Below are 43,893 nucleotides of genomic sequence, written 5' to 3' on the forward strand. Positions count from 1 at the left end.
TCGGGGTTGGGCCGTGTCAGCTGGTCGATGTAGGGCCGGTGCAGATTGTCGGGGCGCACCCCGAAGTCGCGCTCGAGTTCGTCGAGGCTGCCGTACACGTCGATCCGCGGATAGGCCGGGTCGTCGGACTTCCACACCGGGATCGGGCTGCCCCAGTAGCGGTTTCGCGAGATCGACCAGTCCCGCGCACCGGCCAGCCACTTACCGAACTGCCCGTCCTTGACGTGCTCGGGGTACCAGGTGATCTCCTGGTTGAGTTCGACCATGCGGTCGCGGAACTGGGTGACCTTGATGAACCACGACGACACGGCGCGGTAGATCAGCGGGTTCCGGCAGCGCCAGCAGTGCGGATACGAGTGCTCGTAGGTGTCGTGACGCAGCAGCACCGCACCGTTCGCGGCGGCGGGCCCGGTGCCGTTCTTCAAATCGCGGATGATCTGCGGGTTCGCGTCGAACACGTGCTGGCCGGCGTAGTCGGGCACGGTCGAGTCGAAGCGGCCCTTGGAATCCACCGGCGTCACGGCCTCGATGCCGCCCGCCTGCGCGGTGGCCATGTCGTCCTCGCCGTAGGCCGGTGACATGTGCACCAGCCCGGTGCCGTCCTCGGTGCTGACGAACTCACCGGGAAGCACCCGGAACGCGTTGGCCGAGTCCATGAAATACGGGAACGGCGGTGCGTACCGCACGTCGAGCAGTTCACGGCCGGTGTAGGTCGCCACGACCGTGGGTTCCTCGCCGAGTTCACGCGCGTAGGCGCCGAGGCGCGATTCGGCGAGCACATAGCGGCGACCGTCGGCCTCCACCACGACGTAGGTGATCTCGGGATTGACCGCCACAGCCTGGTTGGACGGCAGCGTCCACGGGGTGGTCGTCCAGATCAGCAGGTAGGCGCCGACGAGATCCGGGACGGGCCCGTCTGTCACGCGGTACCCGACGGTGAGCGCCGGGTCCTGCCTGCTCTGGTATACGTCGTCGTCCATCCGCAGCTCGTGGCTGGACAGCGGCGTCTCGTCGTTCCAGCAGTAGGGCAGCACGCGGTTGCCCTCATAGGCCAGGCCCTTGTCCCACAGCTGTTTGAACACCCAGATCACCGACTCCATGAAGCCGATGTCGAGGGTCTTGTAGTCGTTGTCGAAATCGACCCAGCGGGCCTGGCGGGTCACGTAGTCGCGCCATTCGTCGGTGTACTTGAGCACCGATGCCCGACACGCGTCGTTGAACTTCTCGATGCCCATCTCTTCGATCTGGGCCTTGTCGGTGATGCCGAGCTGACGCTGCACCTCGAGTTCGGCCGGCAGGCCGTGGGTGTCCCAGCCGAACCGGCGCTCGACCTTGTATCCGCGCATGGTGCGGTAGCGGGGAACGATGTCCTTGACGTAGCCGGTCAGCAGGTGGCCGTAGTGCGGCAGACCGTTGGCGAACGGCGGCCCGTCGTAGAACACGTACTCGGGCGAACCGTCGCGCCGCGCAACGCTGGCGCGGAAGGTGTCGTCGCTGTCCCAGTAGCCGAGGACCTCGGACTCCAACGCGGGGAAACTCGGCGCGCCGGAGGCGGGTTTGGGATATGCGGTCACGTGCTGCGTCTCCTGTGCCATCACACGATCTAGGCACGGGGACGAACGTCGCGCAGGTGCGCGAGCGCCGCGGTACCACCCCGCTTGCGCACACATGGTGTGCGCCACTCGAATCTGGGCTGTGACGGGCCCGGCCGTTCGGTTCTACTGGGCGGGGCCCGCCGCTTTACTCGGGCCCACGCTGTTCTTCCGAAGACTCCCCGGTGATGGCCGGATCGACGCCGTTGCCGAACAGTTTAGCGGCGCCGCCGTGGTGGTTTCACCACGGCGACGCCGCGTCGGGTCGTTTCGTTGCGAAGTGGGCTTACGGCGGGCCGCGCCCCTACAGCGGCGCCGCCGCGTCCGAGGTGATGTCGATGACGGCCAGCGGGAACTGCTCGGCCATCTCCTCGATCGAGTACGCGTCGAACCGCTGCGCGTCGTACCACCAGTCGATCTGAAGTCCGCCGTCGAGGCGCTGCACCCGAAGCTCCAGGGCACGGCCGGCCGGCTCGTCGACGAGTTCGCCGGCAGAGACGTTCAGCAACACCTCTGCGGGCTCCCCGGTGCGACCGGGGGCTGTCGCCAGGGCGGCGTGGGCGCCCTGCAGCATTTCCGAGGGCCCCGCCGTGCCCGCGTCCGCACACAACAGGGTCACCGGGTGGCTCAGCCAACGCTGACCGCCCGTGACATCGACGGCCACAGCTCCTTCACCGCGCGTGCGTCCGAGCGTGCGCCCGAATGCAGCCAGCAGAATCTCTTCGATCTGCACGCCGAGCCAGGAGGCTGCGGCTTCAATTTCCTCGGTCAGTTCGCTCGAAGGGGCAGTTGTGAACTTCTCTAGCTGATCTGGCAGCGCTTCGGCCGAAGACCGGTCGAAGATGTCGAGCGCCGCCGGCGCGGTGGAGACGGGCCGTTGTTTGACCTCGTCTGCGATGTATGGAGCGACCATGGGCATACCGTACAGCGAATGTCCCATTTTTGGGAGAGACCTCCCACAACTGTGACGGCTGGGTCAATTAAGAACGTGTTCTTCATTTGCCGGGAGGGGCTCCCCGCGGTCGGGATCAGGGTTTATGGTGTTCTGATGCCCCGTACGGACGAGAACGGCAGACAGCTGAAAGCCCTGCTCGACTACCTCCTCGACGGAGAAATCGACGCTAAAGACATATTCGATGCGCTGGGTATTTCCAGCAGTACTTATTATCGGCGAATTAAAGAGGCCGATTATCCAAATGCCGAGGAACTTCGCCTCGTGGCTGATCGCTTTTCCCTTAGCTACCCCGACCTTCAAATCCAATTCGGCCTGATGAGCCGACAGGAAGTGTGGAGCTACGTCGAAGCGTCCGGCACCCCGCCCCTCGGGGTCGTTACACTGCCGGATTCCACTGTAAGGGCTGCTACGCGGCAGCGCACCAGGCTGTCCGACCTGGCGCCACGCCCCGACGCTCCGCCGCTCTAGCCCGCAACCCGCATACAATTTGCTGAACTAGTTCAGTCCGAAAGCGAATTACATGGCTCTGGCATCTCTGATCGCGATCACACTCCTGTGTATCGGGTGGAGTCTGTGGATTCGCCGCGTCACGTGGTCGTGCCGGTGGGAAGTCGCCGCGACGTTGAATATCGCATTGCAGGGCGCCGCGGTGCTGCTGATGTCCCCGCTGGCCTCCGAGACCCTCGGCCCGTTGCTGTACTCGCTGACGGGCAAGTGGAACCTCGAGGACTACCTGGGCCACGATTGCTACATCGTCGCCGCGTCGGCCGTCGTGTACAACACCGTCGGCAGGTTGGAACAAGACCATGCAATGCAGCAACGGTTCCGCAAGCACATCGAACTGCCTGCGACACTGTGCATCCCGTTGCTGCTCGCGGCCTTCTGGATCGGCAACGGCGCCCACATCTACCGGCCGGACTTCTTCGACGTACCCACCGATCTGTGGTTGAACGTGTATTGGCTGATGCTCTGCGGCATGCTGATCTACCTGCTGGTATACGGATCTCGAGCATTGCTGATCCTGCGCACCGACCCCCGGTCGCGGGCGATCGCGAACGTGTACCTGTTCGCGTCGGCGATGGGCATCCTCGCGTGCATCGTGCGGATCGTCACCGCGTTCGTCCCGGCTCTGCAGACGGTCCACGGAACGACACTGGTGTGGATCTTCGCGTGTGCCTGTGGCGCCGGCTTCGCACTGACCTCGGCACATTCCTGGCGGATCAAGACCAGGTGGTTCTCGAACGCCAGGAGCTAGCGGCGGGGATTTCAGACCGCGGGGATTTCAGACAGCGGCGGCGGTGACGTCGGTGAACGGCGCGCCGTACTCGCGCACCCGGCGGTAGCCGTTCCGGCGGGCCGACGCCGCGCCGAGCCGGATCAATCCCGCGGTGGCGACGAAGCCGGCCTGGTCGCTGACCACCAGCGGGGTGAGCAGTCGGTTGTGCACGAACCCGAACGCCAGACCGGTGTCGGGGTCGGCCCAGCCCAGCGACCCGCCGAGCCCGACGTGACCGAAACCGGGCAGCAGGCCGGGAATCGGCAGGCCGTGATAGCCGAGGTGGAACGACAGCGGCATCACCATGCTGTGGTCGAGCCGCAGACTGCGGCGCCCGATCAGCCGGGTGGCGGTGTCGCGCGACAGATACTGCTGGCCGTCGATACGCCCCTCGTTGGCGATCGCGCCGTACATGCGGGCCAGCGCCCTGGCGGTCGCGACGCCGTTGGCTGCCGGAATCTCTCCGTCGAGCAACGGTGTGTCGCCCTGCACGAAGCTCTTGACGCCCGGAAAGTACATCGCGCCGAAGCCCGCCGAGAACGGCAGCGCGGCGATGTGCGGGGCGACCATGTTGAAGAGCGGGTTCTGCAGCCGGGTCTGCGGACCGATGATGCGCGCCGGCTGGGTGGGCGCCTGTACCGGAGGCCTGCCGAGGTGGATGCCGTCGGTGTTCAGCGGCGCGGCCACCTCGGTGCGGATCAGCTCGCGCATCCCGACACCGGTGACCGACCGCGCCAGGCCGGACAACAACCAGCCGAAGGTGAAGGCGTGATAGGCGGGCTTGCCGACCAGCCAGCTCGCCGGGGCCGCGGCCAGCCGCTCCTCCATCGCGAGGTGATCCATCAGGTCGGTCTTGGCCGCACCGTTGAGTTGGGACAGCCCGGCCCGGTGCCGCATCAGTTCGCGGACCGTGATCGTGGCCTTGCCGTTGACGCCGAACTCGCGCCAGTACTCGGCCACGGGTGCGTCGTAGTCGATGAGCCCGCGATCGGCCAGCCGGTGGATGACGGTGGCGGCCACACCCTTCGTCGCCGAGAACACCATCGGCGCGGTGTCGGCGGTCCAGCGGCGCTTGCCTTTGCGGTCGGCCCACCCGGTCCACACGTCGACGACGGGCTCACCGTCCAGGTACACCGACAGCGCTCCCCCGCCGAAGCGGCGATGCGGGAACATCTGCGCGAAGGCTCGGACTGCGAGGGTGAAATTGGGGTCAGCAGCGCCCTGTACGCCCCGGGGCAGATGGCCGCCGTGACCGTGTGAGAGCGCCTCGTCGCACTCCCGGGAATTGACACCCGTCACAGTGGTGAATTTACCCCGATGTGCGGCAAACAATCCGGCTGTTACCGATTTGTTAGCCGCGGGCTCAACCGGAAGGCGCGACGGCGTCCAAAATCTGCTGCGCGGCAAGCGCCGGGGTGAGTTCACCGTCGCGCACCTGACGCTCGACGTCGTCGCGGATCGCCCTCACCCCCGGACTCGACAACACCCGGTCGAGCACCGTGTCACGCACCATCGACCACGTCCATTCCACCTGCTGGTCGCGGCGGCGGGCGTCGAACCGGCCGGCTTCGGTGAGCACCTCCCGGTGCTTGAGCACGGCGTCCCAGAGCTCGGCCAGACCCGCCCCGGTCAGCGCACTCATCGTCAAAACCGGTGGACGCCAGAGGGTTTCGCGTGGATAGATGAGCCTGATGGCGCCGGCCAGTTCGCGGGCGGCGGCCTTGGCCTCCACCGCGTGCTCGCCGTCGGCCTTGTTGACCACGACGATGTCGGCCAGCTCCAGCACACCCTTCTTGATGCCCTGCAGTTGGTCACCGGTCCGGGCCAGCGTCAGGAACACGAAGGTGTCGACCATGTTGGCAACCGTCACCTCGGACTGCCCCACCCCGACGGTCTCGACCAGCACCACGTCGTACCCGGCGGCCTCCAGCAAAACGATCGTCTCGCGCGTCGCCTTGGCGACCCCGCCGAGGGTGCCCGACGTCGGCGACGGACGGATGTAGGCGTCGGGGTGTACCGCCAGCTTGGCCATCCGGGTCTTGTCCCCGAGGATCGATCCGCCTGTGCGCGTCGAGGACGGATCCACAGCGAGCACCGCCACCCGGTGGCCCCGCTCGATCAGGTGGCTGCCGAGCGCCTCGATGGTCGTCGACTTACCGACGCCGGGAACGCCGGTGATGCCGACGTGCATCGCGCGGCCCGCCTCGGGCATCAGCTCGAGCAGCAGTTCCTGCGCCCGCTGCCGATGGTCAGCGCGCGTCGACTCCACCAGGGTGATGGCCCGAGCCAGCGCTGAGCGGTCCCCCGAGCGCAGTGCAGCGGCGAGTTCGCCGACCGGCTGGTTCATCTAGCTCAGGCTGTAGCCGAGGCGTTCGGCGAGCTTGGTCAACAAGCCGATGGCGGCGTCGGCGATCACGGTGCCAGGCGGGAAGATCGCCGTCGCCCCGGCCGCGTAGAGCTCGTCGAAGTCCCCGGGCGGGATCACCCCGCCGACGACGATCATGATGTCGGGTCGCCCGACCTCGGCGAGCGCGTCACGCAGCGCGGGCACCAGGGTCAGGTGGCCCGCCGCCAGCGAGGACACGCCGACGACGTGCACATCGTTGTCGGCGGCCTGACGCGCGACCTCCTCGGGCGTGGAGAACAGCGAGCCCACGTCGACGTCGAAGCCGATGTCGGCGAACGCGGTCGCGATGACCTTCTGGCCGCGGTCGTGGCCGTCCTGGCCCATCTTCGCGACCAGGATGCGCGGCCTGCGGCCGTCGGCCTCGGCGAACTTCTCGACCAGTTCGGTCGCGCCGCTGACATTGCTTGCCATGCCCACCTCGTCTCGGTACACACCGGAGATGGTGCGGATCTCGGCCACGTGCCTTCCGTAGACCTTCTCCAGCGCATCGGAGATCTCCCCGACCGTCGCGTGCGCCCGGGCGGCGTTGATGGCCAGCGCCATCAGGTTGTTGCCCAGCCCATCCGGCCCTGCCGAGGTGTTCTCCCCGGCAGCGCGGGTCAGTTCGGCCAGCGCCGCCTGGGTGGCGGCCTCGTCCCGCTCACTACGCAGCCGTTCCAGCTTGGCGAGCTGTTCTGCGCGCACCCGGCTGTTCTCGACCTTGAGGACCTCGATCTCCTGGTCCTCGGTGACCTGGTACTTGTTCACACCGATCAGCGCCTGCGCGCCGGAGTCGATCCGGGCCTGGGTGCGCGCGGCGGCCTCCTCGATGCGCATCTTCGGGATGCCCGCGTTGATGGCCTGCGCCATACCGCCGTGCTCGGCGATTTCGCGGATGTGGCCGCGGGCCTTCTCGGCCAGCTGGTGGGTCAGCCACTCCACGTAGTACGACCCGCCCCACGGATCGATCGGGCGCGTCGTGCCCGATTCCTGCTGCAGCAGCAGCTGGGTGTTGCGGGCGATGCGCGCCGAGAAGTCGGTGGGCAGCGCCAGCGCCTCGTCGAGGGCGTTGGTGTGCAGCGACTGGGTGTGGCCCTGGGTCGCGGCCATCGCCTCGATGCAGGTGCGCGCGACGTTGTTGAACACGTCCTGGGCGGTCAACGACCAGCCGGAGGTCTGCGAATGTGTGCGCAATGACAGCGATTTGGAGCTCTTCGGGTCGAACTGCGCGACCAGCTCACTCCACAGCAGACGCCCGGCGCGCAGCTTGGCGACCTCCATGAAGAAGTTCATGCCGATGCCCCAGAAGAACGACAGCCGCGGCGCGAACTTGTCGATGTCCAGGCCTGCGTCCAGACCGGCCTTGATGTACTCGACACCGTCGGCCAGCGTGTAGCCCAACTCCAGATCGGCGGTCGCGCCGGCTTCCTGGATGTGGTAGCCGGAGATCGAGATGCTGTTGAACTTCGGCATCTTCGCGCTGGTGTAGCCGAAGATGTCGGAGATGATCCGCATCGACGGCTTCGGCGGATAGATGTAGGTGTTGCGGACCATGAACTCTTTGAGGATGTCGTTCTGGATGGTCCCGGCCAGCTTCTCCGGCGGCACGCCCTGTTCCTCGGCGGCGACGACGTAGAGCGCGAGGATCGGCAGCACCGCGCCGTTCATCGTCATCGACACCGACACACTGGACAGGTCGATCCCGTCGAACAGCTGGCGCATGTCGAGGATCGAGTCGATCGCGACCCCGGCCATGCCGACGTCACCGGCCACCCGCGGGTGGTCGGAGTCGTATCCGCGGTGGGTGGCGAGGTCGAACGCCACCGACAGACCCTTCTGGCCGGCCGCGAGGTTGCGCCGGTAGAACGCGTTGGATTCGGCGGCGGTGGAGAAGCCCGCGTACTGGCGGATCGTCCACGGCTGGTTGACGTACATCGTCGGGTACGGGCCGCGCACGAAGGGCGGCTCACCCGGCAGGGAGTCCAGCGGGTAGCCGGCGGCGGCGACCTCGGCGCGGTCGGCACCGATGAACACCGGCTTGACGTCGATGCCCTCGGGGGTGGTCCAGTCCAGGTCATCGGTGGAGTACCCGTGCGCGGCCGCTGCGGCCGATACCTGCGCGGTCACCTCGGACGCCGCAGGCGGAGCCGGAGTCGTCTCACCGACGAGGGGAACGTCGGCGAAGGATTCGATCTTCTTCGGTTCCGTGGCAGTCATGTCACGCCCCCAATCGGGTCAGCAGGTCCGACAACGCTTGCACCGCATCAATTTTCGCGGTCAGGTAGCCGTCGGGCTTGGATTGCGCAGCGGTATCGGCCTTTTCGAGGGCCTTCTCGGGCCCGGCCAGCAGCACGTGCTTCACTCCAGCCGCTCTGGCCGCGTCGACGACGGCAGACACCTCCTCGGCGTAGCGCGCGTCGGTGCCGCAGATCACCGCGATCTCGGTGCTCGCCGCATCCGTGACCGCGGCCGCGACGCCGGCGGCGTCCAGCGGTCCGGGGTTGACGGCCTCGATACCGCCGGAAGCCAGCAGGTTCGCCGTGAAGGTGGTGCGGATGTTGTGTTCGGCCAGGGGCCCGAGCGGAAGCAGCACAGCCTTGGGTCGCGCCCCGTGCTGGGCCAGGAACGCGTCGGAACGATCCCGCAACGCCTCGAAGCCCGCAGCGTAGCGGGACACGTTCGGTAGCGGGTTCCCCTGCGGCAGAGGCGGTTCGGACAGGTTCGGGAACTCGTTGACGCCGGTGATCGAGGTTCGCCGGTGGGCGATGTCGGCCGCCCGGCGCTGCGCCACCTCGGCGATCTGCGCCCGGATGTGGTCGTGGGCGGCCTCGAATCCGCCGTCGGCCTCGATCCGCTGGAAGTGCGTCCACGCCTGCTCGGCGAGCGACCGGGTCAGGTCCTCGACGAACCACGAGCCGCCCGCCGGGTCGAGAACGCGCCCGATGTGCGACTCCTCGAGCAGCAGCAGCTGGGTGTTGCGGGCGATGCGGCGGGCGAAACTGCGCGCGGTGCCCGGGAATCCACCCTCGATCGCGACGTCGAACGGGTGCACCTGCACGATGTCGGCGCCGCCGACCCCGGCGGCGAAGGCCGCGACGGTGGTGCGCAGCATGTTCACCCACGGATCCCGCTGCGACATCATCGGCAGCGATGTGACGGCGTGCACGGTCGCCGCACCCGAGTCCGCGTCACCGACGACCTCGGCGACACGGGCCCAGAGTTGCCGGGCGGCACGCAGTTTGGCGATCGAGGAGAACTGGTCGTCGTCGACGGCGAAGCGGAAGCTGATCTGGCGCAGCGCCGCGCCGCTGGGCACCCCGGCGTCGACGAGGTGACGCAGGTAGGCCACGCCCGCGGATATCGCGGCGCCGAGTTCCAGCGCCGCGTTGGCACCCAGATCGTGGAAGGCGGGGCCGTCGACGGTGATCGCCCGGACATGGCCGTCGTGGCCGAGCACGCTCTGCGCGGTGGCGACGACCTCCTCGAGGCACGGTGCGCTCGCGCCCGCGAACGGCGCGGTCAGCGGGTCGGCGCCGAGGTCGATCGACAGCCGGCTGCGCTGGTCGTCGTCGAGGCCGGTCAGCAGCCCGACGAGGGCGCCGGCGGCCGCGCCGTAGGAGGTGCCGTCGCTGTCCAGCACGATCGGCACCAGGTCGAGGTAGACGCCGTCGAGCAGCTGCTCCAGGTCGGTCGGCGCGACCCCGTCGGCGCCGATGCGCAGCACCAGGGCACTGATGCCCTCGGTGAGGCCGAGCAGGATCGAGCCGTTGGCCTCGGCGATGTCGGCGGGGTCGGCCGGATAGACGTCGGCCACTTTCCAGCCGGCCTTGACGTCACGCAGCGCGTCGCCGCCGCGGACGAACGGCCACCGGCCCGGCAGTGCGGGCTCGGCGATCTCGTCGCGGCTCGTGTAGAGGGGCCGGATGGGGAACCCGTCGTAGGTCCCGGAGTCCAGCAGACGCTCGGGTTCGGGGCCCAGTTCGGCGGGGTCCTTCTTGGTGGACTTCGCCAACACGGCCGCCACGGCGGAGCGCCATCGGTCCAGATCGGAGTCAGCTACACCTGCGGCACTGCCGGCGCTGGGATTCTGCACAGCCATCAGGCTAAATGATGACCATCACAGCAGCGGGGGGCGGTGCGCACATCGCACACCGCGCCGACACCGCCTGTTCGCCGACGCGCCGTAGGCTGGGGAACCGTGAAAACCGTAGTCAGCACACTCCGTACCGCGTTCGCCGCGGTCGTCGCGATGCTGGCGACGGTGCCCAGGACCCGGCTGATCGCGCTCGCATCGACGATTGTGATTCTCATCGCAGTTGCCTATCTCGTCCCGCTGCCGACCGCGCTGCAGGTGCGTGACTGGGCTACCTCGGCGGGTCCGTGGTTCCCGCTGGTGTTCTTCGTCGCGCACGTACTGGTGACGGTGTTCCCGTTCCCGCGCACCGTGTTCACGCTGTCGGCCGGGCTGTTGTTCGGCCCGGCGCTGGGCATCCCGATCGCAGTGCTCGCGAGCACGCTGAGCGCGGTGCTCGCGTTGCTGCTGGTGCGGGTCGCAGGCTGGCAGGTCAATAAGCTCGTCACACACCCGCGCGTCGCGAGCATCGATGCGCGGCTGCGGGAACGCGGCTGGCCGGTGGTCTTTTCGGCGCGGCTGATCTTCGCGCTGCCGTTCTCGGTGCTGAACTATGCCGCCGGCGCGTCCTCGGTACGGGTGCTGCCCTACACGCTGGCCACCTTGTTCGGGGTGCTGCCGGGCACCGCGGCGGTCGTGATCCTCGGCGATGCGCTGACCGGGCAGGTGAGTCCGATGCTGCTGTTGGTGTCGCTGTGCACCGCCGCGGTGGGGTTCGCCGTGCTCGGCGTCGACCTCTGGATGCATCGCAGGCGCCGGGACGCGGACTCCGCTAGCTCGCTGACGGCCCCTTGACGGTCATCGCGCCGAACAGTCCGAGGAACGACGACGCGGCGACCAGGCCCGGGCTCCAGTCCCTTGCGCGGATGTGCGATCCGGTGGCCAGCACGAAGTAGACCGTCAGCATCAACGTGGTCAGCCGCGCCAGCTTCGGGAAGCGGTACACCGAGAGCAGACCGAGTGCGGAGGCCGCCTTCACCGCCGGCAGCACGGGCCACAGCCGTCTCGGCAGTTCGACCGCCTCCAAGGCTTGGGCGACCGGTGGGATCGGTTTGACAGACGCGGCCGCGTCGGCGGCCTGGATGGCGGCCAGGATCGCGTACGTCCGGCGCGACGTCAGCGCGCTCATTGTTCGGGGTTGGGTTGCGTCGCGGGCGCGGGCTGCGGTGCCAGCGACGGGAACTCCCGCGGCCCGTCCAGCGGCCCGGGAACCGGGGCCCTGGCCTCGGCCTCGGCCTTCGCGACGGCCTGCGCGATCGCCGGATCCGTCTCGGTGGAGAACCAGTCGGCGACTTCGTCGTCGTCGGATTTCAGCGGTACGTCGTCAACCGGCGACGGGGTGTAGCGGAACACGCCGTCCTCCCCCGGCGCGCCCAGCAGTTTGGTGAATCCCTGCAGCGCGGAGCCGAAATCGCTGGGTACCAGCCAGACCTTGTTCGCCTCGCCCTTGGCCATCTCCGGCAGCGTCTGCAGGTACTGGTAGGCCAGCAACTCCGGGGTGGGTCGGCCCGCCTTGATCGCCGCGAAGGTCTTCTCGATGGCCTTCGCCTGCCCTTGGGCCTGCAGGTAGGCGGCCGCGCGTTCACCCTGGGCGCGCAGCATGCGGGACTGCCGGTCGCCCTCGGCGGCGAGGATCGAGGCCTGTTTGGCGCCCTCGGCGGCGAGGATCTGCGCCTGCTTCTGGCCTTCGGCCTGTTTGATGGCGGCCTCGCGAGAACCTTCGGCGGTCAGGATCATCGCGCGCTTCTCGCGGTCGGCGCGCATCTGCTTTTCCATCGAGTCCTGGATCGACGGCGGCGGGTCGATGCTGCGCAACTCGACGCGCGCGACGCGCAGCCCCCACCGGTTGGTCGCCTCGTCGAGCACCCCGCGCAGCGCGGTGTTGATCGAGTCGCGCGAGGTCAGCGTCTGCTCCAGCGTCATCCCGCCGACGAGGTTGCGCAGTGTGGTGGTGGTCAGCTGCTCCACACCGACGATGTAGTTGCTGATCTGATAGACCGCGGCCTGCGGATTGGTGACCTGGAAGTAGACCACCGTGTCGATCTGCACGGTCAGGTTGTCCTCGGTGATCACCGGCTGCGGCGGGAACGACACCACCCGCTCCCGCAGGTCCACCCGGGCGCGGATGCGGTCGACGAACGGCAGCAGCAGCGTGAGCTGGCCCGACACGGTCTTGCTGTACCGGCCGAGCCGTTCGATGACGGCGGCTTCGGCCTGCGGGATCAGGGCCACCGACTTCGCGACCACGATCGCTGCGAACACGACCAAGACTGCCAGCAGCACCAACCCTGCGATAGCTCCGTCCACGATGGACTCCTTCCGGGGTCTATCTGATCTTGTCTACCCGATCTTGGACACGACCGCCGTCGCTCCGTCGATGTGCACGACGGTCACATGGTCGCCGGCTTCGTAGACTTCGTTTTCGTTGACCGGCCGCGCCGTCCACACCTCGCCGTCCAGTTTCACCTGGCCGTGGTGCTGCGACACCCGGTCGAGGACCAGGGCGCTCCTGCCCTCCAGAGCCCGGGCCGGTTCCGGAAGCCCCGTGCCCGACTGCATCCGGCGTTTCAGCGCAGGGCGAACACCGACCAACAGGAGCACCGAGACCACCAGGAACACCAGGCCGTCAGCCCAGATCGGCCAGTCCAGCACGAAGCTCGACCCCGCGGCGGCCAGGGCCCCGCCGGCGAGCATCAGCAGGAACAGGTCGCCGGTCAACGCCTCGGCGCCGGCCAGCGCCAGCGCTGCGATCAGCCAGATCAGCGGGACAGGCATGACGCCAGCCTATCGCGGCGCCGCGTGGATGCGCCGGTAACAACTACACTGCAGCCATCATGTGGTGTCCGAGTGTTTCGCTATCGGTGTGGGCCAACGCCTGGCTGGCGGGTACGGCCGCGCCCGACGACGTCTTGGACGCGTTGTCCCTATGGACGCCAAGGCATTCCGTGACCGCCTACGATTCCGCGGCGGCTGACCGCACGGGGTTGTCGTGGCCGGATCTCGACGACGCGGCCTCGGTGTCGCTCCTTCAGACACTGCGCACGGCATCCGCGCGGGGCGCGTCGCAGCCGACGATCTCGCTGGCACTGCCGGTGCCCGGTGACGTCCGGGGCCTGCCTGCGGGTACGCAATTCGGGCGCGACGCCATCGCCGCGGGCGAGGCGGTGGTGGTGCAGGGGCTCGACGGTTCGATCGGGCTGGTACCCGACTACGAGTACGAGGACAGCTATCCCGACTCGCTCGACACCGACGACGACGCGGAGTACGACGCCGAGTTGAGCGGGTTGTCGTGGACGGTGTACTCGTTCGGTTCGGCTCCCCCGGCCGGGCACTTCGATCTCGGCGAGGCCGAGTACCAGCTCCGCGACGCTGTACGGTCCGCGGCGGACGCGCTGGGTGCACTGCGGGCGGGCACCTCGGGCGTCGAGATCGCCGACCCGCACCTGCTGGTCGAGCAGGTGCTCGACTCGACCAAGATGCACCGCATCCCCGACCATGCGCCGATGCGCGCGGTACGCGTGCTGGAGAACGCCGCGCACATCGACGCGATCATCACCGTCAGCTCGGGGTTGATCCCGAGCGGGCTACAGAGTTCCTCGGAGATGCAGTTGGCCGGCGATGCACTGCGCCCGTTGATCTCGGTGGTGCGCACGGCGCGGCTGGCCGCGGTGGACGCGATCCTGCACTCGGCCTGGCGGACCTAACCTCTCAGGTCAGTTACACCTAGGAACCGCACAGCTCGGTGCAGAACGCCCCGTTGACGCTGCAGCCGTAGCCCGGCACCGGATTCGGGCCCGCGACCCGCTGCGCGGGACGGTCGAGGCGCAGTTCGTCGATCAGGTCCACCACCAGCTGGGCGAAGCGCGGCGACGCGTTCGGGGTCGATGCCCGTGCGAACGCGATGCCCGCCTCGGCGGCCTGTTCGGCGAGTTCGCTGTCCAGATCCCACACCACCTCGATGTGGTCGGCGACGAAACCGATCGGGCACACGATGACCGCGCGGGTTCCGTTGGCGGCCAACGTCGTCAGATGGTCGCCGACGTCGGGTTCCAGCCACGGCACCTGCGGCGGTCCGGAACGCGACTGCCACACCTGGTCGTACTCGCGGTAGCCGGCCGCCGCGGCGACCAGCGCCGCGGTATAGCCGACCTGGCGCTCGTAAAGATCTGGGCCGCAACGGTTCGCAGCCCGCAGCGGAATGGAGTGCGCGGTGAACACCAGGCGCGCGTCGTCTCGCAGGTCGGCGGGCAGGGTCGCGGCGGCATCGGCGATCGCGTCGGAGAACATTTCGATCAGCAACGGGTGGTCGAAGAACTGCCGCAGCTTCACCAGTTCCGGCGCGTCGGGCCCGGCGGCGGCACGGCCGCGCGCGATGTCCTCCTGGTACTGCGCGCAGCCCGAGTATCCGCCCCACGCGGAGGTCGAGAACACCGCAGCTCGGCGGATTCCGTTGTCGCGCATCGCGGCAACAGCATCCTCGACATACGGTTCCCAGTTGCGGTTTCCGAAGTAGACGGGCAGCGACTCGCCGCGGTGGGCCAGCTCGGCCTCGATCGCGGAGATCAGCTCACGATTGATCCCGTTGATCGGCGACACTCCCCCGAAATGCAGGTAGTGCTCGGCGACCGATTCGAGCCTCTCCCTGGGGATTCCGCGCCCCCTGGTGACGTTCTCCAAGAACGGCATCACCTGCTCGGGGCCCTCCGGGCCGCCGAACGACAGAAGCAACAGCGCGTCAAACCGCACGGGAACTCATCACAGGAGCTGGGTGCTGGCGCCGCCGTCGGCGAAGATCACGGTGCCCGTGGTGGCGGGCAACCAGTCGGACAGCAACGCGCACACCGTCTTGGCCACCGGTGTCGGGTCCTTCATGTTCCAGCCGAGAGGCGCGCGCTGGTCCCAGCCCTCTTCGAGCAGCTGCATCTGCGCGCCCGCCTCGTCACCCAGCGCACCGCCGACGATCGCGCTCATCGCCAGCGTGCGGATCGGGCCCGCGGCAACGAGGTTCGAGCGCACCCCGACCTTCCCGGCTTCCCGGGCGACGAACCGGTTGACCGACTCCAGCGCGCTCTTGGCGACCGTCATCCAGTTGTAGGCAGGCATCGCACGCGTCGGGTCGAAGTCCATGCCGACGATGCCGCCACCCGGGTTCATGATCGGCAGCACGGCCTTGGCCAGCGACGCGTACGAGTAGGCCGAGATGTGAATGCCCTTGGCGACGTCCTCGTACGGCGCGTCGAAGAACGGGTTGATGCCCATGCCGGTCTGCGGCATGAAGCCGATCGAGTGCACCACGCCGTCGAGCTTGTTGCCCTCACCGATGACCTCGGTGATCCGGTCGGCCAGGCTGTCGAGGTGCGACTCGTCCTGCACGTCGAGTTCCAGCAGCGGCGGCTTGGTCGGCAGCCGGTCCAGGATGCGCTCGATGAGCCGCATCCGGTTGAAGCCGGTGCAGACGATCTCCGCGCCGGCCTCCTGCGCGACCCGCGCGATGTGGAACGCGATCGACGAGTCGGTGATGATCCCGGTGACCAGGATCCGCTTGCCTTCGAGAATGCCTGTCATCTTGGTGAAGTCCTTTTCCTCAGAGGGGCTCTGCCGCCGGGCCTAGTGGCCCATTCCCATGCCGCCGTCGACGGGGATGACCGCCCCGGCGATGTAACTCGCGTCCTCGGATGCCAGGAAGCTGACGACGCCGGCGACCTCCTCGGCGGTGCCGACACGCTTGGCCGGGATGAAGTCGAGTGCGCCCTGCTGGATGCGCTCGTCGAGCGCGCGGGTCATCTCGGTGTCGATATAGCCGGGCGCCACCACGTTGGCCGTGACGTTGACCTTCGACAGCTCCCGGGAGATCGAGCGGGCCATACCGATCAGGCCGGCCTTGGCGGCGGCGTAGTTGGCCTGGTTGCCGATGCCCCACATGCCGGACACCGAACCGATGTAGATGATCCGGCCGAACCGCTTGCGCTGCATGCTGCGCGACGCACGCTGGGTCACCCGGAACGCGCCGGTCAGGTTCGCGTCGATGACATCGGTGAACCGCTCCTCGGTCATCCGCATCAGGAACGCATCCTTGGAGATCCCGGCATTGGACACCAGCACCTCGACCGGTCCCTGGTGCTCCTCGATCTCGGTGAACGCCCGGTCGACGGCCGCGGTGTCGGTCACGTCGCACTCGACGCCGTACAGCCCCTCGGGGGCGCCGGATCCGCGGTGGGTCACCGCGACCTTGTGGCCGTCGGCCGCGAGCCGCTGCGCGATGGCCAGACCGATGCCCCGGTTGCCGCCGGTGACGAGCACCGAACGAGAGACGAATGCGGGAGATGTCATGTCCGCCAACTTAACGGTTCGCCACGGTTCTTAAGAAATCGCCTTAGTTGGGCAGTCGACGGTTGATCAGCAGCGAGGCCAGCGCGGCCAGGGCCAGCACCAGCGCGCCCAGGCGCAGCCAGCCGACGCTGGCGTCGCCCTTGATGGTCTCGTAGCCGATCTGCTCCTGCAGGTTGGTGAACACCTGCTTGAGCTGCTCGAGGCTGGACGCGGTGAACGCGTCGCCGCCGGACAGGTCGGCGATCTTCTTGAGCATCTCGTCGTCCACCGGCACGGGTTGGCGCTGGTCGTTGATCTCGACGTAGCCGTACGGGGTGCCGAAGGACACCGTCGAGATCGGCACTCCCTGGTCCTTGGCGGTGCGCGCGGCGGTGTAGGCGCCCTTCGGGTTGTCCGGGTTGGACGGAACGGTCTCCTTGCCGTCGGACATCAGCACGATGCGCGCCGGCGGTGGCTCGTCGCCGCCGCCGATCACGGCGCCGACCGTCGCGATGGCCTGCAGCGCGGTGAAGATGCCCTCACCGGTGGCGGTGCGATCGGCGAGCTGCAGCTTGTCGATCGCCGTCTTGGTCGATTCGCGGTTGGTCGTCGGCGACACCAGCACCGTCGCGGTGCCTGCGTAGGCGATGAGGCCGAGGTTGATGCCGGGGGTCAGCTGGTCGGCGAACTGCTTGGCCGCCTCCTGTGCGGCGGCCAGCCGGTTCGGCGCGACGTCGGTCGCGCGCATCGACTGCGACACGTCGACGACGAGCATCACGACCGCACGGTTGCGCGGGATGCGCACGTCGTGGGTGGGTCCGGCCATCGCGATGGTGAACGACACCAGCGACAGGATCGTCAGCGCCGCCGGGAGGTGCCGCAGGCGGCTGGGCCGTTTCGGCGCCACGCTCTCCAGCAGCTCCATGTTCGCGAAGCGCAGCATCCGCTGCTGGCGGGCCAGCTGCACGACGATGTAGAGCGCGACGAGCCCGATGACGACGATGAAGAACAGGAAGAACAACGGGTGTTCGAAACCCGAGAGCGACATCGGGCCGAGCAACGGTAAAGTCATGCGTCAGTTGTCATTTCGTCGTTTACGGTCATCGGCGGTGCGCTCATCGCGCGGCCAGGGCGCCCCGGCGTCGGTTGGCCACGAACCGCACTACATCGGCGATCCAGTCCCCATCGGTGCGCAACGTCAGCAGCGGCGCGTCGCAGCGCCGGAAGGTCCGGGCCACGTCGGCGCGATGTGCGGCGGCGGCCCTCTCGAAATCGGCCCGCAACTGCTCGTCGATCTTGAACTCGCGGGTGCGTCCCGTCTCGGTGTCCTGCAGCACGACGTCGCCGACGGGCGGAAGTTCGACGTCACGCGGGTCGATGATCTCGATACCGAGGACCTCGTGACGCGCCGAGATGGCCCGCAGCGGGCGCATCCAGTTGATCGGCCCGAGGAAGTCGCTGATGATCACCGCCATGCCGCGGCGCCGTTCCGGCCTGCGCAGCGAGTCGATCGCGGCGGAGAGGTCACCCCGGACCCCCGGTGGCGCCTTGGGCATGGTGGCGATGGTGCGCAACAGCTCCTGCTCGTGCATGCGGCCGGACAGGGCGGGGACGCGCCGCACCGTGTCGCCGTTGGCCACGATCGCGCCGATGCGGTTGCCGCCGCCGCTGTTGAGGAACGCGATCGACGCGGCCGCGGCCACTGCCAGGTCCCGCTTCTCACAGCCGGTCGTGCCGAAGTCCAGGCTGGCCGACACGTCGACCACCAGCCAGGTCTCCAGCTCGCGGTCGGCGATCATCTGCCGTACGTGCGGGTGGGTGGTGCGTGCGGTGACCGACCAGTCCATCCGCCGGACATCGTCGCCGGGCTGGTAGATGCGCGATTCCCCCGGCTCCGAACCCGGCCCGGGCAGCAGACCGAGGTGGTCGCCGTGCAGTACGCCGTCGAGCTTGCGGCGCACGGTCAGCTCGAGCTTGCGCAGCGCCGCCGACAGCGCGGGGTCGCGGATCTCCCCCCGCTTCATCGACGGAAGGTCCACCGAGCGAGTTGTGCGGGCCACCAGGTCAGCGACCGCCCGCCGCAGCTGCGGCGGCCGGGACTACGGGCGGCACCGAATGTCCTTGCTGTGGAATCGCATTCACCTGGGGCAGTGCGACCGTCTGCAGGATCCGGTTGACCACGGTTTCGGAGGAGATCTCGTCGGCCAGCGCGTCGTAGGTCAGCACGAGCCGGTGACGGAGCACGTCGGGGATGACCTCGACGACGTCCTGCGGGATCACGTAGTCGCGACCGCGCACCAGTGCCAGCGCGCGCGACGCGGCGATGATGCCGAGCGATGCACGCGGCGACGCACCGTAGGCGATCCACGCCTTGGCGTCGGGCATCCCGAACTTCTCCGGTTCGCGGGTCGCGGTCACGACGCGCACCACGTAGTCGACGAGCGCGTGGTGCACGAAGTTGTTCGCGGCGACGTCCTGCAGCCGCAGCAGGTCACCGGTGTTGAGGATCTGCTTGGGCTCCGGGGGCTTGACGCCCATCCGGTAGATGATCTCGCGCTCTTCCTCGGGCGACGGGTAGTCGACGTTGAGCTTGAACAGGAAGCGGTCCCGCTGGGCTTCGGGCAGCTGGTACACGCCCTCCTGCTCGATCGGGTTCTGGGTCGCCATCACCAGGAACGGGGTGGGCAGCGGGAAGGTCTTGCCGCCGATGGAGATCTTGCGCTCGGCCATGACCTCCAGCAGCGCCGACTGCACCTTGGCCGGGGCGCGGTTGATCTCGTCGGCGAGCAGGAAGTTCACCACCACGGGGCCGAGTTCGATATCGAACTCCTCCTTGCCCTGCCGGTAGATGCGGGTACCGATGATGTCGGTGGGCACCAGGTCGGGGGTGAACTGGATGCGGGCGAAGGAACCGCCGACGACCTTGGCGAACGTCTCGACGGCCAGCGTCTTGGCCACGCCGGGCACACCTTCGAGCAACACGTGGCCCTTGGCGAGCAGGCCGACGAGCATCCGTTCGACGAGCTGGTCCTGGCCGACGATGATGCGCTTGACCTCGAAGATCGCGCGCTCGAGAGTGTGCACCTCGTTCTGCAGACCGCCGTTGGACTGCGCTTGCGGCGCGGCGTGTGCACCCGCGGAGTAGCCCGGTGCCGGGGCCTGTCCGGGATATCCTCCTGCGCCCTGCGGTCCACTCGGTGAGGTCATCAATATTCCTTCCACATGCGCCGTAATGCCAGCTCGATCTCGGCGCCGACCGGTCAGGGCCGCGCACCCGGAGTCAACTATTCCAGGCGCTTCGGGATCCGTCGACGTCGCCCGGCCCTGCTCAGGTTCAGCTCAGGTGCCGCTCAGGATTCGATGATGCGCTGCACGGTCGGCTGCAGGCCCGCCATCCGGACCTTGCTGACGACGACCTTGTCGGCGGTGCCGCCGGACTCCAGCATCTGGCCGTTGCCGAGATAGATCGCGACGTGCTGGCTGCCGCCAGGCCCCCAGAAGAGAAGATCACCGCGCTTGGCCTGCTGGATCGGGACCCGTCGGCCGGTGTTGAACTGATCGCCGGAGTACTTCGGGATCAGCACACCGACACCGGCAAACGCATACTGCGTGAACCCGGAGCAGTCGAATCCGACGATGTTGGCACCACGCTCGACGCCGGTGCTCGGACCGGTGGGTTTGCCGCCGCCCCAGGAGTACGGCGTGCCGAGGCGCGCGGCGCCGCGCCTGATGACGTGCTCGACGGCCGCCGACCCACGCACGCTGCCCGGAGCGACGCTGGGCGCGTCGGGTGCCACCAAGCCGAGGCTCTGCAAGAACTTGCGCCCCATGCTCATGGTCGCCTGGGTGGCCTGAGCGGTCACCGCCAGCGATGCGTTCGCGATGGCGAGCGCATCCCCGGGCGCGCCCGCGCTGGGCCGCATCGGCAGCAGCGGATCCCAGGCTCCGCCTCCGGGTTGGGCACTTGCCGGCGCGACCGTCCCCGCCAGCAGGGCGGCGGCGGTGGCCAGTGCGATGACGAAACGACGCAGGAGGATCACCACTCGATCATTCGGGTCACGTACGGGGTCATACCGCTGGTGCGCACCGGCGAGATCTTCACGACGGAGCCGGTGTAGGGGGCCTCCAGCATCTGGCCGTCACCGAGGTACATCGCGACGTGCTGGCTGGCGTTGGGCCCGTAGAAGATCATGTCGCCGCGGCGCATCTGCGACGACGGCACCTTGCGTCCGGCGTTGTACTGCGAGCCGGAGTAGTGGTCGAGCTTGATGCCGACGCCGGCGAACATGTAGAGCATCAGGCCCGAGCAGTCGAAACCGACTGTGCCGGCGCCGGAGTCGATGCCACGGCTCGGTCCGGACGCGTTGCCGCCGCCCCACGAGTACGGCACACCCATCTGCGACATGCCGCGCTTGATCACGTACTCGGTGGCCTGCCTGCCGTACAGCGTCGGGATCGCGCCGTTGGTGATGCCGGTCGGGGTGGGCAGCAGCCCGATGCTCTGCAGGAACTTGCGGCCCAGGTTCTGGGTGATCTCGACCGAGGTCGTGATGATCTTGAGGACCGCGTTGATGATCTGGATCGGATCGCCGCTGACGAACGCGCTCGGGATCTGCGGCAGCGTCATGTCCCAGGCGGTCTCGCGGTTCCCGGTGGTGGGGTCGATGTCCCAACTGGGATTCTCACCGGCGGGCGCGGGTCCGGCGGATCCAGCGCCACCCGCCGGTGCGGCGGTCTTGTTCGCGGTCGGCGCGGCCAGCGTTCTGGCCTGCTGCAGCTTCTCCTGCGCCTGCTTGCGCTGCGCGGCCAGCCGGTCCAGTTCGACCTGCTGGGCCTTGAACGTCTCCTGGGCCTGCGTCAGCGCATTCACCGCGTCCTGCTGGCTGGTCTCGGCGGCGACGACGGACTCGTCGGCCTTCTGTTTGGCCAGCCGCGCCGCGGACTCGCGGTTGACCTGCTCGGTGCGGGCCCGCTGCAGATCGGCCATCACCTTCTGCGAGCTGATCGACAGGGCGTTGCCGGACGCGGCGGTGTGCAGGATGTCGGACGGATCCGAAGCCGTCAGGTACGAACTCGACGGCCCGCGCACGTACATCGCGGCGGCGAACTTGTCGAACCGGCCCTGCGCGGCGGCGATCGCGGCGTTGGCGTCTTTCACCCGCTGCGCGCTGGCGTCGACCTCCAGCTGCGCGGCGGCGGCGTTCTCGCGGGCGGTCTGCACGTCGAGGATCGCCTTGTTCACGCTCTCCTGTTGCTGCTGGATCTGCGCGCCGAGATCCTGCAACTGCTGGTTGACGTTCGCGACGTCGGTGACCAGTTGGGCGACGTCGGACTGGGCCGGCTGGGCCAGCGCCAGATGCGGGGCCAGGTTGGGCACCGTGATCACCATGCCGAAGGCCAGGGACGCAGCGCACAGCCGCGAAGCGGAGGCGCCGCCAGGGGTGCGTCTCATACGACTCAGGTCTCCTCAGGCTCCACACGGAAGGTGTCGGCACATTGCCGGGGCCTGAGCACAGGAGTCACATACGGAACAGCCGCAACAACAGGCACCGATTGCACCGTACGTCACATCTGACGCTAAAGAAACTTTAGTCACAAATTACAACAATGTAATTGCGATCCGCGTTATCAAATGGTGATCTTTGAATTTGCGTGCCGCCAGACTGTGGTCAATCTGCGCTGCTCACAGCGGGTTCAGGCGACGCGTTCCGTTTGCCCCAATTCTGCAGAAACCGGGTTCCGGCCACGGCCAAAACAACGGCGATTATCAGCACAATCGAGAATGGCGTCCACGCAAAGTGCGAGGTCGTCAACTCGGACACGAAATTCTGCGACGACACCACCGGGTCGCCGGTCTTGGCCACGTCCTCACCCGCCTCCAGCGTCACTCGGTCGAACTCGGCGCTGTAGGTTCCGGCGAACGACGGGCTGATCGCCAGCACGGTCGATCCCGGATTGGCCTCCCCGACCTCGGTCGCGATATCGCGCAGCGGCGTGTGGATCGGCGGATTGCCGTCGATCACGACGATCTTGAGGTCGATGCCCTTGCCCTCGGCATCCTCGACGACGCGCTCCAGCGCCGCGGCGACCTCCGGGTCGGTGCCGACGGGCACGCTGACCCCCGTCTCGGCGATGTTCTCGCGCACGATATCCATGCAGGCATCCGGCGTCGGGCGGCCGGGCTCGATCGGCACTCCGACCGACTGGCACAGTTCCGGCGGGATGTAGGTCGGCAGATATGGGACGAAGGTCAGTCCGGACACATCAGCAAGGTACGCGATGGGTATGCGGTTCCCATGGCAGCACGCCCGAACTCAGACCAGACTGAGACCACCCTGGGATCATTTACAGGACAAGCGTACTGTTAGGGTATCCAACGCCGTCGACACAGCCCGTCGCGGTGAGAACTAAATCCGGGAGTTGATGTGAGCAGCAAGAATTCATCCCTGAACTCGTTCGGGGCGAAGGACACGCTGAAGGTCGGAGACAACAGCTACGAGATCTACCGCCTCGACGCGGTCCCCGGAACCGAGAAACTTCCCTACAGCCTCAAGGTGCTCGCCGAGAACCTCCTGCGCACCGAAGACGGCGCCAACATCACCAAGGAGCACATCGAGGCGATCGCGAACTGGGACGCCGACGCCGAGCCGAGCATCGAGATCCAGTTCACCCCCGCCCGCGTGCTGATGCAGGACTTCACCGGCGTGCCGTGCATCGTCGACCTCGCCACTATGCGCGAGGCCGTCGCGACCCTCGGCGGCGACCCGAACAAGGTCAATCCGCTCTCCCCCGCCGAGATGGTCATCGACCACTCGGTGATCCTGGACGTCTTCGGCCGCGCCGACGCGTTCGAACGCAACGTCGAACTCGAATACGAACGCAATGGCGAGCGCTACCAGTTCCTGCGCTGGGGCCAGGGCGCCTTCGACGACTTCAAGGTCGTGCCGCCGGGCACCGGCATCGTGCACCAGGTCAACATCGAGTACCTGGCCCGTGTCGTGATGACCCGCGACGGCGTGGCCTACCCGGACACCTGTGTGGGCACCGACAGCCACACCACGATGGAGAACGGCCTCGGCGTGCTGGGCTGGGGCGTCGGCGGCATCGAGGCCGAGGCCGCGATGCTCGGCCAGCCCGTCTCGATGCTGATCCCCCGCGTCGTCGGCTTCAAGCTCACCGGTGAGATCAAGCCCGGCGTCACCGCCACCGACGTCGTGTTGACGGTCACCGACATGTTGCGCAAGCACGGGGTGGTCGGCAAGTTCGTCGAGTTCTACGGCAAGGGCGTGGCCGAGGTGCCGCTGGCCAACCGCGCCACGCTGGGCAACATGAGCCCCGAATTCGGTTCCACCGCAGCGATGTTCCCGATCGACGAGGAGACCATCAACTACCTGCGGCTGACCGGGCGAAGCGACGAGCAGCTGGCGCTGGTCGAGGCGTACGCCAAGGAACAGGGCATGTGGCACGACCCGGACAAGGAGCCGGTGTTCTCCGAGTACCTCGAGCTGGACCTGTCGACCGTGGTCCCGTCGATCTCCGGGCCGAAGCGTCCGCAGGACCGAATCGAGCTGTCGGACGCCAAGAACGCGTTCCGCAAGGACATCCACAACTACGTCGAGGAGAACCACCCGGCGCCGGAGACCAAGCTCGACGAGGCCGTCGAGGAGTCGTTCCCGGCCAGCGATTCGGTATCGCTGTCGTTCGCCGACGACGGCGCGGCCGACGCCCGGCCGTCCGCGGCCAACGGCTCCGAGGGCCGGCCGTCCAAGCCGATCACCGTAAGCTCCGAGGAGCGCGGCGAGTTCGTGCTCGACCACGGCGCGGTCGTCGTCGCCGGCATCACGTCGTGCACCAACACCTCCAACCCGTCGGTGATGATCGGCGCGGCGCTGCTGGCCAAGAAGGCCGTCGAGAAGGGCCTGTCCACCAAGCCGTGGGTCAAGACCAACATGGCTCCGGGCTCGCAGGTCGTCACCGACTACTACAACAAGGCCGGCCTGTGGCCGTACCTGGAGAAGCTCGGGTACTACCTGGGCGGCTACGGGTGCACCACCTGCATCGGCAACACCGGCCCGCTGCCCGACGAGATCTCGGCGGCGATCAACGACAACGATCTGTCGGTCGCGGCGGTGCTTTCGGGCAACCGCAACTTCGAGGGACGTATCTCCCCCGACGTGAAGATGAACTACCTGGCGTCCCCGCCGCTGGTGATCGCGTACGGCCTGGCCGGCACGATGGACTTCGACTTCGAGTCCGATCCCCTCGGTCAGGACACCGACGGCAACGACGTGTTCCTGCGCGACATCTGGCCGTCCGCCCAGGAGATCGAGGAGACCATCGCGTCGTCGATCAACCGGGAGATGTTCTCCGACTCCTACGCCGACGTGTTCAAGGGCGACGAGCGCTGGCGCTCGCTGCCGACGCCGGAGGGCAACACCTTCGAGTGGGCCGAGGACTCGACCTACGTCCGCAAGGCACCGTACTTCGAGGGCATGCCCGCCGATCCGGAGCCGGTCGACGACATCAAGGGCGCCAGAGTCCTTGCGCTGCTGGGCGATTCGGTGACCACCGACCACATCTCGCCCGCCGGCAGCATCAAGAAGGGCACGCCTGCGGCGCAGTACCTGGAGGAGAACGGCGTTCAGCCCAAGGATTTCAACTCGCTGGGGTCGCGGCGCGGCAACCACGAGGTGATGATCCGCGGCACGTTCGCCAACATTCGGTTGCGCAACCAGCTGCTCGACGACGTCTCGGGTGGCTACACCCGCGACTTCACCCAGAAAGACGCGCCACAGGCGTTCATCTACGACGCGTCGGAGAACTACAAGAAGGCCGGCATCCCGCTGGTGGTCCTCGGCGGCAAGGAGTACGGCTCCGGCTCGTCGCGTGACTGGGCGGCCAAGGGCACCGCACTGCTGGGCGTCAAGGCCGTCATCACCGAGTCCTTCGAGCGCATCCACCGGTCCAACCTGATCGGTATGGGCGTCATCCCGCTGCAGTTCCCGCAGGGTGAGTCCGCGGCGTCGTTGAAGCTGGACGGCACCGAGACCTTCGACATCGAGGGCATCACCGAGCTGAACAACGGCAAGACGCCGAAGACCGTCAAGGTCACCGCCACCAAAGAGGATGGATCGAAGGTCGAATTCGACGCGGTGGTGCGGATCGACACCCCCGGCGAGGCGGACTACTACCGCAACGGCGGCATCCTGCAGTACGTGCTGCGCAACATGCTGAAGTCGTAGACGTTCAGACATGCCCCGGGTGACCGACGATCATCTGGCGGCGCGCCGTCGTCAGATCCTCGACGGCGCCCGCCGGTGTTTCGCACAGTACGGATATGAGAGCGCGACCGTGCGGCGGCTCGAGGAAACCATCGGGCTGTCGCGCGGCGCGATCTTTCATCACTTCCGCGACAAGGACACGCTGTTCTTCGAGCTCGCCCGCGAGGACGCCGAGAAGATGGCCGACGTCGCCGCGCGCGAGGGCCTGATCCAGGTGATGCGGGACATGCTCGCCGCGCCGGACCAATTCGATTGGCTGGCCACGCGTTTGGAGATCGCCCGCAAGCTCCGCAATGACCCGGCGTTCAGCCAGGGCTGGGCGGAGCGGTCGGCGGAACTGTCGGCCGCGACCAAGGAACGGTTGCGCCGCCAGAAGCAGGCCGGGCGACTGCGTGACGACGTCGACGGCGACGTGCTGCGGACCTACCTGGAATTGGTCCTCGACGGCCTGGTGGCCCGGCTGGCCTCCGGTGACGATCCGGAGAGACTCAGCGCGGTCCTCGACCTGGTGGAGGCGTCGGTCCGGCAGCCCTGAGGTCGCAGTTCACTAGGCGGTGCGGCGCCCGCGGTGGTTGGGTCCGCCGCGGCTTCGCATCGTCGCGCCGGCCTCGCGCAGCATCGTATGGATCGATCCGTAGGAATGGCCGGTCGACGCCACCAGTGTGCGGATGCTCGCGCCGCGTTCGTATGCGCTGCGCAGCTCGGTGATCAACTGTTCCCTGGACTTGCCATCGTTTTTCATCTTCGGCGCCTCCCGGCTGGTGTGCTCGGATGTGACGTCCGATTACCCGCAGCGCGCGCGGTTGACACCGCCCGGAAACAAGAAGTCAGGCCAGTTCGATCAGGTCGCGGTAGTCGTCGGACCAGAAGTCCTCGGTGCCGTCGGGCAGCAGCAGCACCCGCTGCGGGTCGAGCGCCTCGGCCGCGCCCGGGTCGTGCGTCACCAGGACCACCGCGCCGGCATAGCTGCGCAGCGCGTCGAGCACCTGCTCACGCGAGGCCGGGTCCAGGTTGTTGGTCGGCTCGTCGAGCAGCAGCACGTTGGCTGTCGACGCGACCAGGCCGGCCAGCGCGAGTCGGGTCTTCTCACCGCCGGAGAGCGTGCCCGCCGGCTGCTCGAGCTGCGGACCGGAGAACATGAACGCGCCGAGCAGCCCGCGCAGGTCCTGCTCACCGGTGTCCGGCGCGGCGTGGCGGATGTTCTCCCACACCGTGGCCATGTTGTCGAGGGTGTCGTGCTCCTGGGCGAAATAGCCGATCTTGAGCCCGTACCCCGGTTCCAGCCCGCCCGCGTCCGGCTTCTCCACCCCGGCGAGCAGACGCAGCAGCGTGGTCTTGCCCGCGCCGTTGAGTCCGAGCACCACGACGCGAGACCCGCGGTCGATCGCCAGGTCGAGCCCGGTGAAGATCTCCAGGGACCCGTAGGTCTTGGTGAGTCCCTTGGCGATCAGCGGGGTCTTCCCGCACGGTGCGGGCGTCGGGAACTTGATCCGGGCGACCTTGTCGGCCACGCGCTCGTCGTCGAGGGAGGCCAGCATCCGCTCCGCGCGTTTGAGCATGTTCTGCGCCGCAACGGCTTTGGTGGCCTTGGCGCCCATCTTGGCGGCCTGGGTACGCAGCGCGGCGGCCTTCTTCTCGGCGTTGGCGCGTTCGCGGCGGCGACGCTGCTCGTCGGTCGCGCGGGCGTCGAGATACTTCTGCCAGCCCATGTTGTACACGTCGGCCTCGCCACGCACGGCGTCGAGGAACCACACCCGGTTCACCACGTCGGCGAGCAGGTCGACGTCGTGGCTGATCACGACCAGTCCCCCGCTGTGGTTCTGCAGGAAGGACCGCAGCCAGCCGATCGAGTCGGCGTCGAGGTGGTTGGTCGGCTCGTCGAGCAGCAGCGTCGTGTTCGACGACCCGGCCCCGGATCCGCTCCCCGCCGCGAACAGGATGCGGGCGAGCTCCACCCGGCGGCGCTGCCCGCCGGAGAGCGTGCGCAGCGGCTGGGTCAGCACCCGGTCGGGCAGCCCGAGGCTGGCGCAGATCCGGCCCGCCTCGCTTTCGGCGGCGTAGCCGCCGAGCGCGGCGAACCGCTCCTCCAACTGGCCGTAGCGGCGTACCGCCTTGTCGCGGGCCGCGTCGTCGGCGACCTCGGCCATCAGCGCCTGCTGCTTCTCCAGGTCGGCGAGCAGGGTGTCGAGGCCACGCGCCGACAGCACCCGGTCACGGGCCAGCATGTCGAGGTCGCCCTCTTTGGGATCCTGTGGCAGGTAACCGATCTCGCCGGTACGGGTGACGGTGCCCGCATACGGTTCGCCCTCCCCCGCCAGGATTCGCATGGTCGTCGTCTTGCCCGCGCCGTTGCGTCCGACCAGACCGATCCGGTCGCCGGGCTGCACGCGCAGGGCGGAGCCCTCGATCGAGAGCAGCGTGCGCGCTCCAGCGCGGACCTCGAGGTCCGTTGCGGTGATCACGCTGATGCTCCTGAAAAATGATGGGTATGGGCACGGCCGAGCCGCTGCCCAACCGGGTGGGACTACTACCAGGCTAGTTGTTGCCCCTGGTCTGAGGCCAATCGATAACCGCGGACGGCTACTTGTCGTCGGTGAAGACAGGGGCGCGCTTGTCTTTGCGGGCCGCCACCGCTTCCTCGAAGTTGCTCGTCAGCAGCCGAATGTAGAGCTGTCCGAGGCCCTCGGCCTGCATGTGCGCCTCCAGCGAACCCGCGTCCAGGCCGCTCCACAGTGTGCGCTTGGTCAACTCGGTGCCCGGCCGCGAGAACGCGGCGATACGCTCGGCGATCGAGTACGCGGTGTCCAGCAACTCGTCGTCGGGAACGCAGCGTGACACCAGGCCGATCCGTTCGGCCTCCTCGGCATCGACGTCGCGCCCGGTCAGCATGATCTCGAAGGCCCGCGACGATCCGATGGCACGCGGCAGCAGGTAGCTCAACCCGAGCTCGCTGGCCGTCAGCCCGTTGTTGATACCCGCCGCCCGGAAGTACGCCGCGCTGGACGCGACCCGGATGTCAGCGGCCAGGGCCAGGCACAGACCGCCGCCGATGGCGGCACCGTTGACCGCGGCGATCACCGGCTGGTGCATCTTGCGCAACGCCAGGATGACGTCGTCGAGCACCTCCATCGACCGCAGCCCGAAACTGGGCCGGGTCAATCCGTCGACGTGCGGCACGGACCCCGCGGACTTGTGGTCGGCGCCGGAGGAGAACCCCGCCCCGGAACCGGTCAACACCACTGCGCGGATGTCGTTGTCGTACGTCAGCTCGTCGATGACGGCCTTCAGCGGCACCATCACGTCGAACGCCATCGAGTTCATCCGCTCGGGCCGGTTCAGCGTCACGAGGGCGACGTGGGGTCGCGGGCGGTCGACGAGGACGAAACCGTTGGTCACGGATGCACGTTAGCGCGTCCGGGCCCGGTCAGGACTGACCGTCCTCCTGGGCGGCGATCGCGGCGTCGATGTCGAAGTCCTTGACCTGCTGGACGAGGTCCTCCAGCGCTGCCGGGGGCAGGGCGCCGGCCTGGTTGAACACCAGCTTGCCCTTCTTGAACGCCATCAGCGTCGGGATCGAGCGGATGTCGGCGGCCGCGGCCAGCTGCTGCTCGGCCTCGGTGTCGACCTTCACGTAGACGACGTCGGGATGCTTCTCCGACGAGGCGGCGAAGGTCGGGGCGAACGCCTTGCACGGCCCGCACCACGAGGCCCAAAAATCCACCAGGACAATGTCGTTGTCGTTGATGGTGTCGTTGAAATCTGCTGCGGTGATGTCTCGGGTAGCCACGTAGTCCTCAACGTTTCTTCTGGCTGGGATGTTCCGGTCCCTCGAGCCTAGGCCCTCGGTTCGCCGGCGACCTGAGTCAGACGGTGAAGCCGAGCGCCCGCAGCTGTTCGCGGCCGTCGTCGGTGATCTTGTCCGGGCCCCACGGCGGGTTCCACACCCAGTTGATCCTGAGCTCGTCGACCAGACCGGCGCCGACCAGCGCGGTGCGGGACTGGTCCTCGATCACGTCGGTCAGCGGGCACGCCGCCGACGTCAGCGTCATGTCGATCAGGGCGACCTGGCCCGTCTCACCCTGCTCCAGGTTGATGTCGTAGACCAGGCCGAGATCGACGACGTTGATACCGAGTTCGGGATCGACGACGTCACGCATCGCCTCTTCGACGTCGGCGAGCAGTTCGTCGCTGGGCACGTCTGTGTCGCTCATCAGTTCTCCTCGGAATTCTGCGGGCCGTGCGCCTCTGCCAGCGCGGCTTTGAAAGCTGTCCATCCCAGCAGCGCGCACTTCACGCGCGCCGGGTACTTCGACACCCCGGCGAACGCGATGCCGTCGCCGAGCACATCCTCGTCCCCGTCGATCTTGCCGCGCGAGGACACCATCTCCGAGAACGCCGCCACGGTCTTGAGCGCATCCCCGACGGTTTGGCCGATCACCTGATCGGTCAGCACCGACGTCGAGGCCTGGCTGATCGAACAGCCCTGGCCGTCGTAGGAGATGTCGGCGACCGTCTCTCCGTCCTCGGACAGCGCGACCCGAAGCGTGACCTCGTCACCGCACGTCGGGTTCACGTGGTGCACCTCGGCGGCGAACGGCTCGCGCAGCCCGCGGTGATGCGGGTGCTTGTAGTGGTCCAGGATCACTTCCTGGTAGATCTGTTCGAGCCGCACCGTCACGCCCTGCCTGATCCCCGGGTCGCTCCGCTCCTGCCCGCCGAACCGAAGAAGTCGACGGCGCGCCGGACGCCCGCGACCAGCCGGTCCACTTCGTCGACGGTGTTGTAGACCGCGAACGACGCGCGCGCGGTCGCGGCGATGCCGAACCTACGGTGCAGCGGCCACGCGCAATGGTGCCCCACCCGGACCGCGACGCCGTCGTCGTCGAGCACCTGCCCGACGTCGTGGGCGTGCACACCGTCGACGACGAACGACACCGGCGAGCCGCGGTCCTCCATCGACGCAGGGCCGACGATCCGGACGCCGGGCACCTCGGACAGGCCCGCCAGCGCGGCGGCCACCAGATCGCGCTCGTGCTCTTCCACCGTCGGCATACCGAGGGCATCCAGATACCGTGCGGCAGCACCCAACCCGACGACCTGCGAGGTCATCGGGGTGCCCGCCTCGAACCGTTGCGGGGCTGGCGCGAACGTCGTCGCCTCCATCGTGACGGTCTCGATCATCGATCCGCCCGTCAGGAACGGCGGCAACGCGTTGAGCAGTTCGCGGCGCCCGTACAGCACGCCGATACCGGTGGGGCCGAGCATCTTGTGCCCGGAGAACGCGGCGAAGTCGACGTCGAGGGAGTGGAAGTCGACAGGCTGATGCGGAACCGACTGGCATGCGTCGAGCACCACGAGGGCGCCGACCGCCCGCGCGCGCGACACCAGTTCCTCGACCGGCGCGACGGCGCCGGTCACGTTCGAATGATGGCTGAAAGCAACGACTTTCACGCGCTCGTCGAGATCGAGCGAGTCGAGGTCGATGCGCCCGTCATCGGTGACCCCGTACCAGCGCAGCGTGGCGCCGGTACGCAGCGCGAGCTCCTGCCACGGCACCAGGTTCGCGTGGTGCTCGAGCTCGGTGGTCACGATCACGTCGCCGGGGCCGATGGCGTTCTCGAACCGCTTGTCCCCCAGCGCATAAGCCACCAGGTTGATGGCCTCGGTCGCATTCTTGGTGAACACCAGCTCGTCGGAGTCGGCACCCACGAACGACGCGACGGCCTCGCGGCCCTGCTCGTAGGCGTCCGTCGACTCCTCCATCAGCTGGTGCGCACCGCGGTGCACCGCGCCGTTGGAGTGGAGCAGGAAGTCGCGCTCGGCGTCGAGCACGGCCAGCGGCTTCTGCGACGTCGCCCCGGAGTCGAGGTAGGCCAACTGCTGCCCGCCCCGCATCACACGGCTCAGGATCGGAAAATCCGCCCGAACCGCCGTGAGGTCCAACGTGCGTGCGGTCGTCACGTCACGCCCCTGCGGCGGCAGCCTGGGTGAAGCGCTCGTAGCCGTTCTCTTCGAGTTCGTCGGCCAGCTCGGGGCCGCCGGACTCGATGATGCGGCCGCCGACGAACACGTGCACGAACTGCGGCTGGATGTAGCGCAGGATGCGGGTGTAGTGCGTGATCAGCAGGACGCCGCCGTTCTCGGCCTCCTTGTAGCGGTTCACCCCTTCACTGACGACCCGCAGCGCGTCGACGTCGAGACCGGAGTCGGTCTCGTCGAGGATCGCGATCTTGGGCTTGAGCATGCCGAGCTGCAGGATCTCGTGGCGCTTCTTCTCGCCACCGGAGAAGCCCTCGTTGACGCTGCGTTCGCCGAACGACGGGTCGATGTCGAGGTCGCTCATCGCGGCCTTGACCTCTTTGACCCAGTGCCGCAGCTTCGGCGCCTCGCCACGGACGGCGGTCGCAGCCGTGCGCAGGAAGTTCGACATCGACACCCCCGGCACCTCGACGGGGTACTGCATCGCCAGAAAGAGCCCCGCGCGGGCACGTTCATCGATGCTCATCTCCAGCACGTCGGCGCCGTCGAGCGTGATCGACCCGGAGGTGACGGTGTACTTGGGATGTCCGGCGATCGCGTAGGACAGCGTGGACTTGCCGGAGCCGTTGGGGCCCATCACCGCGTGGGTCTCGCCCGACTTCACCGTCAGGTTGACACCCTTGAGGATCGGGACTTCGTCGCCTTCGGGGGTGAAGACCGACGCATGCAGGTCTTTGATTTCCAGTGTGGTCATGTCAGTTCGCACTCGCTTCGGTGATTTCTAGTTCTCGTTCGATGGCTTCGGTCAGGCGTTCGCGCACGGCGGGCACGGCGATCTTCGCGATGATCTCGTTGAAGAAGCCGCGCACCACCAGGCGACGGGCCTGATCCTCGGGGATGCCGCGGGCGCGCAGATAGAACAACTGCTCGTCGTCGAAACGCCCGGTCGCACTGGCGTGCCCGGCGCCGACGATTTCGCCGGTCTCGATCTCCAGGTTCGGCACCGAGTCGGCGCGGGCGCCGTCGGTGAGCACCAGGTTGCGGTTCACCTCGAAGGTGTCGGTGCCGGTCGCCTCGGCGCGGATCAGCACGTCGCCGACCCACACGGTGTGCGCGTCGGGCTTGCGCGATTCCGGATCGCCCTGCAGCGCACCCTTGTACAGCACGTCGGACTTGCAGTTGGGCTGCGAGTGGTCGACCAGAAGGCGCGACTCGAAGTGCTGACCGGCATCGGCGAAGTACGTGCCGAGCATCTTGGCCTCGCCGCCGGGGGCGGTGTAGCGCACCGTGGCGGTCGTGCGCACGACGTCGCCGCCGAGGGTGACGTTGACGTGACCGAGGGTCGCGTCCTTGCCCAGCTTGGCGTGGTGCGAACTGACGTGGACGGTGTCGTCGGCCCAGTCGGCGATCCAGATGACCCCGAGTCCGGCTGAGTCGCCGACGATGATCTCGACGTTGTCGGCGTACACCCCGCTGCCGCGCAGGTCGACGACCACGATGGCGCGGGACAGCTCCTCGACGCGGATCTGCAGGTGCCCGTAGGCGACCGCGTCCGCACCGGGTCCGTTGACGACGATCTCGATCGGCTCGGCGACCTCGGTGTCGCGCGCGACGGTCACGATCGTCGCCGACTCGAACGACGAGAAGGCCTGCGCGGCAACACGGTCGGACGGCACGCCGGCCTGCCCGAGCCGCTCGTCGCCACGGGCGACGGTCTCGACGGTGACGCCGGGACGTTCGGTGACGGTGACGGCCGCAGAGCCGCTCGGGGTCGCCGACCCGTCGTGCAGGCCGCGCAGCCGCTTGAGCGGCGTGAACCGCCAGATCTCGTCACGCCCGCCGGGTACCTCGAACGCATTCACGTCGAACGACGAGAACAGCTCACCCTTGTTGATGGCGGAGAGGGCCGAGCCCTCGACCGCCTCAGTCAGATTGCTCACTTAACCGACCGCACCTTCCATCTGCAGCTCGATCAGCCGGTTGAGCTCCAGCGCGTATTCCATCGGGAGTTCCTTGGCGATCGGTTCGACGAAGCCGCGCACGACCATCGCCATCGCCTCGTCCTCGGTCAGGCCGCGGCTCATCAGATAGAACATCTGGTCCTCGCTGACCTTGGACACCGTGGCCTCGTGGCCCATCGTGACGTCGTCCTCGCGGATGTCGACATACGGATACGTGTCCGAGCGGCTGACCGTGTCGACCAGCAGCGCATCGCACTTCACGGACGAGCGCGAGCCGTGGGCGCCCTTGTTGACCTGGACCAGGCCGCGATAGGACGCGCGGCCGCCGCCGCGGGCCACCGACTTCGACACGATGTTGCTCGACGTGTTGGGCGCCAGGTGCAGCATCTTGGCACCGGTGTCCTGATGCTGACCCTCGCCGGCGAACGCCACCGAGAGCACCTCACCCTTGGCGTGCTCACCGGTCATCCACACGGCCGGGTACTTCATCGTGACCTTGGAGCCGATGTTGCCGTCGACCCACTCCATCGTCGCGCCGGCCTCGGCGCGGGCACGCTTGGTGACCAGGTTGTAGACGTTGTTCGACCAGTTCTGGATGGTCGTGTAGCGGCACCGCCCGCCCGGCTTGACGATGATCTCGACGACGGCGCTGTGCAGCGAGTCGCTCTTGTAGATCGGTGCGGTACAGCCCTCGACGTAGTGCACGTAGGCGTCCTCGTCGACGATGATCAGCGTCCGCTCGAACTGGCCCATGTTCTCGGTGTTGATCCGGAAGTAGGCCTGCAGCGGGATGTCGACGTGCACACCCTTGGGGACGTAGATGAACGAGCCACCGGACCACACGGCGGTGTTCAGCGCGGAGAACTTGTTGTCGCCGGCCGGGATCACCGTGCCGAAGTACTCCTTGAACAACTCCGGGTGCTCTTTGAGCGCGGTGTCGGTGTCGAGGAAGATGACGCCCTGGGCCTCAAGGTCCTCGCGGATCGAGTGGTACACGACCTCGGACTCGTACTGCGCGGCGACACCGGAGACCAGCCGCTGCTTCTCCGCCTCCGGGATGCCCAGCTTGTCGTAGGTGTTCTTGATGTCGGCGGGCAGGTCGTCCCACGTGGCGGCCTGCTTCTCGCTGGACCGCACGAAGTACTTGATGTTGTCGAAGTGGATGCCGTCGAGGTTCGAGCCCCAGTTCGGCATCGGTTTCTTGTCGAAGGTGCGCAGCGCCTTCAAGCGGATGTCGAGCATCCACTCGGGCTCGCTCTTCTTCGCCGAGATGTCGCGGACCACGGCTTCGGACAGCCCCCGTTGCGCGCTTGCCCCTGCGACATCCGAGTCAGCCCAGCCGTAGCCGTACTTCCCCAGGGAGGCGATGGTCTCCTCCTGGGTCAGCGCCTCCGGCTTGACCTCCGGTGTGAGTGTCATTGCGACACACTCCTTTTGCTTGTGAGGTGGCTTCGGCGCGGGCTGTGCGCCGAAGGATTCGCCCGCACCGTCGCTAACGTTGCGCCGGTACGAGCGGGACGTGGGTGGTACATGCGCAGTCTCCGTTGACGATCGTCGCCAGCCGCTGCACGTGGGTTCCGAGCACCTCGGCCATCGCCTCCTGCTCGGCTTCGCACAACTCGGGAAACTGCTCGGCGACGTGCGAGACCGGACAGTGGTGCTGACAGATCTGGACGCCGGGCATCGGTCCCCGCACCCGGGTTGTCGTCGTCGCGTAGCCGGCATCGGTCAGCGCATGGGCGATGCGGTCGGCGGCAGCCTCGACCTCGTCACCGGTGGCCGGACCGTCGACCGGCCGGACATCTTCGAGGATCGCGTCGATGCGTTTGCGCGCGAAGGTCCGGATCGCGTCGTCACCGCCGATCTCGCGCAGTTGCCGCATCGCGGCCGACGCGAGATCGTCGTAGGTGTGTTCCAGTTTCGCCCGGCCCGCCGCGGTCAGCTGGTAGCGCTTGGCAGGCCTGCCGCGACCTTCCTGCTGCCAGGACGCGGCGGCGTTGGCCTGGGCTTCGCCCGCTTCGATCAACGCGTCGAGATGCCTGCGCACACCGGCTGCCGAGAGACCGAGCTGCTCGCCGATCTGGCTGGCCGTGATGGGACCGGACTCCAGGAGCAACTGCACGATCGCGTTGCGGGTACGCCCCAGGGTGTCGCCGTCGGCAGCATGCGTCGACGCCGCTGACGGCGCCTCCGAGCTCTGCGAACGGAATTTCACAACACCAGTGTGACGCAATTACCGGATCGAATCCACCAAGGGCACCCTTAGCGTCGCGTCGGGTTTCTCACACCGTAATCCGACGATCACCGGCGCCGATCGGGAATAGGCGGCGGTTACGCTGCCGGGGTGGCAGTTCGCCAACACTCCCTCAGCGAGTCGATAGCCGGCTGGCACGGCGACGAGCGCACCGTCGGCACGCCGCTGAACGACGCCGAGCTGGTCGCGATGCGCCGGACCCGGCTGTTCGGGGCGACCGGCACCGTGCTGATGGCGATCGGCGCGCTGGGCGCGGGCGCGCGTCCCGTCGTGCAGGACCCGACGTTCGGCGTCCGGCTGCTGAACCTGCCGTCACGGATCGCCACGGTGTCGCTGACGATGACAACGACCGGCGCTGTGATGATGGCGCTGGCCTGGCTGATGCTCGGCCGTTTTGCGCTGGGCAAGCGCAGGATGACCCGCAGCCAACTCGATCGCACGCTGCTGCTGTGGACGGTGCCCCTGCTGATCGCACCCCCGATGTACAGCAAGGACGTCTACTCCTATCTGGCGCAGAGCGAGATCTCCCTGCAGGGCAACGACCCGTACGAGGTGGGCCCGGCACCCGGCCTAGGCCTCGACCACGTGTTCACCCTGTCGGTGCCCAGCATGTGGCGCGAGACGCCGGCCCCGTACGGGCCGTTGTTCTTATGGATCGGACGCGGTATCTCACGGCTGACCGGGGAGAACATCGTCGAAGCGGTGCTGTTCCATCGGCTCGTCGTGCTGATCGGCGTCGGAATGATCGTGTGGGCCACCCCGCGGTTGGCCCGCAGGTGCGGTGTCGCGGAGGTCAGCGCACTGTGGCTCGGCGCAGCCAACCCGCTGCTGTTCATGCATCTGGTGGCCGGGATCCACAACGAGGCGCTGATGCTCGGCCTGATGCTGGCGGGTACCGAGTTCGCGCTGCGCGGCATCGACGCCGCCGGCCGACTGCTGCCCCGCCCGCTCGCGTGGCCGCACGGCCGCGCGCAGTGGTCCCGCTGGTATCCGCTCGCGATGCTGCTCACCGGCACCGTGCTGATCACGCTGTCGTCGCAGGTGAAGCTCCCGTCATTGCTCGCCCTCGGCTTCGTCGCGATGGCGCTGGCACACCGCTGGGGCGGCACCTTCAAGGCGTTCGTCCTCGCCAGCGGATCCCTGGGCGCGGTGGCGCTGGCGGTGATGGCGCTGATCGGGTGGGCCAGCGGCCTGGGCTTCGGTTGGCTCTTCACCCTGGGCACCGCGAACGTCGTGCGCAGCTGGATGTCCCCGCCGACGCTGCTGGCGCTGGGCACCGGCCAGGTCGGCATCCTGCTCGGGCTGGGCGATCACACCACGGCAGTGCTCGCGCTGACCCGTGCGATGGGCGTCAGCCTGATCGCGGTGATCGTGCTGTGGCTGCTGTTCGCGGTGTTGCGGGGCCGGTTGCACCCGGTGGGCGGCCTCGGCGTCGCACTCGGCGCGACCCTGCTGCTCTTCCCTGTCGTCCAGCCCTGGTACGTGCTGTGGGCGATCATCCCGCTCGCGGCGTGGGCCACGCTGCCACGGTTCCGGATCGCGGCGATAGTCGTGACCCTGGTGGTCGGCATCTTCGGCCCGACCGCCAACGGCGACCGATTCGCGTTGTTCCAGATCGCGTTGGCGACCATCGCCAGCTTCCTGATCCTGGTGCTGATGATCGCGCTGACCTACCGATACCTGCCGTGGCGGCCGCTACCGGATTCTGGGCCCGAACCTCCCCCCGAGTCGGACGGGGAGGAAACCCCGGGCCCACCGGCCACCAAGACCGACGCCTACGCTGAGTCCCCGTGAACTCCGTATCCACCGGTGCCCCGCCCGTGTCGCTGCGCGGGGTCAGCAAACGGTACGGAGCGACCACGGCGGTGGCCGAACTCGACCTGGAGGTCCGCACCGCGGAGGTGTTCGCCCTGCTGGGACCCAACGGCGCGGGCAAGACGACGACCGTGGAGATGTGCGAGGGCTTCATCAAGCCCGACGCCGGGACGGTCCGCATCCTGGGCCTCGATCCGGTCGCCGACAACGCCGAGGTGCGCGCCCGAACCGGGGTGATGCTGCAGGGCGGGGGCGCCTACCCCGCCGCCCGTGCCGGGGAGATGCTCGACCTCGTCGCCGCGTATTCCGCCGACCCGCTCGATCCGCAGTGGCTGCTCGACACCCTGGGCCTGACCGATGCGGCCCGGACGCCCTACCGGCGGCTGTCCGGCGGCCAGCAGCAACGGCTCGCGCTCGCGTGTGCGGTGGTCGGCAGGCCCGAGCTGGTCTTCCTCGACGAACCGACCGCCGGCATGGACGCGCACGCCCGGATCGTGGTGTGGGAGCTGATCGACGCGCTGCGTCGCGACGGGGTGACCGTCGTGCTCACCACCCACCAGCTCACCGAGGCCGAGGAGCTGGCCGACCGCATCCTGATCATCGATCACGGCTCTGCCGTGGCCACCGGCACGCCGGACGAGCTGATGCGCAGCGGCGCCGAGAACCAGCTGCGCTTCCGCGCCCCGAAGATGCTCGACCTGTCCCTGCTCGTCGCGGCGCTGCCGGAGGGCTACCGGGCCACGGAGTCCGGCCCCGGTGAGTATCTGGTCGAGGGACATATCGACCCCCAGGTGCTGGCCACGGTCACGGCGTGGTGCGCGCGGCTGGATGTGCTGGCCACCGACATGCGGGTCGAGCAGCGCAGCCTCGAAGACGTCTTCCTCGATCTGACCGGCCGGGAGCTCCGCAAATGACGAACCGGTTCACCCCAGGAACATTCACCCCCGATCCGCGCCCGGCGCCCGTGGGCCGCATGCTGCGGGCCCAGTTCGGCCTCGAGCTCCGGTTGCTGCTGCGCAACGGCGAGCAGCTGCTGCTGACCATGTTCATCCCGATCACCCTGCTGGTCGGGTTGACGCTGCTTCCGTTCGGCGACTTCGGCCCCAACCGGGCGGCGACGTTCGTCCCCGCGATCATGGCGCTCGCCGTGATCTCCACCGCGTTCACCGGGCAGGCCATCGCGGTCGCGTTCGACCGACGCTACGGTGCGCTCAAACGCCTCGGCGCCACCGCGCTGCCGGTGTGGGGCATCATCGCCGGCAAGTCACTGGCGGTGGTGACCGTCGTATTCCTTCAGGCGATCCTGTTCGGCGCCATCGGATTCGCGCTCGGGTGGCGTCCGGCCGCGGCCGGGCTGGTCCTCGGCGGGCTGATCATCGCGCTCGGCACGGCGGTGTTCGCCGCGCTCGGCCTGCTGCTCGGCGGCACGCTGCGCGCCGAGATCGTGCTGGCCGTCGCGAACCTTCTCTGGTTCGTCTTCGCCGGCCTCGGCGCGCTGACGCTGGAGGGCGGTCTGGTTCCGTCGGCGCTGCAGTGGGTCGCACGACTCACGCCGTCGGGAGCGCTGACCGAGGCGCTGTCGCAGGCGATGACGCCGTCAGTGGACTGGTTCGGCCTCGCGGTGCTCGCCGTCTGGGGCGCGGTGGCCGCGCTCGCGGCGCGCCGTTGGTTCCGGTTCACCTGACGGGTGCAGCGTCGGCAGCAGGTACTCCAGCTGGCCGACCTCTTCGACGTTGTGCCGGACCCACGCGCGGGCCTTCTCGTCGCAGAACCGCCGCTGCAGCATCCGGTTGATCGGCGACAGCAGCCACGACCGCACGCCGAGGTCCATCACCGTCACGTAATGCGCGCCGTCGGCCCCCGCGGACCAGGTGTGTTCCAGCTGGAAGACCGGGATGCCCGCGATCCGCAACACCAGCCGGATGCCGGTCTCGTCGAGCTTCTCGACCCTGGCGACCTCGTCGACGGTGAACTCCGGACGCGCCCCGAACGCCTCGACCATGTGGAATCGCGCACCCTCGCCGGCACCGCCGCCCGGCGCGGGGCGGGCCAGTTCCCACCGGATGTGGTCGACCGGATGCCAGGCGTGGTAGCGGTCGACGGTCTGATCGCCGTAGCGCATGGTGCCGTCCAGGTGGGTGAACCAGTGCACCAGCATCGCGGGCGTGACCCCGGCCAACGGCCGGTGGTCGATGGTGATGCGACGCCGGCCGCGCGGGCACCGGACGTAGTGCACGGCCGCGGTGTCGACGGCACGCAGTGGATACAGCACCGGAAGTGCCATGACTCCTCCTAAGATACGGTTTCGTTTCTTAATGTAGGTCGACGGGTTAAGATACGCAAGCGTTTCTTGATGGAGGCGTCGAGCGCACGGTTGTTGTCGCGGATCGCTCCGATTGCGGTCAGAAACCGTGCGCTCGGCGCGAACGACGGAGGGTTGGAATGGCGCGACGGCGCGGCGCGGAGCTGGACTCCGCGATCCAGGCGGCGGTGCTCGAGCTGCTCGCCGAGCACGGCCCGAACGCGGTGACGATGGACGCGGTGGCCGCCGCGGCCAGGACCAGCAAGCCCGTCCTGTACCGGCGCTGGCCGGACCGGCGTGCGCTGCTGCGGGACACCCTGCTCGCGGTCGCGTCGACGTCGTTTCCCCGGCCCGACACCGGATCGTTCCGCGGCGACCTGCTCGACGTGCTGCGGGCCTGGGCGCAGCTGTTCACCGGCGGCTCCGGACCGCTGATGCGCGCGGCCATCACCGCCGTGATGACCGACCCCGAACTGGAGGCGACATTCCGCGCCGACGTGCTCGGGATGCGCAAGGACGAGATGACCGCGCTGATCCGGCGCGGCATCGAGCGAGGTGAGGTGCGCGCCGACGTGCCGGTCGAGATCGTCCGCGAACTCGGGCAGAGCGTGCTGTGGCACCGGCTGCTGATCAGCGGAGACCCGATCACCGACGAGCTGGTCACCGAGCTGGTCGACGAGGTTCTGATCCCCGTCACACGCCCCTACTACGACTCGTAGTTAACGAGCCTCTACCATCGGAGCGTGCCCGTCGGACGACTTTTCCTGCGGCTCGTCGACCTGCTCCCCGAGCCGAGCCTCCGGGTGCAGCGCCTCGTCGCCGCGGCCGTGATCCTGACCCAGGGCGGTATCGCCGTCACCGGGGCCATCGTTCGTGTAACCGCCTCGGGCCTCGGCTGCCCGACGTGGCCGCAATGCTTCCCCGGCAGCTTCACCCCGGTACCCCACCCCGAGGTGGCCGGCATCCACCAGGCCGTCGAGTTCGGCAACCGGATGCTGACGTTCCTCGTCGTGCTCACCGCGGCGGCCGCCGTCATCGCGGTGACCCGCGCGCGGCGCCGCCGTGAAGTGCTGGTTTATGCCTGGCTGATGCCGGCGTCGACAGTCGCGCAGGCGATCATCGGCGGCATCACCGTGCTCACCGGACTGCTGTGGTGGACGGTGGCCATCCACCTGCTGGTGTCGATGGCGATGGTGTGGCTTGCCGTGCTGTTGTTCGTCAAGATCGGCGAACCCGACGACGGCGTGGTCACCGAGCGCGCCCCGAAACCGTTGCGGCTGTTGACCGTGCTGTCCGGGATCACGCTGGCCGCCGTGCTGGTGACCGGGACCATGGTGACCGGCGCGGGCCCGCACGCCGGCGACAAGAGCCTGGAGCGCCCGGTGCCGCGGCTGCAGGTGGAGATCACCACGCTGGTGCACATGCACTCGTCGCTGCTGGTGGCCTATCTGGCCCTGCTCGTCGGCCTGGGCTTCGGGCTGTGGGCGGTACACGCCGACCGGTACGTGATGAAGCGGCTCGTCGTGGTGGTGGTGCTGGTCGCCGCACAGGGCCTGCTCGGCGCGGTGCAGTTCTTCACCGGCGTCCCGGAAGTGCTGGTCGCATTGCACGTCGCCGGCGCGGCGGCCTGCACCGCGGCGACCGCGGCGCTATGGGCGTCGTTGCGCGAACGGGCCGAGCCCGAACCGCTCCAGCGCTGACTCCACTTCGAGCGCGAAGCGGCGCTGGCGCAGGGCCCGGTCGCCGTCGTCGAGCTGCCGCCAGCCCAGTGACGGTTCGACGAGCTCGAGTTCGAGCAGCCGTGGATCCTCTGGCCCGCCGATGATGTCGACACGGCCGTACATGAGCTCGGACACCGGCACGCCGGTCCGCGCGGCCGCCGCGGTCAGCGCCGCGTGCCCCAGCTCCCAGAGCTCGTCGTCCGGGTCGGCGGGCTGCAGCCGCTCCTCGGCGAAGGTGCCCGACTCGTCGAACTCCGGGGCCCGTCCGGGCGGAGGCAGCATCGGGCCCTTCGTGAACGCATGGGACGGCTCGCCGCCGACGAAGACCAGCGCCGTCTCGCCGTCGGCGACGCGTGCGTCGTAGGGCTGCACCATCGCGGTGCGGCCCTCCGCCAACAGCGTCTCGGCGTGTGCGCGGGCCTGCGCGGGGTCGCGGAACCGCAGCGCGCCCACCGACCCCGCCCCCACCGAGGGTTTGACCACGACCTCGCCGTCGGGGATGTGTATCCGCTCGCCCGGCGCGAAGAACGAGGTCGGCACCACCGGCACACCCGCCGCGGCCAGATCCGCCAGGTAGCGTTTGTCGGTGTTCCAGGCGACCACCTCGCGCGGATTCAGCAGATGCGCCACGTTGCGCGTCCAGCCCAGGAACTCCTCGAGCCGGTCGGTGTAATCCCACGTCGCACGCAGTATCACCAGGTCGGCGTTGCGGGTCTGCGGGTCGTCCCAGGCCAGCCAGCGCGCGTGCAGACCGCGGTCGCGCAACGCCTCGACGAGTCCGGCGTCGTCGCCGTCACCGTCGGGCAGCGCCGCGCACGCGGCCAGCACGATGCGGGGATGGAAGATGTCGGGGCGGGCGAGTTTCATCAGACGGCTGATTCTAGTGACGGGCATGATGGTCGCTATGTATGCGATCGAAGTCACCGAGGTCGGCGGTCCCGAAGTCCTGTCCCACGTCGAGAAGGACCGCCCTACCCCGGGTCCGGGCCAGGTCCTCATCCGTGCGGAAGCGATCGGCGTGAACTTCATCGACACGTACTTCCGGTCGGGGTTGTATCCGCGGGAGACGCCGTTCATCGTCGGCGCCGAGGTGTGCGGAACCATCGAGGAGGTCGGCGAGGATGTCGCGGCGCTCAACGTCGGCGACCGCGTCGTCACCACGCAGTCACTCGGCGCGTACGCCGAATACTCCCTGGCGCCTGCCGATTTCGTCGCCTACGTTCCCGACGGTGTTGCACCCGAGGTGGCCGCGTCGGCGCTGTTGAAGGGCATGACGGCGCACTATCTGATCAAGTCGACGTACCCGGTGCAGCAGGGCGACGCGCTGCTGGTGCACGCCGGCGCGGGCGGAGTCGGCCTGCTCCTGACGCAGTGGGCCACCAGCCTGGCGGCCTCGGTGATCACCACCGTCTCGAACCCGGACAAGGCCGAGCTGTCGCGGCGGGCCGGCGCGGTCGAGGTGCTCGACTATCCGGACGATCCGCAGGCCTTCGGGGCCCGGATCCGCGAGCTGACCGACGGCGACGGGGTGGCCGCCGTCTACGACGGGGTCGGCGCGTCGACCTTCGAGGCGAGCCTCGCCAGCCTGGCCGTGCGCGGCACCCTCGCGTTGTTCGGCGCGGCCAGCGGACCGGTCCCGCCGGTCGACCCGCAGCGCCTCAACAGCGCGGGCTCGGTGTTCCTGACCCGGCCCAACCTCGCCCACTACACCCGCACCCCGGATGAATTCTCCTGGCGGGCAGGCGAACTGCTGACCGCGATCGCGGACGGAACCCTCGACGTGACGGTGAGCCGGCGGTATTCGCTGCCCGACGCCGAACAGGCGCACCGCGACCTGCAAGGCCGTAAGACCGTCGGCTCGGTGGTGCTCGTCCCCTAGGAGCCTGCTGAATTAGTGGGTTTCTGGTGTGGCGTCAGGCCGATGATCATG

General features: G+C 68.2%; 43 protein-coding genes (1 of these 43 running past the window's edge). 12 read left to right on the forward strand and 31 right to left on the reverse strand.

Translation table 11 applies throughout. From position 1 onward, the window contains the following. Positions 1-1,574, reverse strand: partial view of an isoleucine--tRNA ligase gene (gene ileS / locus BST38_RS11110; protein ID WP_083143397.1) — the 5' portion only. 1,543 nt of this gene lie to the left of the window's left edge; the window shows 1,574 of its 3,117 coding nt (coding positions 1-1,574); it begins with the start codon at positions 1,572-1,574; its stop codon lies beyond the left edge, outside the window. 322 nt (positions 1,575-1,896) lie between these two features. Further along, positions 1,897-2,505: a hypothetical protein gene (locus tag BST38_RS11115; protein ID WP_083143399.1), complete on the reverse strand. Its 609-nt coding sequence runs from the start codon at positions 2,503-2,505 to the stop codon at positions 1,897-1,899. A gap of 135 nt (positions 2,506-2,640) precedes the next feature. Here BST38_RS11115 and BST38_RS11120 point away from each other — a divergent pair, with 135 nt between their 5' ends. Then, positions 2,641-3,015: a transcriptional regulator gene (locus BST38_RS11120; protein WP_083143398.1), complete on the forward strand. Its 375-nt coding sequence runs from the start codon at positions 2,641-2,643 to the stop codon at positions 3,013-3,015. A gap of 52 nt (positions 3,016-3,067) precedes the next feature. After that, a complete protein-coding gene (locus BST38_RS11125; RefSeq protein WP_083143347.1) occupies positions 3,068-3,802 on the forward strand; it encodes a hypothetical protein in 735 nt (244 codons plus the stop codon). 27 nt (positions 3,803-3,829) lie between these two features. On the opposite strand, the gene lipL is transcribed toward BST38_RS11125, so the two are convergent. The 4 genes from lipL to mutA form a co-directional block, all read right to left on the reverse strand. Beyond that, a complete protein-coding gene (gene lipL, locus BST38_RS11130; RefSeq protein ID WP_083143348.1) occupies positions 3,830-5,122 on the reverse strand; it encodes an esterase/beta-lactamase LipL in 1,293 nt (430 codons plus the stop codon). A gap of 64 nt (positions 5,123-5,186) precedes the next feature. Further along, entirely contained in the window at positions 5,187-6,170 is a 984-nt protein-coding gene (gene meaB / locus BST38_RS11135) for a methylmalonyl Co-A mutase-associated GTPase MeaB (RefSeq protein ID WP_083143349.1), read from the reverse strand. Beyond that, on the reverse strand, positions 6,171-8,426 hold the full coding sequence (gene scpA, locus BST38_RS11140) for a methylmalonyl-CoA mutase (RefSeq protein ID WP_083143350.1): 2,256 nt from the start codon (positions 8,424-8,426) through the stop codon (positions 6,171-6,173). 1 nt (position 8,427) lies between these two features. Continuing rightward, a complete protein-coding gene (gene mutA / locus BST38_RS11145) occupies positions 8,428-10,308 on the reverse strand; it encodes a methylmalonyl-CoA mutase small subunit (protein ID WP_083143351.1) in 1,881 nt (626 codons plus the stop codon). A 99-nt stretch (positions 10,309-10,407) separates the two neighbouring features. Between mutA and BST38_RS11150 the strand changes: the two genes are divergently transcribed. Next, positions 10,408-11,136 (forward strand): TVP38/TMEM64 family protein, encoded by a 729-nt coding sequence (locus BST38_RS11150; protein ID WP_083143352.1) that lies wholly within the window; start codon positions 10,408-10,410, stop codon positions 11,134-11,136. Here the strand turns inward: BST38_RS11150 and BST38_RS11155 are convergent. The 3 genes from BST38_RS11155 to BST38_RS11165 are packed head-to-tail and all read right to left on the reverse strand — an operon-like array spanning position 11,114 to position 13,116. Beyond that, entirely contained in the window at positions 11,114-11,470 is a 357-nt protein-coding gene (locus tag BST38_RS11155) for a DoxX family protein (RefSeq protein ID WP_083143353.1), read from the reverse strand. The two genes, BST38_RS11150 and BST38_RS11155, sit on opposite strands and share 23 nt — an antisense overlap. Then, positions 11,467-12,648: an SPFH domain-containing protein gene (locus BST38_RS11160; RefSeq protein WP_083143354.1), complete on the reverse strand. Its 1,182-nt coding sequence runs from the start codon at positions 12,646-12,648 to the stop codon at positions 11,467-11,469. Before BST38_RS11160 ends, BST38_RS11155 begins: the two co-directional genes overlap by 4 nt. 33 nt (positions 12,649-12,681) lie before the next feature. After that, positions 12,682-13,116 (reverse strand): NfeD family protein, encoded by a 435-nt coding sequence (locus tag BST38_RS11165; RefSeq protein ID WP_083143355.1) that lies wholly within the window; start codon positions 13,114-13,116, stop codon positions 12,682-12,684. Between the two features lie 59 nt (positions 13,117-13,175). On the opposite strand from BST38_RS11165, the gene BST38_RS11170 reads away from it, so the two are divergent. Continuing rightward, complete coding sequence (locus BST38_RS11170) at positions 13,176-14,045, forward strand: Rv1486c family protein (RefSeq protein WP_083143356.1); 870 nt, start codon at positions 13,176-13,178, stop codon at positions 14,043-14,045. A 19-nt stretch (positions 14,046-14,064) separates the two neighbouring features. On the opposite strand, the gene BST38_RS11175 is transcribed toward BST38_RS11170, so the two are convergent. From BST38_RS11175 to BST38_RS11215, 9 genes are all read right to left on the reverse strand, one after another. After that, positions 14,065-15,087 carry a ferrochelatase gene (locus BST38_RS11175; protein ID WP_083143357.1) on the reverse strand — a complete coding sequence of 341 codons (1,023 nt, stop codon included), beginning with the start codon at positions 15,085-15,087 and terminating at the stop codon, positions 14,065-14,067. A gap of 9 nt (positions 15,088-15,096) precedes the next feature. Further along, positions 15,097-15,906 (reverse strand): NADH-dependent enoyl-ACP reductase InhA, encoded by an 810-nt coding sequence (gene inhA, locus BST38_RS11180; RefSeq protein WP_083143358.1) that lies wholly within the window; start codon positions 15,904-15,906, stop codon positions 15,097-15,099. 42 nt (positions 15,907-15,948) lie between these two features. Beyond that, a complete protein-coding gene (fabG1, locus tag BST38_RS11185; protein ID WP_083143359.1) occupies positions 15,949-16,671 on the reverse strand; it encodes a 3-oxoacyl-ACP reductase FabG1 in 723 nt (240 codons plus the stop codon). Between the two features lie 43 nt (positions 16,672-16,714). Beyond that, positions 16,715-17,722 carry a VWA domain-containing protein gene (locus tag BST38_RS11190; RefSeq protein ID WP_083143360.1) on the reverse strand — a complete coding sequence of 336 codons (1,008 nt, stop codon included), beginning with the start codon at positions 17,720-17,722 and terminating at the stop codon, positions 16,715-16,717. A 43-nt stretch (positions 17,723-17,765) separates the two neighbouring features. After that, the gene (locus tag BST38_RS11195; RefSeq protein WP_083143400.1) at positions 17,766-18,674 is read right to left on the reverse strand and encodes a DUF58 domain-containing protein; all 909 of its coding nucleotides are present in this window, start codon (positions 18,672-18,674) and stop codon (positions 17,766-17,768) included. Between the two features lie 40 nt (positions 18,675-18,714). Next, entirely contained in the window at positions 18,715-19,857 is a 1,143-nt protein-coding gene (moxR1, locus tag BST38_RS11200) for a chaperone MoxR1 (protein WP_083143361.1), read from the reverse strand. A 143-nt stretch (positions 19,858-20,000) separates the two neighbouring features. Next, positions 20,001-20,687, reverse strand: coding sequence for an NlpC/P60 family peptidoglycan endopeptidase RipB (ripB, locus tag BST38_RS11205; RefSeq protein ID WP_083143401.1), 687 nt, complete (start codon positions 20,685-20,687; stop codon positions 20,001-20,003). Then, a complete protein-coding gene (ripA, locus tag BST38_RS11210; protein WP_083143362.1) occupies positions 20,687-22,102 on the reverse strand; it encodes an NlpC/P60 family peptidoglycan endopeptidase RipA in 1,416 nt (471 codons plus the stop codon). The genes ripB and ripA overlap by 1 nt, the downstream gene beginning before the upstream one ends. A gap of 217 nt (positions 22,103-22,319) precedes the next feature. Then, the gene (locus BST38_RS11215; RefSeq protein WP_083143363.1) at positions 22,320-22,913 is read right to left on the reverse strand and encodes an Rv1476 family membrane protein; all 594 of its coding nucleotides are present in this window, start codon (positions 22,911-22,913) and stop codon (positions 22,320-22,322) included. A 162-nt stretch (positions 22,914-23,075) separates the two neighbouring features. Here BST38_RS11215 and BST38_RS11220 point away from each other — a divergent pair, with 162 nt between their 5' ends. Continuing rightward, complete coding sequence (locus tag BST38_RS11220; protein ID WP_110781720.1) at positions 23,076-25,892, forward strand: aconitate hydratase; 2,817 nt, start codon at positions 23,076-23,078, stop codon at positions 25,890-25,892. Positions 25,893-25,902: 10 nt separating this feature from the next. Beyond that, positions 25,903-26,466 carry a TetR/AcrR family transcriptional regulator gene (locus BST38_RS11225; RefSeq protein WP_083143364.1) on the forward strand — a complete coding sequence of 188 codons (564 nt, stop codon included), beginning with the start codon at positions 25,903-25,905 and terminating at the stop codon, positions 26,464-26,466. A gap of 12 nt (positions 26,467-26,478) precedes the next feature. Here BST38_RS11225 and BST38_RS11230 read toward each other — a convergent pair whose 3' ends face one another. The 11 genes from BST38_RS11230 to BST38_RS11280 form a co-directional block, all read right to left on the reverse strand. After that, on the reverse strand, positions 26,479-26,673 hold the full coding sequence (locus tag BST38_RS11230; protein WP_083143365.1) for a helix-turn-helix domain-containing protein: 195 nt from the start codon (positions 26,671-26,673) through the stop codon (positions 26,479-26,481). 85 nt (positions 26,674-26,758) lie between these two features. Beyond that, positions 26,759-28,393: an ABC-F family ATP-binding cassette domain-containing protein gene (locus BST38_RS11235; protein WP_083143366.1), complete on the reverse strand. Its 1,635-nt coding sequence runs from the start codon at positions 28,391-28,393 to the stop codon at positions 26,759-26,761. 118 nt (positions 28,394-28,511) lie between these two features. After that, a complete protein-coding gene (locus tag BST38_RS11240; protein WP_083143367.1) occupies positions 28,512-29,327 on the reverse strand; it encodes an enoyl-CoA hydratase in 816 nt (271 codons plus the stop codon). A gap of 28 nt (positions 29,328-29,355) precedes the next feature. Further along, on the reverse strand, positions 29,356-29,718 hold the full coding sequence (trxA, locus tag BST38_RS11245) for a thioredoxin (RefSeq protein WP_083143368.1): 363 nt from the start codon (positions 29,716-29,718) through the stop codon (positions 29,356-29,358). Between the two features lie 76 nt (positions 29,719-29,794). Next, positions 29,795-30,142 carry a metal-sulfur cluster assembly factor gene (locus BST38_RS11250; RefSeq protein WP_083143369.1) on the reverse strand — a complete coding sequence of 116 codons (348 nt, stop codon included), beginning with the start codon at positions 30,140-30,142 and terminating at the stop codon, positions 29,795-29,797. Beyond that, positions 30,142-30,603, reverse strand: coding sequence for a Fe-S cluster assembly sulfur transfer protein SufU (gene sufU / locus BST38_RS11255; protein WP_083143403.1), 462 nt, complete (start codon positions 30,601-30,603; stop codon positions 30,142-30,144). Before sufU ends, BST38_RS11250 begins: the two co-directional genes overlap by 1 nt. 2 nt (positions 30,604-30,605) lie before the next feature. Next, positions 30,606-31,892 carry a cysteine desulfurase gene (locus tag BST38_RS11260; protein WP_083143370.1) on the reverse strand — a complete coding sequence of 429 codons (1,287 nt, stop codon included), beginning with the start codon at positions 31,890-31,892 and terminating at the stop codon, positions 30,606-30,608. A gap of 1 nt (position 31,893) precedes the next feature. Then, positions 31,894-32,664, reverse strand: a complete 771-nt coding sequence (sufC, locus tag BST38_RS11265; protein WP_083143371.1) for a Fe-S cluster assembly ATPase SufC — start codon at positions 32,662-32,664, stop codon at positions 31,894-31,896. 1 nt (position 32,665) lies between these two features. Further along, positions 32,666-33,850, reverse strand: a complete 1,185-nt coding sequence (gene sufD, locus BST38_RS11270; protein ID WP_083143372.1) for a Fe-S cluster assembly protein SufD — start codon at positions 33,848-33,850, stop codon at positions 32,666-32,668. Further along, entirely contained in the window at positions 33,851-35,290 is a 1,440-nt protein-coding gene (sufB, locus tag BST38_RS11275) for a Fe-S cluster assembly protein SufB (protein WP_083143373.1), read from the reverse strand. It abuts the gene before it with no gap. A 73-nt stretch (positions 35,291-35,363) separates the two neighbouring features. Then, on the reverse strand, positions 35,364-36,104 hold the full coding sequence (locus BST38_RS11280; RefSeq protein WP_083143374.1) for a helix-turn-helix transcriptional regulator: 741 nt from the start codon (positions 36,102-36,104) through the stop codon (positions 35,364-35,366). Positions 36,105-36,215: 111 nt separating this feature from the next. Here BST38_RS11280 and mptB point away from each other — a divergent pair, with 111 nt between their 5' ends. Genes mptB through BST38_RS11295 form a run of 3 tightly spaced genes read left to right on the forward strand, consistent with a single transcriptional unit; the run spans position 36,216 to position 39,624 of the window. Further along, positions 36,216-37,919, forward strand: a complete 1,704-nt coding sequence (mptB, locus tag BST38_RS11285) for a polyprenol phosphomannose-dependent alpha 1,6 mannosyltransferase MptB (protein WP_083143375.1) — start codon at positions 36,216-36,218, stop codon at positions 37,917-37,919. Then, complete coding sequence (locus BST38_RS11290; protein WP_083143376.1) at positions 37,916-38,854, forward strand: ABC transporter ATP-binding protein; 939 nt, start codon at positions 37,916-37,918, stop codon at positions 38,852-38,854. The genes mptB and BST38_RS11290 overlap by 4 nt, the downstream gene beginning before the upstream one ends. Further along, positions 38,851-39,624, forward strand: coding sequence for an ABC transporter permease (locus tag BST38_RS11295; protein WP_083143377.1), 774 nt, complete (start codon positions 38,851-38,853; stop codon positions 39,622-39,624). The genes BST38_RS11290 and BST38_RS11295 overlap by 4 nt, the downstream gene beginning before the upstream one ends. Here BST38_RS11295 and BST38_RS11300 read toward each other — a convergent pair. Then, on the reverse strand, positions 39,538-40,224 hold the full coding sequence (locus tag BST38_RS11300) for a hypothetical protein (RefSeq protein WP_083143378.1): 687 nt from the start codon (positions 40,222-40,224) through the stop codon (positions 39,538-39,540). The genes BST38_RS11295 and BST38_RS11300 overlap by 87 nt on opposite strands. A gap of 158 nt (positions 40,225-40,382) precedes the next feature. Here BST38_RS11300 and BST38_RS11305 point away from each other — a divergent pair, with 158 nt between their 5' ends. Together BST38_RS11305 and BST38_RS11310 are read left to right on the forward strand one after the other, a co-directional pair. After that, entirely contained in the window at positions 40,383-40,961 is a 579-nt protein-coding gene (locus BST38_RS11305; protein ID WP_083143379.1) for a TetR/AcrR family transcriptional regulator, read from the forward strand. 24 nt (positions 40,962-40,985) lie between these two features. Further along, entirely contained in the window at positions 40,986-41,942 is a 957-nt protein-coding gene (locus tag BST38_RS11310) for a COX15/CtaA family protein (protein WP_083143380.1), read from the forward strand. On the opposite strand, the gene BST38_RS11315 is transcribed toward BST38_RS11310, so the two are convergent. Next, a complete protein-coding gene (locus tag BST38_RS11315) occupies positions 41,892-42,830 on the reverse strand; it encodes an ATP-grasp domain-containing protein (protein WP_083143381.1) in 939 nt (312 codons plus the stop codon). The two genes, BST38_RS11310 and BST38_RS11315, sit on opposite strands and share 51 nt — an antisense overlap. A 37-nt stretch (positions 42,831-42,867) precedes the next feature. Here BST38_RS11315 and BST38_RS11320 point away from each other — a divergent pair, with 37 nt between their 5' ends. Further along, positions 42,868-43,842 (forward strand): quinone oxidoreductase family protein, encoded by a 975-nt coding sequence (locus tag BST38_RS11320; protein WP_083143382.1) that lies wholly within the window; start codon positions 42,868-42,870, stop codon positions 43,840-43,842. Positions 43,843-43,893: the final 51 nt, after the last annotated feature.

It is taken from the genome of Mycolicibacterium parafortuitum, from assembly GCF_002086815.1.
GTDB lineage: Bacteria > Actinomycetota > Actinomycetes > Mycobacteriales > Mycobacteriaceae > Mycobacterium > Mycobacterium parafortuitum.

Coding starts and splice junctions, on each gene's coding strand:
- BST38_RS11115 (WP_083143399.1), bottom strand. CDS start 2,505: ATGGTCGCTCCATACATCGCAGACGAGGTCAAACAACGGCCCGTCTCC.
- BST38_RS11120 (WP_083143398.1), top strand. CDS start 2,641: ATGCCCCGTACGGACGAGAACGGCAGACAGCTGAAAGCCCTGCTCGAC.
- BST38_RS11125 (WP_083143347.1), top strand. CDS start 3,068: ATGGCTCTGGCATCTCTGATCGCGATCACACTCCTGTGTATCGGGTGG.
- meaB (WP_083143349.1), bottom strand. CDS start 6,170: ATGAACCAGCCGGTCGGCGAACTCGCCGCTGCACTGCGCTCGGGGGAC.
- scpA (WP_083143350.1), bottom strand. CDS start 8,426: ATGACTGCCACGGAACCGAAGAAGATCGAATCCTTCGCCGACGTTCCC.
- mutA (WP_083143351.1), bottom strand. CDS start 10,308: ATGGCTGTGCAGAATCCCAGCGCCGGCAGTGCCGCAGGTGTAGCTGAC.
- BST38_RS11155 (WP_083143353.1), bottom strand. CDS start 11,470: ATGAGCGCGCTGACGTCGCGCCGGACGTACGCGATCCTGGCCGCCATC.
- BST38_RS11165 (WP_083143355.1), bottom strand. CDS start 13,116: ATGCCTGTCCCGCTGATCTGGCTGATCGCAGCGCTGGCGCTGGCCGGC.
- BST38_RS11170 (WP_083143356.1), top strand. CDS start 13,176: ATGTGGTGTCCGAGTGTTTCGCTATCGGTGTGGGCCAACGCCTGGCTG.
- inhA (WP_083143358.1), bottom strand. CDS start 15,906: ATGACAGGCATTCTCGAAGGCAAGCGGATCCTGGTCACCGGGATCATC.
- fabG1 (WP_083143359.1), bottom strand. CDS start 16,671: ATGACATCTCCCGCATTCGTCTCTCGTTCGGTGCTCGTCACCGGCGGC.
- BST38_RS11190 (WP_083143360.1), bottom strand. CDS start 17,722: ATGACTTTACCGTTGCTCGGCCCGATGTCGCTCTCGGGTTTCGAACAC.
- BST38_RS11195 (WP_083143400.1), bottom strand. CDS start 18,674: ATGAAGCGGGGGGAGATCCGCGACCCCGCGCTGTCGGCGGCGCTGCGC.
- moxR1 (WP_083143361.1), bottom strand. CDS start 19,857: ATGACCTCACCGAGTGGACCGCAGGGCGCAGGAGGATATCCCGGACAG.
- ripA (WP_083143362.1), bottom strand. CDS start 22,102: ATGAGACGCACCCCTGGCGGCGCCTCCGCTTCGCGGCTGTGCGCTGCG.
- BST38_RS11225 (WP_083143364.1), top strand. CDS start 25,903: ATGCCCCGGGTGACCGACGATCATCTGGCGGCGCGCCGTCGTCAGATC.
- BST38_RS11230 (WP_083143365.1), bottom strand. CDS start 26,673: ATGAAAAACGATGGCAAGTCCAGGGAACAGTTGATCACCGAGCTGCGC.
- BST38_RS11250 (WP_083143369.1), bottom strand. CDS start 30,142: ATGAGCGACACAGACGTGCCCAGCGACGAACTGCTCGCCGACGTCGAA.
- sufC (WP_083143371.1), bottom strand. CDS start 32,664: ATGACCACACTGGAAATCAAAGACCTGCATGCGTCGGTCTTCACCCCC.
- sufB (WP_083143373.1), bottom strand. CDS start 35,290: ATGACACTCACACCGGAGGTCAAGCCGGAGGCGCTGACCCAGGAGGAG.
- BST38_RS11295 (WP_083143377.1), top strand. CDS start 38,851: ATGACGAACCGGTTCACCCCAGGAACATTCACCCCCGATCCGCGCCCG.
- BST38_RS11300 (WP_083143378.1), bottom strand. CDS start 40,224: ATGGCACTTCCGGTGCTGTATCCACTGCGTGCCGTCGACACCGCGGCC.
- BST38_RS11305 (WP_083143379.1), top strand. CDS start 40,383: ATGGCGCGACGGCGCGGCGCGGAGCTGGACTCCGCGATCCAGGCGGCG.
- BST38_RS11315 (WP_083143381.1), bottom strand. CDS start 42,830: ATGAAACTCGCCCGCCCCGACATCTTCCATCCCCGCATCGTGCTGGCC.
- BST38_RS11320 (WP_083143382.1), top strand. CDS start 42,868: ATGTATGCGATCGAAGTCACCGAGGTCGGCGGTCCCGAAGTCCTGTCC.